This window comes from Streptomyces sp. NBC_01233 (assembly GCF_035989305.1).
In the GTDB taxonomy this organism is placed as follows: domain Bacteria; phylum Actinomycetota; class Actinomycetes; order Streptomycetales; family Streptomycetaceae; genus Streptomyces.
In genome coordinates this window covers 1-56,963 of record NZ_CP108514.1, presented here as the reverse complement: position 1 = coordinate 56,963, position 56,963 = coordinate 1, and the positions used below count along the sequence as shown (strand labels likewise).

Below are 56,963 nucleotides of genomic sequence, written 5' to 3'. Positions count from 1 at the left end.
CGGTCGCCCTGCTGCGGCAGGTCCTGGTCCAGACGTACGTGATCAGCACCGATACGCGCGGGCGGGAGGTGGTCAGGAAGCGGGAGGCCGACACGGACGGCGTTCCGCCCGGTTATCTCCGCCTCGCCTCGCCCTATGACGCCGACGCGCGCTGGGCGGCCAAGGGCGAGGATCTGTTCTGGCTGGGCTACAAGGTCCACCTCACCGAGACCTGCGACACTCCCGCCGAAGCCGAAGCCGAAGCCGAAGCCGAAGCCGAAGCCGAAGCCGAAGCCGAAGCCGGGGCGGTGGGGAGGCAGGAGCCGGTCCGGGCGGTGAACCTGATCACGGATGTGCTGACCACGGTGGCCACCGTCCCGGACGTGAAGGCGACCGCCACCGTCCAGGCCGCGCTCACCGCCCGCGGCCTGAAGCCGGCCGAGCACTACCTCGACTCCGGTTACCCCTCGGCCGACCTGATCACCCAGGCCGCAGGGCAGGGCGGCATCATCATGGTCACCCCCGTGCTCCTGGACCACTCGCCCCAGGCCAAGGCGGCCGCCGGCTATGACAAGAACGCCTTCGGCATCGACTGGAAGACACGCCAGGCCACCTGCCCCGAAGGCCGCACCAGCACCGGGTGGCACCCGGTGAAACAGCACGGACGCGACGCCATCGTCGTCGAGTTCGCCCGCTCCGACTGCCGCGAGTGCCCCGTCTTGAAGCTGTGCACCCGGTCCCGGCGCGGCAACCGGATGCTCACCCTCTACCCCGAACACCTCCACGCTGCCCTGACCACGGCCCGCGCCGAGCAGAAGTCCCGGACCTGGAAGGACAAGTACGCCCTGCGCTCGGGCATCGAGGGAACCATCAACCAGGCCCTCGACCTCACTGGCCTGCGCAGGGCCCGCTACCGCGGCCTCCCGAAGGTCCGCCTCCAACACACGTTCTCCGCCACCGCGATCAACATCGTCCGCCTCGACGCCCACTGGACCACCACGGACACCCCACCCCGAACCGGCCGCCTCGCTCGCCTCGGCTACCAGCTCACAGCCTGACCCCGGAATTGAGCAACAGAGTCGGGGACGCCGTCAAAGGTCTGGGCCCGACTGCGGGTGGAACCCGCGGCCCCTGACTGCCGCGACCCTGCCCCTACGCTGGCCGACGTGGTCAAGCGCACGGCTTCCTGGTCGGCGGCAGGCATCTGTGCTGCCGCGCTTGCAGTGGGGGTACATGCCCTGAAGCGGAGGCGGCGTGCCCATCCTGCCCTGTGATGGTGAAGCGTAGGCGCCGTGCGCTCCGGAAACGAGTGGTAGATATTGATCATCCCGTGAAGATCGCTATTGTTCATCCTGCTCCACCGAACACGAAAACTCCGCCGATCAGGGAACAACACGTGAAGCTCAAGAACTCGCCGCACCCGGCCGCGGTCGTCGGGCGCTGAAGCCTCGCGGGGTTCGCGGGGGTCGTGGTCGCGACCGATCGGTGCGTCAAAATAAAGGTCAACCCAGGACTCGCGCCCCTTTCGCCAGCGGCAGTCCTGGCCGGAAGCGGCTATTGCAGCGGCAGTGGCGGCGACGGATATTGCAGGTGAACGGACCGGCGGTCAAGTGATCCCGAAAAGGGAGTGCGGCCGACCGTGGCGACCGGAGAGAGACATGTCGGCTTCCGATTTTGAAAGGTTGCGGAGTGAATTATCTAACCGCTCTGGCGTCGGCCGCTTTCGGCTCCACCATATATCTCGTGACTTTCTCGACTGTGAGCTGGCTGAACCAGCTATCCTCGCGCGCTAAGGTCACGGGCCTGGTTGTGACCGGCACGGTTCTGTGCGCAGTTATCGGAATTATCGCGTTCGCGAGCCCGAGTGTCACGCTCGGGTTCATCGTGGGCGCCGGCCTGACACCGCCCCAGGGCATCGGCACGAAGGTGACTTGAGGGTGTTCACCCCAACTTGCCTTGCTGGGAGGGTTCGTGACGAAATGTGGCAGGCACGGTCACCGGCGATCATGTGAGTGTCTACGTCCCATGATCCTGCTGGAAGACCGTGCCTGCCGTTGCCGAATCATCCCTCATGCCCGCCTCGCTTGACCAACTCGCCACCGCATCGTCTCTGTCGGTTGAGGAGTGCCCGGGCCTGTTGACCTGCCTTGCGACGGTGACGGACCCCCGTGACCCACGGGGCCGGCTTCACCCCCTGGTCGGCGTGCTCGCCATCTGCGCCGCTGCGGTCCTGACCGGCGCGACCTCTCTGCTGGCGATCAGTGAGTGGGCGGCTGACGCCTCGCAGTCGGTCCTGGCCCGGCTCGGTGCCCGCTGCGACCCCTTCACCGGCCAACACCACGCCCCTGGTGAGGCCACCATCCGCCGGGTACTCGCCCAGGTCGACGGTGACGTACTCGACCGAGCCGTCGGCAGCTGGCTGTCCGCCCGATGCCCGCAACCCAGCGAGCGGTTGCTGCGGGCGATCGCGGTGGACGGCAAATCCCTGCGCGGCGCCGCCCGCGCGCACGACCGGAAGATCCACCTGCTGGCGGCCGTCGACCACGCCACTTCCGCCGTCCTGGGCCAGGTCGACGTTGAGACAAAGACGAATGAAATCACCTGCTTCCAGCCACTACTGGATGCCATCGACCTGACCGGAGCGGTCGTGACCAGCGACGCGATGCATACCCAACGCGAGCACGCCGAGTACCTGGGAGGCCGGGGCGCCCACTACATCGTCATCGTCAAGGGAAACCAGAAGAAGCTCCGCAAGCAGATGAAGTCCCTTCCCTGGAAGCAGATCCCACTCCAGAACCGCACCGTCGGGACCGGCCACGGCCGCAGCGAGATCCGCCGGATCAAGGTCTGCACTGTCGCCGGCCTGCTCTTCCCCGGCGCCGCCCAGGCCATCGAACTCAAGCGGCGCCGAGTCAACCGCAAGACCGGCAAGGTCAGCACCAAGACCGTGTACGCGGTCACCAGCCTGACCGCCGAGCAGGCCAATCCGGCCCAGCTCGCGTCCTTGATCCGCGGCCACTGGTCGGTAGAGGCGCTCCATCACGTGAGGGACACGACCTTTGCCGAGGACGCCTCACAGCTGCGGACCGGCAACGCGCCCCGCGCCATGGCCACCTGGCGCAACCTCGCCATCGGAGCCCTTCGCCTGGCCGGTCTCCGCAGCATCGCCACAGCTCTCAGAGGAAACGCCCGCGACGCCACCCGGCCCCTGCGAATCCTGGCCATTCCGTGATCAAAAAACGGTCATACCTGCTTCATGCCGGAGCCCTGGACACCGCCCGTACACCGGTGGATCCTGCAACGACGCAAGCGAGTCGCTGGTTCTTGACCTTCCGGCTCATGCCCTTGCAGCTCTTGCTGCTGGCTCTGGTGCGCTGGGGTGGTCCCTGTGCCCCGGAGAACCTCCTGTCCGGGGTAGAGCGAAGGAGGGGCCGATGGACAGCTTCGAGGTGGGGCAGACGGTCGTACGGCGCGACGTGCACCGCTCCGGCCGGGCGTGGAGCGAACTGGCGCTACGGGTCGTTGCCGACACCGGCGAAGCGCTGGTGACCGCCTGCGCGCCCGGGGCCGAGGCCCGCTGGCCCTCCCTGTACGCCAGGGCCCGAGACGACGGCGACGACCGGAGGCTGCGAGCCGAGGCATTCGAGGCGATGGCGACGGGGGAGTGGGACCTCGCGTCCGGTCGGTGGCAGGAGACCGAGCTGCTGTTGTGGAAGCCGCCGGGCGCATGGTTCAGCATCAACGCCTTCTTCACCGGCGCCGGGCTGCGCAACTGGTACGTCAACGTCGAGCACCCCAGCCGTCGAACCCAGGCCGGGTTCGACACCTTCGACCTGACCATCGACCTCGTCATCGACCCCGGCCTGGACCGGTTCACATGGAAGGACGAGGACGACTGCGCCCACGTACGACGGCTCGGCATCGTCACCGACGCCGAGCATCAGGCGGTGGAGGCCGCCCGCGGCCAGGTGCTCGCGATGCTCACCGACCGGACCGGGGCGTTCGCACACTCCGAGACGTGGGCGAACTGGCACTGGGAGAACGACTGGCTACCTCCCTGCCTGCCCGCGTAGAGATCCAGCCGGGGCAGGGGCACCCGGGATCCTCCTACTCGCCTCGAGCCGTCTGCTGGGCGGGCAGGTCGAGGTGCACGTTGATGTGGAAGAGTGCCTGTCCGGTGGGGACGGGATGGACCTCGAAGGCTTCGGTGAAGGCGCCGCCCGCCTGAAGCGAGGTGGCCGGTAGGCGCCTCCGTGTGGAAGCCCCCGGGGGTGACCGACGCCGTGGCGCAGCAGCCCGGCGGCCTGGCGCGGGTTCGGCGGTGCCCCCGTCAGGCCGGCCGGCCGCGCGTGCGCCAGGGCAGATCCTCGGCCGGCCGGCTGCGCGTGCGTGAACCGGGCCCGGGTGAGGCTCGGTTGGTACCGGTACCGGGGCGGCTGTTGTCGCGTCCCGGGTCTGCCGTCAGGTGTTGGGCAGGCGGCGGAAGCGGTCGTCGTCCTGGTAGCCGACCGCCGGTATGCCCAGCAGGTCGTCCACGCCGGGGAAGCCCTCGCCCGTCTGGAACTCCGCCCCGTGCACCGACGCGTTCTGCGGCGGGCCCGCGTACATGCCGGTGTGGGCGCTGCCCAGTTCCATGAGGTAGCCGCCCGTCGCCGACGGGCGGCGCCGGTCGTTGGCGACGGCCTGGGCGGCGTAGGTGTTCATGGCGGCGACGCGCTGGTAGAGGGCGGTCGCCGACATAGGGGGGCGGCGGGCCGGGCGGCCGTCGAGGCCCTTGACCCGGATGTGGTGCGTCCGGGCGGCCTCCAGCACCGCTCCCAGTCCGGTCGCGCCCAGGTTCATGTTGCTGTCGTAGCGGGCGACGAACGTCTGCAGTTCGGGGCTCATCGTCCCGTCGGCGAGGTACGCGTCGACGTGTGACTGGTATCCGTCGTCGCGGATGCTCTCCAGGTAGAGGGTGCTCACGTCGGCGGCCTGGATCTCTTCCATGTGCGTGCACAGGAACTGCCAGATGCGCGCCCCGGAGTGGGTGCCGCCGATGGCCACTCCGTCGAACTGCTCCAGCAGTGAGCGCAGGTCGCCCATCGCGTCCTGGGAGCCGGCGCCGGCCAGGGTGTCCTCCACCGTCTGGTGGCGCTGCTGCCGGTCCTCGGGAGTCTCCGTGTACGCGTCGCGCGTGGAGCGGGCGTCGCGGCCGAGTTGTGTGTCGCGTGCGTCCTGACGGTTCCAGTGGCCGAGGGTGCGCGGGTCGGCGCGGCCGATGCCCTCCAAGACATCATTGCGTCCTGCCGTCGGGGGGACGTCGGGCGCGAGCCTGCGGATGTTGCCCAGGTTGTAGTGGAGCAGCTGGTCGGTCTCCTGGAGTGTCTGCGGGTCCGCGTCGATGGCCACGCGCTGCTTGTTGCCGGCGTCCCGGGTGGCCTGCGGCAGACTCTGCCATTCGTCCGCCGTCAGCGCGTTCGGTGTGCGGTCCCTCGCGCGGGAGTTGCGGGGCCCCCGTACCCGCAGCGCTGGGCCCGGCGGGTGCTGGTGCAGTTCGTCCTGCTCCATGCGCTGGACCACGGGAGCGGGACCCGACGGCGACTCCGCGGTGTGCGCGTGCCGCTGTGCCTCGATGATGCGGGACACCACCGCGTTCCCGGCGAGACGCTGGAGTTGCAGCATCGACTCCGCGGTCGTTGCGCCGCCGGACCGCGACTGTCGCGCGGCCTGCGCGGCTCCCGGGCGCTGCGGCCCTTTCCGCTGCTCGTCACCGGTCTGCTGCACCCGCATGCGGCGTCCCCTCTGCGACATGGACTGGGAACGTCGAGTGTCACTGCTCTGCCTTCCTCGGCGGTACGTCCGCAGGGGCAGGTACGGGTGCAGGCGCCTTGCCCTTCACGCGTGGAGTGGGAGCGGGGTCGGCTCACCGTCCCCGGTGTGTCGGGCGGAGCGGGGCACGGGTGGGGGCTCCGGCTGTCAGGGGCGGCAGCCAGGGTCGGCGACGTACGCCCGCCAGCCGCAGGAAAGCCCACTGGGTGGGCAAAGCGGTCCGCAAGTCTCCGAGAACACGAAGGAACGGGCCCCGCCACCCAAGGGGCTGCCGGGCGCCGAGCAGTATGTGTGAGACTCCCTCTGAATGATCACTCGGGGGGAGTTTCGCGTTGAACGCGCTGTTGAAGAGGGTGTGGATCGGGCTGGCCGCGACCTTGATCGTGAGTCTGGCCTCCGTGGCCCTGCCGGACCACGTCCAGATAAACGACGACGGGCGCATCCACCTGGGCGCGCCCGCGCCCACGCCGTCGCCATCCATGGCGGCGCCCGCACCGGAGTCCACGTCACCGCCCCTCACACGGGACGCCGTGGACGAGGTGATCCGGACCGCGGTCAGCGCGGCGGGCCTCGACCCGGAGCAGGGCCGCCCGACCATCGCGGCCGGCGCCAACTCGAACAGGACGGGCTGGATGGCCGTCCGCGAGAAGACCGCCGCACAGTCGGAGGTGAACGCGATCTGCGCCGACCTGGAGCGCCAGGGCTGGACTCTGAACCCGAACGGCGACCGCCCCGACGCCTCCCGCAGCTACAAGCGCGGGGGCTGGTACCTGCTGGTGAGCACGCGCGGGAAGACACAGACGCCGTCCACCACCTCCGCCTTGACCGACTCGCAGACCTACCTGACCCTGACCGGGATCCAGCTGAACCTTTCCGACATACCCCTCCCCGAGATCACCGTCCGCATCGGCTGACCCCTCACAGAGAAGCCCACACCGTCTTCCCGGGGCACCCCGGCGCCCTGGGCCCGGCCGAGTTGGCCGGCCCTGTGCGGGAGCACTCGTCCCGCCTGTAGCCGCGCCCGACACAGCGACCTCGCTGCTTTCGTCGCCTTTCGTCGCCGCGGCTGACCGAGGCCTCTCTGGGTAGGACAGCCGTCCATCAGGGGCCAACCCGGCGGGCGGGCTGGGGGAGCGCGCGCAGGGGGCTCCCCCAGGGGGCGGGATCCGCTGGCCCACTCGGCGAGGAGGTGGCGGTCGACCAGGTGGAGTTGCTGGGATTTCGCGAACTGGGCGGCGTTGTCAGTGATGCGGCCGTTGGTGAGCATGACGAGGACGTCGCCGTGATGGACCTGCCTACCGGTCCCGTTGAGGACGTGCAGGTCGCGGGTGCCTACGGGCTTGCCGGACCAGCCGTCCCTCTTGTGTCTGCACTGGATGACCCACAAGGACGACGTCCTCAAGCGGCTGCGCCGCATCGAGGGTCAGGTGCGGGGCCTGCAGCGCCTGGTCGAGGAGGACACCCACTGCATCGACGTCCTCACCCAGGTCAGCGCCACCACCAAGGCGCTGCAGTCCTTCGCCCTGACGATGACGGACGGCCACCTCCACTCCTGCGTGGACGACGCCATCGTGCAGGGCGGCGACCAGGCCCAGGACAAGATCGCCGAAGCGTCCCGGGCGATCGCCCGCATGGTCCGCTCCTGAACCACCGCAGAGCGGCCGGGGCGGGGGTCAGTTCCGCGCGGCCCCGCCGCGTGCGGCGGTGACCAGCCAGGAACTGCTCCGCAGCCACACCGCGCCGTTCGTCTCATGGCGCTGGAGGGCGGCCGTCAGCGCCTGGCGCGCCTCGTCCTGCTCGGGCGGGGTCGCCTGGTCGAGCAGGTGGCGTCCCGGGCCGGAGTCCAGCAGGAACGCCGCCGCGTCTGCCGCGTCGACGCCCCACTTCCCCGGTGCCTCGATGCGCTGCACGTCGGCATGGGCGAACCCGCCGGCGCCGAGCAGGCTGCGGACGTGGTCGGGATCGGTGAGCGAGAACATGCCGGGACCGCCGGGCTTCCCGAAGCCGCCGAGCGGCAGGATGCCCTTGAGTGAGGCCAGCGCCTCAAGCCACTCGTTGGCCTCGGCCTCGGCCGCGCAGATGAACGCCAGCCGGCCGCCGGGGCGCAGGGCGCGGTGGAGGTTGGCGAATGCGGCGACGGGGTCGGTGAAGAAGGTCATGCCGTACCGGCTGATGACCGCATCGAACCCCTCGGCCTGCAATGGGTGGACTTGGGCGTCGCCCTGAACGAAGGAGACGTTCTCCACCCGTTCACGCAGGGCGCTCTCACGGGCCTTGCCCAACATCGGACCCGACAGGTCCAGTCCGAGCGCCCGGCCGAGTCCGGCGCGCCGGGCCGCGAGGCGGGAGGTGCGGCCGGTACCGCAGCCGACGTCCAGAACGGAGTCGCTTTCGGAGATGGCCGCGGCGTCCAGGAGGGGCTGGTTGAAGCCGTCGTTGACTGCGTCCCACCGTTCCTGGCTGCGGGCCCACTGTGCGCCCTCGTATCCGTTCCACGCCTCGGCCTGCGCGGTGTTGACGTTGTGACCCATGGGTGAACTCCCTCCCGCCGGGGTGCAGCACGGCGCCCCGGCCCTAGTATGGGCAAGTGCCCAAATAGTATGGGCGTGCGCCCATACTTGCAATGGGTCAGTGGAAAGGGGCTGTTGTGTCACCTCGTGGAGTGGCGATTCCGGACTTGCGCGAGCGGCTGTTCGCGGCCGCGGAGCGGGTGGTGGCCCGCGACGGCGCCGCCGCCCTGACCAGTCGCGCGATCACCGCGGAGGCGGACTGCGCCAAAGGCGTCCTGCACACCCATTTCGCAGGCCTGGACGAGTTCGTCGCCGAACTGGTCCTGGACCGCTTCGCGCGCAGCGCCCGCCAGGCCGAGGCCCTGCAGGCCAAGGTGGGGCAGGCCACGGTTGCGGACAATCTCCAGGAGGTCGTCCTGGCCCTGCTGGACTCCCTGCAGCCCGCGGTGGTGGGACTGGCGATGACCCGCCCGGCAGCCGCGCTCCACACCCGTGAAGGTTTCCAGTCCGGCGCGCCCGCGTTCGATGCGATCCAGCACGCCTTCACCGCCTACCTGCAGGCGGAGCAGCGCGACGGCCGGCTGCCCGCCGGCACGGACGCTCCCACCGTCGCGCTTGCGCTCGTCGGCACGACCCACCACCTGCTGATGACCCGCAGTCCCGGGCAGGGCGAGGACACGAAGGGGACGACGGAGCGGCTGCTGGCCGTACTCCTCGGCTGCTGAGCTGCCGCCGCTGCCCGTCATCCCCAGTACCGGGTGCCAGTGTCCGTCCCGAGGTTTCGCGGCGGACTGCAGGGCGGCCCCTGCCGTGTTCACTCCGGCAGGGGAACCCTCTGGCTCACGGGTCGGGCGGCCAGTTCGTGTGGCCCCCAGGTGCCGGTCGCGGCGTGGCGGTGGGCGAGCGGCTCGGTTCTGGTCCCTGCCGCGGACGTCGGGCCGGGCCGGTGGTCGCGTGCGGTGGTGGAGGCCGCCGACCCGGAGGCGGTCCGTGCTGCGCTGCGGGGCCTGGCGCCCGCAGGGCGGTCGGCCCTCGATCGCGTTCCGGCGTCTGGCTGGTGTCCCCTCATCCCCTCGTCCGGCATCCAGGACGATGGAAGGGTTCACGGCGCCGGGGACCTCTTCGGCTCCTGGTCGCGTGGCGGACTCTGACAGGTCACGTCCCTCGCGGGGAGCCGGCCTGTGGCGAGGTACGTGTTGACGGGGTCGTTGGCGCAGGAGGTGGGGTCGGTGAGGTACACGCCGTGGCCCTGCCCGCCCTTCGCCAGCACCATCCGCGAGCCCTTCAGAGCGCGGTGCAGGCCCTGACCGCTGCTGAGCGGGGTCATCGGATCCCACTCGTTCTGCACGGTCAGCACCTTCGCCTGGTGCGTCATGGGCGTCGCGGCCTCCGACGGCCGCTGCCAGAAGGCGCAGGGCTTGATGTTCGACGCGAAGTCCCCGTACAGCGGGTACTTCACCTTGTCCTGGACCGCGTCCCGCGCGTACTGCTCGGGGTCGCGCGGCCAGTTCTCCGTGTCCCCGCACACCACGGACCAGTAGACGGCGGTGGCGTTGTCACCGGGGACGGCCTCTGGGGCGGGCCCGTTGCCCGGCGCGGGGGCGGCCGCCGTGTCGGTATCCGGCCCGGTGGCCCCCCGGCCGCCGGCGAGGAGCCTCTTCACGCCCGGCACCCCGGCGTCCGTCGGCAGAGGTGTCCGCTCGGCCGCGGCTTTGAGGGACCTCGTGATGATCGAGGCCTCAACCGGGGAGTAGAACACTCCCGGGTCCCGGATGTCGTCACCCGTGATCTTCTGCCCGAAGTAGTCGATCGGCTCTCGGTCGGCGCGCGCCACCAGTGCCCAGAACGTGTCGGACACCGCCTCGGGGGTCGCGCCGAGGCCGTATTCGGCCGAGCGCTCCGCAGCCCACTGCGTCCACCGCTCGAAGGCCGGCCCGGCGCTGGTCGCCCACACCTGGAACATGCCGCGCCAGATGCTGTGCGGGTCCACTCCGCTGTCCAGCACGAAGCGGTCCGTCCGCTGCGGGAACATCTGGGAGTACACCGCGCCGAGGTAGGTCCCGTACGAGTAGCCCAGGTACGAGATCTTGCGCTCGCCCAGCGCGGCGCGGATCACGTCCATGTCGCGGGCCGTGTTGCGGGTGGTGATGTACGGGAGCACGTCACCTGCCTTCTCACGGCACTCGTCCGCGACGTTGCGCGCCCACGCCACGTCCGAGGCGAAGCGCTCGGGTCGGTACGCCCCGCCGATGCCCGTCTCGGATTGGTTCAGCCCGCAGGTGACCGGGCTGCTGGCCCCGACGCCGCGCGGGTCGAAGCCGATGAGGTCGTAGCGGTCCCGTACGTCCTTGGGCATCTCCGTGCTCATCCGCATCGGCCGGTTGAGTCCGGTGGTGCCGGGTCCGCCCGGGTTGAGGAGCATGACGCCGTGCCGCTTGGCCGGGTTCTCGCTCTTCACCCGGGATATCGCAAGGTCGATCGTGGGGCCTTGGGGGCGCTTGTAGTCGAGCGGGACCTTGAGGGTCGCGCACTCGTAGGCCGCCGGTTTGTCTGCACTGCAGCGGTGCCAGGCGGGCTTCTGGCTCATGTACTCGGGGGTGGGCTGGGCAGCGGATGCCTGGGGAACGGCCAGCTGGGACAGGGCGGTTGCGATGAGTCCGGCGGTGGCTAACAGCGGTGTGAGGCGCTTCATGCGTGCGGTGCCCCTCTTTCGGAGATTGCGTGCCTGCCCACCGTGTTGCATCGGTGGGCGGGGCGAATCCCTCGTAAGGGCCACTCCATGTACAACTCACGTACCATGCGACATTCGGACAGTTGGCCGAGATGCGGCAGTGGGCCTGACGGCGCGTCGGCCGGACCGCGCCAGTCCGACAGAGCCTTCGGGATCTGCGCGATAGCACGGATCTACCCCGGCTCCCATACCAGGAGCTACGGACTCAGGGCGGCTGGTGAACTCCCAGATACCCATGGGACTCGCCGATTCCATGTCGCCGATCGCGACGAGAGGGAGCTTCCAGGAGGCGGCGAGCAGAGATGCCGCGAGGCATCCGCGTCGACATTCACGACGGCCTGCACGTCCGCGATGCTCACCAGCTTCGCGGTGCTCCCGCTGTCCTCATCGGATCCCACTTCGATGAGGGGCTCGGTCATCCCACCCCATCGGTGGCTGGCCGTCCGCACGGCGGCGCGGAAGCCGTCCGTGCTTCCTTCGGCAATGAGGCAGACGACCCGCGCGGGCAGTACCGAGACCTCGATGAGGCGGTGTCAGACGTACTCCTGATGTGCCATGTGGCCACCCAACCAGAAGGTACTTCGGGAGGGGGCTGCAATGCGCTGTTGGCCGCGTTCGACCAGGGGGTGGTCGTCGCTTCCTTGGGGTGTGGGGTGTGGGGTGTGTGTGGGGGTGTGGGGTTCGGGGTGTGGTGCGTGGCCGGCGGCGGCGGGGGCGCGGCCCGGGGATGCGGGGGGAACGGGAGCACTGGCAGGAAACGAAAGCGGTGCTCTCCGCGTGACATGCCCGTGAACGTCCGGGCGTGTCCGGATCGATCAGGAATCGAGAAGCGCGGTTCACGAAGCCACCTCTAGCCTGCTCACCATGGACATCACCATTCACACGACTTCTCTTCCGCACGACGACCCGGACGCGTCGCTCGCCTTCTACCGCGACGTCCTCGGCTTCGAGGTCCGCAGCGATGTCGGGCAGGGCAGGATGCGCTGGATCACGGTCGGCCCGGCCGGTCAGCCGGGCACGTCGATCCTTCTGGCGCCGCCTGCCGCCGATCCCGGCATCACCGAGGACGAGCGCCGCACGATCACCGAGATGATGGCCAAGGGCACCTACGGCTGGATCCTGCTGGCCACCCCGGACCTCAACGCCACGTTCGAGAAGGTGCAGGCCGGTGACACTGAGGTCGTCCAGGAGCCGACCGAGCAGCCGTACGGCGTCCGCGACTGCGCGTTCCGCGACCCCGCGGGCAACCTGGTCCGCATTCAGGAGCTGCGCTGAGCTGTGCTCGACATCGCGACCACCCACAAGGAACGCGGCGGCGCACCAGAGCACAAGTGACCGCCCTGCCGGTCGCCCGCCCGGGCCGCGTCCGGGTCCTCGTCGAACCGGTCATGAGCCCGGACCCCGTCTCGCTGCCGTCCGGCAGTTGCTCGACCGGCGGCTGGTCGAGTGCGGCGGGCCGGTCCACACCACCGAGCGTCTGCTGTGCCCGCCGAGGCGGGCACAGCAGACGCTCGAAGACGCCGATGGAAATGGAAGACGAAAAACGAAGGGGAGGGTCCTCATGTGCAAACCTGAATGGCGGCGTGCACGCGTCCAGGCGCAGCGCCTGGCTGATCTCGCGCGCCTGCGCCGCGTCCGCGACCGGATCGACAGGGAATACGCACAGCCGTTGAACGTGGAGGCGCTCGCCCACGATGTGAACATGTCCGCCGGGCACCTGAGTCGGCAGTTCCGGGCCGCCTACGGTGAGTCGCCGTACGCGTACCTGATGACGCGTCGCATCGAGAGGGCGACGGCGCTGCTGCGGCGGGGCGACCTCAGCGTCACCGAGGTCTGCTTCGCGGTCGGCTGCGCGTCGCTGGGAACGTTCACCACCCGCTTCACCGAGCTGGTCGGCATGCCGCCCGGAGCCTTCCGGCGCCAGGCCGCGGATACCGCGGCCGACCATGCCGATGCTGCGGGTACGGCCCGCGATGAGGGGTCGGCGATCAAGGTAGAGGGGATGCCGGCGTGCGTGGCGAAGCAAGTCTCAAGACCGGTCAGGAATCGAGAAGCCCCGGCCACCGCACAGCCCCTAGCGTGATGGTCATGGCAACCACCGCTTCCACCGCAGCCAACCCCTCTCTCGCGTCCGTCACCCTTGAGGTGGCCGACCCCGAGGCCGCCCGCCGCTTCTACAGCGACTTCGGCGTGGACACGTACATACGCCTGCGGGCGTCCGAGGCGCACTCCACCGGATTCCGTGGCTTCACCCTGGCGCTCACCGTGTCCGGGCCGGCCACCGTCGACGGCTTCGTCGACGCCGCCGTGGACGCCGGCGCCACGGTCCTGAAGCCCGCCACGAAGTCGCTGTGGGGCTACAGCGGCGTCGTCCAGGCCCCGGACGGGACGATCTGGAAGATCGCGACCTCGGCGAAGAAGGACACCGGCCCCGCCACCCGCGAGATCGACGAGATCGTCCTGCTGATCGGCGTCGAGGACGTGAAGGCCACCAAGCAGTTCTACGCCAGCCGGGGCCTGACCGTGGCCAAGAGCGTCGGCGGCAAGTACGCCGAGTTCGCCCCCGGTCAGTCCAGCCCCGTCAAGCTGGCGCTGTACAAACGCCGCGCCCTGGCCAAGGACCTCGGCGTCCCCGCCGACGGCACCGGCTCGCACCGCATCGTCCTCGGCAGCACCGCCGACACCTTCACCGACCCGGACGGGTTCGCCTGGGAGGCTGCCGCGTCGCTCGCCCCCAAGCCGTCCTGACTCCCGGCCCTGCCATACCGATCGACCGGCCAACACGCGCCGACGTGACAGCCGGACTCTCGCCCGGATGCCCGGCACGGGCCCGGGTCACGCCACGGAAACTCGGGGCTTGACATACCGGCGCTCCCGGCCCGTCACCGGCCGCAGGTGGTGGTCCACCACTCCCGGCTCACCATGGACCCTCGCGTCACCTATCCGAGGGGCGCGACGGGGCCGTCCGTGGCGCTCTCGGGCACAGGTGCGGCACACGGTGATCGTCATGCGCCGCCGGTCGGGTGCGGGGCGGGGTGGCCGGGATCCGGATGCCGCACCTGCCGAGCAGCCGGTGCGGGAAGCCGGTGGTCCGCGGGCTGCGTCCGCGGGCACGGCCCCCAAGCGCTCCTGGGGCCCCTGCCCGAGGGCCTGAAAGTCCCCGTGATCTCGATCTCGGCGACCGTGCCCGCGCCCTGGAACAGCCGAAGGCGTACCCGGCCGCGCACTCCCAGAGAGTGCCGATGATCTCGGACGTCCTGCCGGAGCACGAAGCGGGCCTCCTGGTCGGCTCCCGCCCGTGGCCACTGCCCGCCACCCGCATGCAGGTGTGGTGCACAGCCGCGGACCGCCGGAACCCGTTCTCGTGGACCAGGCCGACGATGTCCGTGGACCGCCCTCAGCCTGTCCTGTCCCCGGGGCGGGGCACGGTGAGATAGGGCCTGTGACTGCCGGAGCCCGTCGACACCCTGAGGACCGTTCCGTACCGGGCGCGGAGGTCCGCGATGGACGGCGGCCGGGCCGGGTCGGTGGCGCAGCGGGAGTACGGGATCGGGATGATGTCGGCCGGGCATGAGTGATCGTCCGCGACCTGGCCCGACTGCGGCGGGTTGCCGGGCAGAGGCGGATAGTCCCAGCCGACGGACAGGTCCCCGGCCTCGGACTTCAGGTACGGCGCCGGCATCAGGAGCCCGCCCGACTCCTGGGGGAACACGCCTTGCTGCTGGTGGTACATCAGCGCGTAGTCCAGGGATCCTCCCGAGGCGCTCCCGGGGCCGTTGACGTTCTTCGACCAGGTGGTGATGCCCGAGGCGCCGATGCGGCGCAGGACCTCGGTGATGTCACCCTCGACCCCGTACACGGCATCCGCGCTCATCGAACAGGACATCAGGTGGACGGTGGCCTCCTCCTTGAAGCCCCCGTCACTCGGCCCGGTACACACGTCCGAGACCACCGTGAAGCCCGGGCGCAGCCCCTCGATCCCGTCGAAGCGGCCCAGCAGCGCGCGGAGCCTCACCTCCTCGGCATCCCGCTTGTGCTGCGCCCCGGCGGTAGTGGCCATGGCGCGCAGCTCCCCGTCATCGGGCAGCGTGGAGCAGCCGCTCGTCAGGGCCGCCGCACCGAGTGCTGCCACGATGCCCGCCAGGCGCCTCCTGGGTCCCCTCGTCCGTCCCATCCCCGCCCCCGTCCCATCGGTTCCGAGGCCTACCCTCGCTCCCGGCCGGACACGGGCGCATGAGTACGCGTACTCACCCGCAGCGACCGCCAGCACTTTCAGCCGTTCCGTGGTGAGTCTGGCGCGCCTGCTCCTGGTGTTGGTGAGCCAGATGCCGAGCTTGACCTCGCTCCCGTCCTCCAGGACTTCTACGTGAGCTCCTGGGAACGGTCACCGAGCTGGTACGGGCGGTGCATTGGGCGAGGGCGGCTGCGCCCCGCTCGAAGGCCCCTGAGCCGCCCTTGCGCGCCGTGGCGGGGGTCTTCTGCTCCGGCGCCATGGGTTGGAAGCCGAGGTGTTTTCGAGGCATTCGCGCTGTCCGTCCATGAGCCCGGCCTACACAGCGGGCCGGCGTTGCCCAGGTCATCACCCGCGGCGAGCTCTGGTCCCCCGAGCAGCTCACCGAGGCGTCCGACTGGCGCCCGCGCACCGCCGTCCGGCACCTGGACGGGTACGAGGCGCTGTCCCTGCTCGCGACCGCCGCCCGGACCCGGCGCGTCCGGGCGCCGCCATCGAGCGGCTGCGCCGCTGGACCGAGGTATGAGCGCACGGGGTGCGCCGGGCAGGAATCACAGGTCGATTCCGCTCACGTCTCGTCACACGTCCGCCCAGGGCTTAGGGTTCCGTTACCCGGCCGGGTATCAGCGTGAAAACCGATGCCACTCCGCTGGAGGATGACTCTTCGTGTCGCACGTTTCACAAGCTTCCGTCACGACCCCCGACGGTGAGCCGGCCCCGCTCGTCCCCACCACGTACGGCGAGGTCAAAGGGTGGTTCTCGGCGTACGACCAGGTGCTCTTCGACTGGTTCCTGACACGTCAGAACAGCGGTGAGGGGCAGCCGGGCGACTTGCTGGAGCTCGGTGCCTTCATGGGGAAGAGCGCGATCTTCCTCGGACGGTACCTCCGGCCCGGTGAGGAGTTCACCGTCTGCGACCTCTTCGACTCGCCCGCGACGGACGACTCCAACGTCGCGGAGAACCGCAGCTCCTATCCCACGCTCACGCGGCGCGGCTTCGAGACGAACTACCTGGCCTTCCACGAGGCGCTGCCGACGCTGATCCAAGCCCCCACCTCGGTCGTCGCCGACCGGGTCAAGCCGACGAGCTGCCGATTCGTGCACGTCGACGCCTCGCACCTCTACGAGCACGTCGTCACGGACATCGCGTCCTCGCGTCTCGTCGCGACCCCGGATGCCGTGGTGGTCTTCGACGACTACCGCTCCGAGCACTGCCCCGGCGTCGCGGCCGCCGTCTGGACCGCCGTGGTCACGGGCGAACTGCACCCGATCTGCGTCTCGGCCTCGAAGCTCTACGCAACCTGGGGCGACCCGGCGCCCCACCAGGCGGCACTGCTCGCGTGGTTGGAGGAGCGCACCGACCTCTGGCACGGCGTGGACGTGATCGACGGCCGCCCCCTGGTACGCATCGGGGACCAGGGCGTGGTCGCGCCGGTGCCCCCGCAGCCGCTACACCCCACGCCGCGGGCGGAGCCGGCGCCGGTCCCCGCTCCCGCCGCCGCGCGCAGGCCCGGTGTCCGCTGGCGCAAGCTGGCCAAGGATCTGCTCCCGCCCGTGGTCACCCGCGCGATCGTCGCCCGGAACCGCCGTCGCAGGGGCTGACACCGAAAGGGCTGACACCACACCCCCGGACCTGATCCGGTCCGGGGGTCGGGGCGGCGTACGCGTGTCAGACGCCCCGGTGTACCCGGGCCGCGTGGCCGGCCTCGGCCTGCTGCCGGGCCTCCAGCGTCTTGCGGGTCTCCTTGCCCCGACCACGGGCCTGCGCTGGCGGGACCTCCAGACCTGGTAGCAGGACAGATCCTCACTGAAGCCGATGCCAAGACCACCCTCTACCGCAGACTCCGCAGCAGCCTGCCCGACAACTCTCCCGGGCAGCACAACCCCTTCGACCCCTACCGTCAGATCCTCGGCACCAAGGTCTACGACCTCCCCGCCCTTTACCGGCCCGGGGATGGCGTCCCGCCACGTGGTGTAGCCGATCAAGGGTGAGGTGTGCGCGGGCTTGCTCGCCGGGCGCACACCCGCGGAGGGCTCGCGCTCTCTGCGCATGAGGTGGGCCACCATGCAACTCTCCGTATTGAACGGCCAGTTCAACAACGGAGGTGCGAGGTGGCCCTGTCCCAGTCTGACCTATTACGCCTGCTGGAGTCACTACGCTCGGCAGACGGACTCGAACTCGTCCGCGGCATCGCCGAGCGGATGCTGCAGGAGCTGATCGAGGCCGAGGCCGCTGCCCACATCGGTGCCGGCTGGAACGAGCACACCGAGGCCCGTACCGCCTTGCGCAACGGGCACCGCGAGAAGACGCTCACCACCCAGGCCGGCGACCTGGAGCTGGCCATCCCCAAACTGCGCGCCGGAAGCTTCTTCCCCAGCCTGCTGGAGCGCCGGCGCCGGATCGACCAGGCCCTGTACGCGGTCATCGTGGAGGCCTACGTCCATGGCGTGTCCACCCGGTCGGTGGACGACTTGGTCAAGGCCCTGGGCGCGGACACCGGGATCTCCAAGAGCGAGGTCTCCCGGATCTGCGCGGACCTGGACGAGCCGCTGACCGCCTTCCGCACCCGGCCGCTGGACCACACCCGCTTCCCCTACATGTACCTGGACGCCACCTACTGCAAGGCACGCGTGAACCACCAGATCGTCTCTCGCGCCGTGGTCGTCGCCACCGGGATCACCGAGGACGGCGGCCGCGAGGTCCTGGGCGTCATGGTCGGCGACAGCGAGACCGAGGCGTTCTGGGCCGAGTTCCTGCGCTCCCTGCGCGAACGCGGCCTGACCGGGGTCCGCCTGGTCCTGTCCGACAGCCATTCCGGCCTGGTCAAGGCGATCCGCAAGGTCATGCTCGGCGCCGCGTGGCAGAGATGCCGTGTTCATTTCCTGCGAAATGTCTTCGCGGTGATTCCGAAGGAGGCGACCGAGATGGTCGCCGCAACCATCCGCACAGTCTTCGCCCAGCCCACCCAGGACGCGGTCCGCACCCAGCTCGACACCGTCGCCGAGATGCTCGGCAAGCAGTTCCCCAAGGTCAAACAGATGCTCCTGGACGCCAAGGACGACCTGACCGCCTTCGCGGCCTTCCCGGAACGGCACTGGAAGAAGATCCAGTCCACCAACCCGCTCGAACGGATCAACCGCGAGATCAAGCGCCGCACCGACGTCGTCCAGGTCTTCCCCAACGACGACGCCCTCCTGCGACTGGTCACAGCCGTGCTCTTCGAACTGCACGACGAATGGATCGCCTTCCCCCGCCGCTACCTGCCCGAGGGAAGCATGGACGAGATCTACCCCACCGAGCTCCCTAAAAGCGCCCCCGCACCACCCAACGCCACCAACGCGCCCACCGAGTGATCGGCTACACCACGAAGGGGGACATGACCGGCCCGGGCGCGGTCCGTGCGCGTGGTATCGGCCAGGATGCGTGTCCGCCGGGCCTGGTGGGTGTTCGCCTGCGAGGATGGTTCGGCTGGAGTCGGGGGATCCGCTGTGAAGTGAGGGCCCTTGCGGCTCCGCCCCGCATGCCCCCGGCCGGCACCCCCCCGCTGGCCGGGGCAGGCCCCGGCCAGCCCACCCCCCCGGCTGGTCGGGGCTCTTTGGCTCGGAGCGGCCGTTCTCCCGGTTCTTCACCGTCTGCGGTGCCGACTTCAACGCGGCCGCGAGCCGGGCCTGCGTGACACCCGCCGGCTCCCGCAGCCGCACCCGCTCCGCCGCAGACGGCAACCGGGGCTCGCCCTCCAGCAGCGCTGTGTTGCGCGGCCCGGTACCCAACCGCACTGGTTGTTGGGGCCGCCCGGTGTGGGCACGTGCGCGAACGGGCTCCGGCCGGTCTGTCGGCAGGGACGTGGGGAGGGGACGGTGTGCTGGCCCTGAGCCCGATCCGTCCCGTACACGGCAGACCGGACCGCGGAACGGCCGCGGAACTTTTGTCCAAGACAAGGGCCTGCGATGTCAGCGAGCCTGGAGGCATGCCCAGAGACGACGCGGGGGACACGCCCCCGGAGCGCACTGCTTACGACCGCTGGGAGGTCGCCCGCCCTCTGGGCGGAACCTCTCTCGACGGCGTACGGATGGCCGGGTTCCGGGACCTTGTGGGCAGCGGGCTGGACATGCGGGTGCTGCCGCAGCCCGCCGTGATCGTCGTCATCGGGCTCGGAGCCGGCCCGGTCACGGTGGAGAGCGCCTCCGGGCACCGGCCACTGAGGGGTCTCGTCGCCTCCCTGTCGCCAGGTCCGGCCCGTATCCGCGGCGAGGGCGTCGAATGCGTCGAGGTGGCGTTGTCCCCCCGGGCCGCCTACACCCTGCTGGGCGTTTCCCCGCTCGAACTGGACGGCTCCATCACCGGACTCGAGGACCTCTGGGGGCGGCACGCCCGGCTGCTGCGCGAGCAGTTGGCCGACACCGCATCCTGGCAGGAACGCCTCGCGCTCACGGACGGATTCCTCAGACGGAGGGCCGCGGGGGCCCCGCCCATGGCGGCCGAGGTCGCCGCCGCCTGGGACGCCATCGTGGCCGGCCGGGGCCGAGTGCGGGTCGGCGACCTTGCCGCGTCCTGCGGATGGAGCCGCAAGCGGCTCTGGGCCAGGTTCAGCTCCCAGGTCGGCCTGACCCCCAAGCGCGCCGCCATGCTCGTCCGCTTCGACCACGCCGCCCGGGCGCTCCTCGCCGGCGAGCGCGCCGGCGACGCTGCCGTGGCATGTGGATATGCCGACCAGCCCCATCTTCACCGCGACGCCCAGGCCCTCGCCGGGTGCACGCCCGGTGCACTGGCCGGCCTGACCGCGTCCACCGAGCCCTGACTGTCCGTATCCAGACCGATCGGTGATCGGTCGACTCGAAGGAAGGAAGCAAGACCGGTGATGAACACCGAGGTCCGAGCAGCACAGACGGCGGCAGGCCGGGAGCTCGTCGTCCGGCTCGCGTTCGGGAGCATGGCCGCGCACACCCTGCGCGCGGCGGTCCGCCTGGAGGTCGTGGAACTGATCGGCGACGGGCCGCGCACAGCTGCCGAGGTGGCCGTCGGAGCCGGGACCGCACACCAGCCCATGGCACGCCTGCTCCGTGCCCTGACCGCCCTCGGCCTGCTCGCGGAACACGCCCCCGACACGTTCTCGGTGACCCCGGCGGGCGCGCTCCTCGGCCCCGGCCACCCCGACTCCCTCGCGTCATTCGTCCGCATGTTCACCGATCCGGCGATCGTGCGCGCCTGGGAGCACCTGGAGAGCAGTGTCCGTACGGGGGAGATCGCGTTCGATTCCGTCTTCGGCACGGACTTCTTCAGCCATCTCGCCCGGCACCCCGAGCTCTCCACGGACTTCAACGCGGCAATGAGCCAGGTCGCCTCCGAGACCGCCGCCGTGCTGCCGCGGGCCTTCGACTTCAGCCGGTTCGCCTCGGTCACGGACGTCGGTGGAGGCAGCGGCACCCTCCTGGCCGCCGTCCTCGAAGCGCACCCGGGTCTCGCCGGCGTGGTCTTCGATACTGCCGACGGCCTCGCAGAGGCTGCGGAGACACTGGCGCGGCACGGGCTGGAGGAGCGCTGCTCCCTCATGGCCGGGGACTTCTTCCAGTCGGTCCCGCAGGGCTCGGACGTGTACCTCGTGAAGAGCATCCTGCACGACTGGACGGACGCCCAGGCGGTCACGATCCTGCGCCACTGCCGCCAGGTGCTGCCGCCTGGTGGCGTCGTTCTGATCGTGGAGCCCGTGCTTCCCGAGGCCGTCGGCGCGGAGGACGAGGGCACCTACCTGAGCGACCTCAACATGATGGTGAACGTCGGCGGCAGGGAACGCACCCGCGCGGACTTCGAGGAGGTGTGCCGCCGGGCGGCCCTGCGCGTCACGTCGGTCACCCCGCTCGCGGAGGCCGCCCCGTATTCCCTGATCGAGGCCGTGGCCGGCTGACCACAGACCACGCGCCGAGCACCTGGTGAAAGCGGCGCGCGTGGTGAGGACTTCGGCCCGCAGAGCAACCGCGAGGCCGACGACCCGATGCTCGTGAGAGGCGTGGCCGGCCGGCAGCATCGCGATGGGCGAGGTGTGCGCATCGGATCGGCGACCCGACCGTCCCCGAGGGACGGAAGCCGTGCCACGGCTTCTTCCCCCCGATCGCGCCGAGCCCTGGCCGACACCTTCTGATCACGACAGCGTCCGGCAAACATCCCGAGCTGCGGCCGGGCAGCTGGAAGTTCAGCAGCCGGGAATCCTCGGAGCGCAAGGGCTGCACCCCGCCAGCCGCATAGCGCTGCTCTTCCCTCGCCCCTGCGCGCGGCGTCCGCCCGGTGCGGGGGCACGAGGGCGTCGGGATTCCTCGACCCCACGGCCCTCTGGCGGCCGGCCGCTGCGCGCCTCTCTGGGCGCTGCGCAGAGGTTCCCTCTTGCCTGAAGCTGCCTGACAGGGGCTCGACTTGGCGTGCAACCTCAGTGACCGAGTTGGCTCGGGGCATGGGGCCTTCCCCGGTTCAGGGATCGCTGGGGCAGTCAGCCTCGGTTCAGGTCGCGACGAGGTCACGGCAGACGACGGCGAGTGAGCCGTTCCAGAACGGGGGAGGGGGCGCCCCCCGGCCCGGGCGGCCTCAGCCGCCGCCTTGGAAGGCCCAGAGCACGAGCGCCACCGCGCACAGCACGAAGGTGGCCAGGTGCGCGTAGACCAGGGCGATCAAGGCGCCGATCCCGCCCAGGACCAGGCCGCGGGTCCGCGTGTTCCGGTGGGCCGAAGACCGCCAGGAGGCCGCCACCAGGGCCAGCGGAACGACGTACGGCAGGGCCAGCCACGCAGCGCCTTGGACGATCGGGGAGGAACGGTAGCCCCACGCACCGCCCAGTACCGCCGCCACGGTGAACAGGGCCGGGGCCAGCCACCACGTCGAGTCCGGGGGCCGCTCGGCCGGAGGTACCAGGATAGGAGTTGCTTTCACACCCCCCATTGCACTCCCCGTCCTGCGGCCTCCGTATGGGCGCACGTACTTGGTTCGCCTGGTCCGCGTACCCACGGCACGTACCACAGCGTCCGCGCTCGGCGGGACGTCGGCGTCTGGAGACGTGACCGCGGTCGTCCTGGTCAGGTTTCGATGTAGGCGACCACGACGACGGTGCGCAGTGCGGCGACGAAGTACAGGACGCGGACGTCCTCGATCTCGTCGGCGTACTGGCGCAGCTCGGGACCGGTGCCGTCGGCAGGGATGGGCTCGCCGATCTCCGGGTTCACGGAGATGGCGACAAGGGCGCGGTCCAGAGCGTGGATTGCGCCCTCGGCGGTGAGGTCTTCGAGCTGTTTGGCGGCGGATTCGCTGAACACGATCCTGGCGCGCCGCGGGTGCGAGGCCATCAGGCGACGGCCGGGCGCTGGGCGGCGAGGCGGGCGAGATGGGTCTCCCGCAGCTCCTCCCAGGGCGTGCACTCCTCCACCGGGGGCAGGCCGTTGGTGGCGATGTCCTCAAGGACGGCGGCGAGCCGGTCGGCGTTTTCACGGGTCCTGGCAGCGTATGCGCGGACCGCGTCGGCGGCCGCGGGCTCCAGCTGCTGCCGCACGGTGCTGGCGGGGGCCGGCTGTTCGCTCATCAAGTGCTCCTGGGCAGTCATTCGGCGTCGGTCACCACGGTAGCGCCGGGGCGGGCCTGTGAGCCCCGGTAGAGAGGAACCGGGCCCTGTGAGGGCTGGCCTACGTCGTAACGGGTGGCGGGCCGCCGGTTTTTCGAGCCAAGTGGCCTGCCAGGTCCGGGAGTTGAGGGTTCTGGCGCGCGGGTCGGGCAGTGCAGGTGCGGGCGGAGGTTCCGAAACCCCCGGCGGACTCTGGCCGGGGTGAGTCGGCCGGGCTCGGCGGGCTTCTCCCACGGCCGCCGCAAGTCGGCGGCGGCCTCGCGCAGAAGGCGGATCTGGGTGTGGGCGGCGATGATCAGCCAGGTCCAGCGCTCGCCGGCCTTGGGGGTTCGCAGCTTCGGGCGGGTCCACCCGAGGGTCTGTTTCATCAGCCGGAAGGTGTGCTCCAGGTCGAAGCGCCTCAGGAATGCCTGCCAGCGCACGTCGACGTCCTCGCAGTTCTGGCCGGTGGCGGACGACCACAGCCAGAGCGGCAGCGGGTCTCCTCCGCCGGGCAGCCGGTCGACCTGGAGGCGGATCAGTGTGCCCTCGATGATGGGGAGTTCGCCGGTGTGCTCGATCCAGGCGGAGCGGGTGGTCGGGCGCGGGTGGATACGGTCCCAGGCCATCGCGCGGGTGGTTCCGTATCGGTCGGTGACCTGCGTCGTGGACGCGTCCGGCTCACCCCAGGTGTCCGGCTTGGCGAAGCGGAACTCCTTGCCGTGCTTCGGCGGTCGCCCGCCCTGGGGGTAGGCCAGGGCGTACTCCCTGAGCGAGGGCGTCGGCCGTCGCATGACGCGGTCGGAGCGCATCCGTCCCAGCACCTCGACCGGGAGGCCGTCGAGGAGGTGGGCCATGCGTGGGGCGTCGTAGCCGGCGTCGAAGACGATGAGGATGTCGCGGTCGCCGACGTGCCAGCGGCCCATCTCGATCAGGTCGGTGACCACCCGGCGGAGCTGGGAGGCGGTGGCCTCGGCGACGTCGTCCTCGGGTCCGAGGCGGACGGCGTCCAGGAGCTGGCACCAGGACGTCCGGCCCGATTCGAGGGCGGCGACGAACGAGTACGGCCAGCCGGGGATGAACTGGTCCGAGGACCGTCCGCTGCGGCCGTAGACGTGGCAGAACAGGCGATCCGCGCTGGTCGGCGCGTCGGGGCGGAGCCAGTTGCTGACGTCGACGGCCAGGACCAGGCGCCCGTCGGCGGCCCGCGGCATCGGCAGACCGGCCAGCACCTGCCGCAACCGGGGTACGTCCACGTTCCCGTGGTTCAGCGCCTCGTACATCGCACCGTGCCCACGCCGGTGCTCGGCCACCAGCGTCAGATCCACCGGCGACGTCACCGGGCCGTCCGCGCACAGCAACGCCTCCACGAGCTCGAACAGCTCGTCCCCGCGCACGGTCAGGCAGTCGAATAGGTCCTCCCGGAAGCGTGACGCTTGCGCGAACGCTTCCCCGGGACCGGCGTCAGGCAGCAGACTCACCTTCACGGCCTTCGTCTTGAGCGGTGCACCTTGGTCGGAGCACATGATCAGACGAAGGCCGCCCCAACGTCCCGCGAATGCCCAGCTGGGCTACCCAGTTCGATACGCCGTTCGAAGTCAGTCAGGCAGCGCCACGGTGAGATCCACCTCGACGAGCTGTCCCGGAAAGCCCAGCTGAGCGACGCCCAAGAGCGTGCTGGCGGTGGTGAACGCCGGACCCAGGGCAGACTCGGTGAGCCGACGCCATGCGGCTCCGAGAATGTCCCTCTCATCGCTCCGCACGTAGATCACTGACCGCACCACATGTTCAGGCTGGGCACTCACCGCCGCCAGGGCAGCGAGCGCGTTCGCGACAACCTGGTCGACCTGCGTCTCGAGGGAACCGGAACCGACGAGGTCACCATTCCGATCAAGCGGGCACTGCCCCGCCAGATAGGCGGTACGGCCTGCCTCCACCACGGTGATGTGGTGGTAGCCGGGTGTCTCATGCAGCTGCTCGGGGTTGATGCGGGTGATCTTCTCAGTCATGTCAGCGAGTCTGACCAGCGTGGTGCCAGCACGCACCGCATTTTCTCCACCGGCAAGCATTCCGCAGTGACGTGAGGTTAAAGAACAAGCTAAGAAGCCGTATCTCAACCGAACGTGATCCGTTGATTTCTGCTGGTCAGGCATGGTGTAGCTCGGAATGAGGGCAGGGTCTCGTAGTCCCGGGCCAGACGGCGGGAGTTCATCAACCACGCGAACGTGCGCTCTGCCACCCACCGCCTCGGCAGCACCACGAACCCTGCCATGTCGTCGGTGCGCTTGACGATCTCCAAGGTCAGGGCGAGTTTGTCCCGGCACCAGCCGACGAGGGAGCCGGTGTAGCCGCCGTCGGCCCACACGAGGGTGATGTCGCGGTGCAGACGGCGCAGCCGCATCAGCAGGCCCGCCGCGGCGTCCCGGTCGCCGATGTTCGCAGCCGTGACCGCGACGGCCAGGAGCAGGCCGAGGGTGTCGGTCACGATGTGCCGCTTGCGGCCCGGCACCTTCTTCCCGCCGTCGTAGCCGTGTGAGGCGGCCGGCACCGTCGCGGCGGCCTGCACCGACTGCGCGTCGATGATCCCCGCTGTGGGCTCGGCCTCACGGCCCTCGCGCTCACGGACCGTCCCGCGCAGCCGGTCGTGGAACTCGGCGATCAGCCCGTGCTCGCGCCAGCGGCGGAAGAATGCGTAGACCCGGGCCCATGCGGGGAAGTCCGAGGGCATCGCCCGCCACGAGATCCCGCCCGCGACCAGGTAGCGGATCGCGTCCAACAGCTGCCGGTGGCAGTAGCCCTCGGGCCGTCCACCCCGCCCCTGGAACCAGGCCGGCACCGCCAGCAACGGCCGGACGGCCGCCCACTCCGCGTCCGTCATGTCCGACGGATACCGGCGCACCCGGTCCGGATGGTCGGCCGCGTTGCCGTACACGTGCGCGAGGCAATCGCACGACACGGCGGGCGAGTTGAAGTCAACATGCTCGGGAACGTACAACAAAGACAACAGGGCCTCCGGGAACCACTCGGAATGGGATCGCACCCCCGAGCTACCTGGAGGCCCTGCTTTCACGCGCGGAAACCGCCGCAGTCACCCGATCGAGACTCCCGTTCGATCGACAGCCTTCGAGATCGGTACGGGCAACAACCAGTTACGTGTCGGGATGCTCCGGCAGGGCGAGCCAGTCCGACCAGGAGATCTCGCGGCCGAGGAAGCGCGGCTGCTCGAACGGCCAGTCGGCGGCGATCCACTGCGGCACCAGCGCGTCGAGGGCCTGCTCGACCTTGCTGCCCACCAGCTCGTCCACCACCCACCAGGAGATCTCGCCGTCCGCGCCGGCCCTCTCCGGTGGGTCGATGTAGACACAGCCGAGCAGAGCTGTCTCCGCCGCGTCGAACAGCGCGTAGTTGAAGGACTGGTGTGCGGCGATCTCCTTCTCGTGCCGCAACAGGTCGGCCTGGTCGGCCTCGTAGGTCATGGTGGCCGCGGGCCAGCCCCAGGCCGGGCCGAAGATGGTCCACAGCCGCTCGCGCGAACCCATCACAGCCGGATAGTCGAGAGGGGTGTCCGCCTCCCGGATCGGCCGCAGGTGATGGCCACCGCCCGGCAGCGGTACCAGGACGGGGTGGACGAAGTCATCGGGAAGCCAGCTCATGGCGCCCGACCGTAGCAGCGCGCGGCCGTCCGCTCCCCTGGATTTTGCCCGTATACCGCCAGGCCCTGCTCTCATGCCGGGCAGGGCCCGCGATCACCCGATCGAGACTCCCGTCCGATCGACAGACTCCATGATCGGTATGGCAACGGCTTCTCATCGCAACCGCCTGACCTGCACGGGGATGGTGGCCCGGCTATGCCGGGTCACCACCACACCCCCGTCCGACTGCCCAAGGACATTCGGATGCGCCAACGCCGCTACCCGTCGGACACCACCGCCGCCGAGTGGGCCCTGATCGAACCTCTCCTGCCCACACCGGCCTGCGAAACCGAGACCGGCGGCCGCCCAGAGAAACACCTCAGACGGGAGATCGTCTTTACCGAGCGTCGAACTGACCGGATGGGCTGCGAGCTGTGCAGATGCGTCGCGTGGATGTCCGTGACGTGGCGGGCCGCTCGGCTCATCGAGCGAGGCCGGGTGTCATTGGGGCCTGCCTGGTCGGGCAGGGCCGTGAAGGTGCAGATGACTTCGCAGCCGACTCGCATGCCCGTGGTCGGGCAACCGCTCTATCCAAGCGCGGAGTTCTTGACTGGTGAGCGGCTTCCCATCGGTCTTCCAGCCCAGCCTTTCAAGCCGCGCTTGCTCCACGGCATCGTCCAGCACTGCCGTCATGGCCGTGCTGGTCTCGACTCCTTCTTCTGTGAGCAGGTTCGTCCACGGTATGGCTTGAGCCGGCTCGGGGCAGGCGTCGAGAATCCGGCACACCTCGCGCATCCATTTCACGGTGCTGATCGGCACGCCGAGGGAGCGCGCGAAAGCCTTGGCGTTATTCCCTTCGCTGCGGTCGAGGAGGTCGCCAGTGGAGCGCACTCCGTCCTTCTCGAATTGTTCAAGGTAGGGTTGGAAGGCTGCAACATCGGACAGGGTCTGCCTGTCGATCAAAGTCATGAATTTTGCGCGCTGGCCTTTGATCAGCGGCTGTAGGGATGGGTCACTCCGAGCTTCCCTCCGCCATCTCCTGTATCCAACCGCCATGTCGAGGTGGTTCAGGGCTTTTTCGTACTGCTGGGGTCCAATGCTGACGTCGGCACATGCTTGGTTGTACCATTCCGTCGGAGTGGCCAGTGGAAGATCTGGGACGTCCGACTCGCCCCTGGCATGGCGGCTGAATATCTGAACCAGAGGGCGCATTTCTGCGGCAAAGTAACTGATGTGCTCTTCGGGCTTCGTGAGCGGAACTTCCCGGCGCGCCCCATACTCGTCCGCCGAAGCGCCATTCTTTCTCAACTCCTCGTCTCCCGTTAGCTCACCGATGCTTTGTAGCAGCGCACGGCATTCATTGTGTGCTTTCGCCTTCTGCTCGCGTGCCGTGTTGACAAGTCGCACCGCTCCCGGATGGCCGGACCGTCGGATCCTCGCCAGACGTTGATCCGTGGCCTCGTTCTCCAGCGTGCATGCATAGTTAAGTCGCCCACAGATGAGAGTCAGCATGGTGCGCAGGCGCAGAGGGATGTAACCTTCACTGTTTGCCTTCCCCTGCTTCGATAGGTCCCTGCAGAATTCCTCAAGCCGACGGACGTATGTCTCTTCGTTCTTGCTCGATCCGACTAGTTCCCCAGAGCGGTAATAGAGGTAGCCAAGACGAGCTGCGTCGTTGTAGCGGTCCTTTTCGATCGCTGTCGCGAAAAGCTGCTGCTTCATTTCGGGGCGGTACTGTTCGGTGCCAGCTAGCACCTGGCAAGCAAGGCTGCGCCACGTGCTTGTGCCGCAGAGTCCCTCTGTAAGGACTGTGTGGCGCTCGCTGAGCCTGATCAGGATGAAAGCCGCGGTCGCGGTGAGTAGTTCGTGGTCATTCGGTGAACCCGCATTCTGGTCCGAGCTGGTGTTTTGAAGACTCAGAGAGTCTTTGGAGATGAGGGTGGATGCTACTTCCCTGCCGTTTCGGCCGAGTTCGACGGTGACCGTGTCGTCGTCGACGATTACGACCTGAGCACGCCACGGATTGAACGACGTAAGTGCCTGCAGTAGGCCCAGCAGTGCCGCGACCACCTTGCCCTCCGTGGCTGGAAGCGCGGAGATCGACTCTGCCGGTAGTTTCAGTACATCGGCGCCTTCCGGTGCCCAGAAACCGCGGGGCCTGTGGCTTCCCATGGTTTCGACTCGGGTCGCCACATAGGCAACGCCTGGCGGGTATTCCTTGCCGTCTGCACTGACCACTTTCAGCCGTACCCGTAGTCGTTTACCCAGACCTACATAGCCGAAGTAGTAAAACCCCAATGCTGTCCCCACAGCGAGGGACGGGTATCCGGAACGACCATCGTGTGGTGCAACGGTGACCACCCATACGAAGGCCCCTAGCGACAGCAGACTACCGATCACAACGAGCCATAGAAGTTGACGGGAGGTTAGCCCCTGCCTGCTGTTGCGTGACGTGACTTCATCTGCTGGCGCCAGATTGAGGGTGTGTTCTCCAACTTGTCGCTTCCAAGGGGGCCTCAGGCAGGCTACTTCACACGCAAGCGCAAGAATGACTACGGCGCCGGAGACGGCCAGAATGGAAGTAGCCGCCCAAGTCGGAACAGTGCCGTCTCCGCGAGAAAACCCCGCCCACCCCGCCGTTGCCAGCCCGAGCAGAATGAAGCCACCCCATGCCCTCCAGAACCATCCTGGATCGCTCATTTTGGTTTTTGCATTGGGACGGACCATCAGAGCGGTGAGGCGCGCGCAGATGAGGAGACCCAGGGCGATCAGCAGAATGGTGAGAGCGACGGACCAAAAGGCCGTTGAACCGAGAACGGTATCGTCGGCAATCACATCAATCACTTCCCTGACGTCTGCGGCGCCGGCCTCACTTTCCACAGTGCTACCGGTTCTTGTAGTACGCCACTCGGCTTCATCGGCCTCAGCCAGGTTGGGCTCTGACCTGCGCGAATGCACCCTGCGGGTGCCCATTGCGCGGGTCTTCAGCGGCGAGGGTGGCCTCGATCCTGTCTGCGTGAAAGCACAGGGCAGCGCTGTATGCCTCGCTGGTGGGATCGAGGCCGAAGTGGGCGGCCAGGGCCTCTTCCACGCTCTCGTCGCACTCGCCGAGGAACTGCTCGATCTCCCGCAGCAGCCGTGCGAGGGAAGCGGCCTGGTCGCGGTCGAGGCGGATCGGCGCGGCGGATGGTTGATCGGTCATGGCTAGTCCCGTTCGAGGAGTTGGGCTTCGAGGTTGGCGATGCGTTTCTCGGCGAAGCGGAGGTTGGAGCGGGCGCCTTCGAGCCGTTCCTGGAACTTGCGGTGCTCCTGTGTGAGTTGGTGGACGCGATGCTTGAGGGTGGTGTTCTCGGTGGTCAGCTGCTGGACGGAATCGCCGGGAACCATCTGGTCGAAGTCGCGGAGTTGTCCCATGAGTTCGCCGATCCGCTGCCGCTGTGCGAAGACCTCCTTCTGGGTGCGGGTCAGCGCGGCCTCGGCATTGAGGGCTCGCTCCCGCCAGGACGCCTCGATCCGGTCGTGCTGTTCCTGCCCGAGACGGTCATGCCGACTTCGGCTGTCGGCGACTGCGGCCTTCACGAGGGTGCGAGCGTCGGTGTTCTCGTAGAGGAACGTGGCGGACACCCCTGCTCGTCCGGCGATGGCCCGGACGGTCATGCGTCCGCGCTCGCGGCGGAGCTGGCCGATGGCCTTCTCGACCTGGACAAGCTTGTCCTGGGTCTGCTGCCGACGGGCTGCGACAGCGGCCGCTGTGGAGGCGGTCATGCGGCATCATCTCCGTCCCGCGCGTCGGCCAGATCTCGGACTCGGAAAGCGGTGCTCCAGACCTTCCCGAAGTAGTCCTGGGGTCGTCGCAAGTCGAGAGCGAGGGCATCGTCGAGTAGGCCGACGGCCGCGAGCGCCTTCTCCAGGCCGTCGATCGCGCGGGCGGTCGGCTCGAAGGCTTCATGCAGGTAGTCAGCTGTGGTGCTGTCGGGTGCGCGCTCGGCGAGCATCCGCCATTGCTCCCGTTTGCGGTGCCAGTAGACGAGGTCGGCGCCGGACGGCCGGCTGTGGCGGTACCGACGTGGCGTTCACGCCCGTCCCGTAGACGGAGGGCGGCAGGGGCCGAGGGCCGTCACCCCGCGTGGGGTGGCGGCCCCATCGCATGTCCGGGCGCGGCTTCGTCCGGGCGGTGGCAGCGCCCTGCCGCTGACCACGGGGCCCGGCGCGGGGCATGCTGCCGAGCTCAAATGTGTGCCACTGCAAGCGGGGTCGAGCCGTACGGCCCGAAGAGCCCTCACCCGGTTACCGGGTTGGGGGCCTTCCGGTTGGGGCGGGGCCGGTCGTGGCTGTGGGCGGATCTGGGGGTTGCCGGTCCGGTATGTGATCGGGGTCTCAGTGAAGGGGCTTGCGGGGCTTGGGGGTTGATGGTGTAGCACGTGCGCGAGTTTCACCCATCTCTGCTCTGAACTGCGGTTTTCTCGGATTTGCGTGGCTAACCCCTTCGCGTTCGAAAGTGCGGATCGCACCTCCGACCGGAAGTGTGATCCGCGTTCTCACGCAAGGAGAGATCTGTCATGAGCGCGTCAGAAATGGGTTGCGAGTCGATGGGCGAGGAGTCTGCGAGGGAGCCGGCGGGGCCCGCCCGAGGGCCGGCCCCGCGCCGCCGCGGGCCCGTCGGGCGCCGGTTGGCGGGTCGGGTGGTCGAGGAGCTCGCCGTCGCGGTGGCGCAGGCCGTGGTGTCCATGTGGGCGCCGGACTGGTCGGAGACGGTGCGGGTCTTGACCGTTGCCGTGCGGGCCGACTTGCGGCCGCGTCGGGGGCGGGGCGGGCGCCCGCGCGGTTAGCCGTTCCTGCGGGTTCCCGGGCCGTGTGGGCGGCCCGGGGCCCGGGGCGTCACCGGTGGTGGCGCCCCCGGGGGCTGGTAGCCGCCGAGGGCCGCGGTCCGCCTGTGCGGGTCCGGCGGACCGCCGCCTGCTACGGCGTCGGGCGCACCCTCGCCACCGGCGAGGCGTACCGCCGCCCCGCGCACCATAAGAAGGGGACGAAGCCGCGACGAACGGACTCAGCTGCCGTCGGCGCAGCCGTCTCTGGCAGGATCACCCCATGACGTTCTACAGAAAGGCCCATGCCGCGTAGGCGGCCTGGGCGCGTCCGCGCCGAGCAGCGGCCGCGGCACCTGCTTGCCAATCAACCCTCGATCGCTGGCCTGTCCGCGCCTGCTCTTGCCGAAGTTGCCAGGGTCGAGAGGAGCCGGAACTACCTGTGGCCTGGTGTCACGGCTGAGTCCGTGAGGATTTGGCGAGGGTTCGTTCGGGACCCGTACCGCAACCTCTGGAGTGAGTACGAGGATGGCGGCTGCGGTGTGTGGGAATGCTGCGGCAGCCCCTTCGAAGCACGGGAGTTCTTGGATGCCGTGATACACGGCATGTCCCGGCGCCGAGCTCGTGAGCTTCGATTCCTCGTAGACCAACTCGACAACTCGTACTGAGCGAGTTCAGGCAGGACGTTAAACGGCGAGTTACCCGCGTTCCCAGTAAGTACAGGAGCGTGGGACGTCCCTGGCCTCTGCGGTTGGGTCGGGACAGCGCGAAGGCATGCCACTCGGAACGGGAGCCCGCTCCCAGTGCGGTGACCTCGAACCAGAATTCTCCGATTCATCCAGGTAAAGAGTGAATGCGCCACATAACAACACGAGAGCCAACCATCCCGCACCTGCCCACAACCAGACCTTCCGTGACACCACTCCCCCTCGACCCCGATCAACCCGGGAACAGCCTGCCTGGCAGACGCACGCGGCGTTCACCCCCAGCCTCAGATACTTGATAGCCGAAGTCGGGGGCGGACGCGGCGTTGGCGGTGCAGGTCGGCCGGATCCGGATGGAGACGGTCCTGACCGCGCTCGGCACGAGGCGAGGCGGCCGCCCGCGGGTACGTGAATGGCCACCGCCAGTAGGGCGACATACGACCTCGCCGCCGACCGCGCCCCGCAGTAGCACGGCGACCGCCGGGCCGCTCTGTGTAGCGCGCTCGGCCACCCTCCGCGTACGTTTCCGGATCCGCTGTCCCGGCCGCCGGGCCATACCTCCACAGGTTCGGACGACAGGCCCCGTGGGCCCGGCAGGCAGCCCTACGCTGATGCAGCTGCCTGTCGGATGCGACAGCACAGGGGGAGGACCACGTGCCCGAGAACGATGCGAAGGCCGCGCTGACCGCGAAGCGGATCGCCGAGCTGGAGGCCGAGCCGCACAGGAGCTCGGCGACGCTCGCCAACCTCCAGGCTGTGCCGGATCGAGGCACTCAAGGCGCCGGCCGAGGAGCAGAAGCCCGCGAAGGACGGCCCGTAGTACCCGCGACGTGCTGGTCCGGTGGCACCCGAGAGGCCGTCGCTGCGCGTGATGCGTGATGCGTGATGCGGGATGCGGGATGCGGGTCTGAGGTCACTGAGGTCACTGAGGTCACACCTCATGTCTCCCCGAGGAGAGGGTGAGCGCTCCGTCGCCGCCGACGGCGAGCGCCGCGGAGAAGGGGGCGCCGCGCTGGGTGAGGGCGGCGTGCAGCCAGTGGGCGTCGCGGAGGCGGGCTCGATGCAGCGTCAGGCGGCGGGCCTGGAATGGGGTCAGGCGCAGCCCTCGCAGCGCCCCCGTGTCCTTGTCGAGGCAGGCCGTGTAGAGGAGTCGGAGGTCGTCGCGGTACTGCTCGTGACCGGTGATCCCTTCGTAGTCGTCGACCAGGTCTCCGCAGCCGTAGAGGATCAACCGGCCGCGATAGACCTCCAAAGGGCGGGGGTGGTGCGAGGAGTGGCCGTGGACCAGGTCGGCGCCGCCGTCGACGAGGTCGTGGGCGAAGCGGATGTGCTCGGGCGGGACCCGGTAGCCCCAGTTGGAACCCCAGTGGATCGACACGGCTACCAGGTCGCCGGTCCGGCGGGCGCCCCGTATACGGGCGACCAGGTCGGCCGCGGCGGCCGGCGAGGGTGCGGAGGCGAGGGCGATGCCACTGCGGTCCGGGGTGGCCGCCCAGTCGAGCGGGATGCCGCTCGAGGGGAGTCCGACCGAGAACACGAGGAGGCGCGGCCCGTGACGGGACGCGGACCCCCCGCGGGACGAAGGAGGCTGCAGTGCCACCCGTGCAGGCCGCCACGCCTCGGCGGCATCGCCGCCCGCACCGGCCGTGCGCAGCCCGGCGGCGCGGAGGCTGCCGAGGGTCTCGGCCAGCCCGTCGCGGCCGAAGTCGAGGACGTGGTTGTTGGCCAGGACGCACACGTCGGGCCGGGCGGCGGTCAGGCACGGCAGGTTCGCCGGGTTCATGCGGTAGTGGACGCTCTTCCCGGGGGCGAAGCTGTCCGCCTGGGTCACGCTGGTCTCCAGGTTCAGCACCCAGGCGTCCGGCCCGGTAGCCCGAAGTTCCTCCAGCAGGTCGCCCCACGGCCGGTCGTAGCCGGTGGGCCGTGGTACCGGTCCGTTCGCGGCCTCGGCCATCTCGACGTACGCACGTGCGTCCGTCACCCACGGCTCGGCGAGCTGCGGGTCGCCTGGGTGTGGCAGCACCTGGTCGATGCCCCGGCCGAGCATCACGTCGCCGGCGAGGCAGACGGTGACCTCGCGGTCCTTCGCAGGGCTGCCGCTCGCTCCCACTCCTCCACAGTAGGCCCGGCCCCCCTTCCAGCGGCTGTGCGCCGTTCGGACCCCCGTGACGCACTGGGCAGCCCCCGGCGCGTGGGACGCGAAGATCAAGCTTGATCGACCGGTTCCGGTCGGGAGGCCTGCGCCTGACGCTGGCATGGCCGGCCGGCCTGCGCGGCACCGACGCGTCACATCCGGCGGGCGGGGTGGTCGGCCACGGCGTCGCGTACGCGGGGCCGGGCGCGGCCTCCGCCCTGACGGTCGGCGGCATCGCGTACAGGCTGCTGACCCGCGAGCGCCGGGAGCTGATGCGCGAGTGGGCCGTCCCCCTGCACGAGGCGCTCGCCCAGCCGCTGGGGATCGCGGGGCAGACCGACCCGCGCCGCTACCTCCACATCCCGAAGAACTTCTCCGACGACGGCGCGGAGATACGCATCGACCTCCCCACCCGCCTGGGCTTCGCCCGCGACGTCGCCGCAGACCTCATCGCCCAAAAGCTCGCCCTGGAAGGCGTCACCTTCTCCTGGCACCCGGCCGGAGCCAAGCCGTACGTGCTTGTCAAGAAGACCCGCAAGCCCCCGGCCAAGGCCCTCTTCAAGGACCCCAAGGTGCGCGAGCTGGTGGCCAAGGCCAAGGAGGCCGCGCCCATCATCGGCAGCAGCCCCGCACCTTCCCAGTGGAGGGGTCAATAGCTCGACGCGCCGGAGGCATCGACCTGGCCTGGCCGATCGCGACCAGCGCGCGGTCCAGGACCTCCTGGACCTGGCCGAGGGCCGAGATCGTGGTCACCAGGCCCTGAGCCTGGTAGTGGTCGACGACCGGCGCCGTCTCGCTGCGATAAACCTCCAGTCGCTTACGAACGGTTGTCTCGCGGTCGTCATCGCGCTGGTACAGCTCACCGCCGCAGACGTCGCAGGCTCCCGCCACCTCAGGCGGGCTGTAGTCGACGTGGAAGACGTGTTCGCGGTCCTGACGGCACAACCGTCGTCCAGCAATCCGCCTGACCACCTGGGCCTCGGGAATCTCCAGGTCCAGCACGGCATCCAGCCTCGACTTCGAGCCGGCCAGGATGCCGTCCAGCGCCTCCGCCTGGGCAAGATTGCGGGGGAAGCCGTCCAGCAGGAATCCGCGCTCGGTGTCCGGACGGGCAAGGCGCTCTTTGAACACCCCGATTGTGACCTCGTCCGGCGCCAGAAGGCCAGCGCGCATGTGCGTCCGGGCGCTCTGCCCGAGCTCGGTGCCCTGGTCGATGTGCTCGCGGAAGAGGTCACCGGTGGAGATGTGCTGGATCGACAGATGCGCGGCAAGGCGCACCGCCTGCGTGCCCTTGCCAGCTCCGGGCGGCCCGATCAGGAGGACGCGCATCGATGAGGTGTCCCTTCGCCATGCGTGGCCATCATGTCGTCTCTGGGACACACGATCGCCGCGCACTGATGTCATTGCCCATCCGGTAAGCCACCCCCTGGCGGTGGGGATAACCACACCATGGGACATCGCCGCGTTGAGGTTGATGCTCCTCCGGTCTCGGTCCCTGATCGTTCGGACAGAGCCAGGTCCAGGCCGAAACGATGAGCACCGTTCCGGTGGCCGATCAGGGTTCAGAACAGGTACTTAGCTTGTTCTGCAACCTTGGGCTGGGCACCTGCCGTTTGGCCCGCTCGCGGGCCAGTGGCAAAGTGCGCCGGATGATCGGACACCTGTACACCGTTGTCATCGACTGCCCCGACCCGGATGAACTCGCCGGTTTCTACGAAAAGCTGCTGTCGCTCTCACGGCAGGCGGACACCGGCGACTTCGTCGTGCTCCAGAACGCGGCGGGCGCACCGGTGGTCCTCTTCCAGCGGGTAGACGACTTTCGCGCGCCTCGATGGACGGATTCCGCGCGTCCTCAGCAGATGCACATCGACGTGATGGTCACGGACCTCGATACGGCTGAGGCCCAGGTACTCGCCCTCGGTGCGACGCTGCTGGATGGTTCGGACAAGCCGATCGGTTACCGCGTCTACGAGGACCCCGTCGGCCACCCCTTCTGCCTGATCACTCCCGAGGGAGCCTGACCTCGCCATGAGGGGTCCGGCGTCGAAAATGACTCGCACTTAGCCGCTGACCTGGGCATTCTCCAGTCCGCCGCCGAAGCTGGCCAAGCGCACGGACGCTTCCACCCCTTCGCCTCCTTCATGCAGATGGCACGCCCCGACGCCGAGCCCGACCCGCCGACGACAGCGTCCGAGGACGACGGGAGCGCAGTCGCGCACTCGTCGACGGGGTTGTCGCCATGGGCGGTCGCGGGCGGCGGCCTCGACGCCGAGTTCCACATCGGCCTGGCCGTCCCCGGTGCCTCGTTCGCCTGGGACGCAAGCGGCAACCACGCCCACACCCGCCTTCAGGTCCGGGATCCCGCCACCGGATCCTGGGCGACCGTTGACTACGACGGCCGCACCGCGGCCGACTTCGCCGTCGCCCAGGCAGGGCCCCGGCGGCTGTGGGACGAGATCACCACCGCATTCAGCCGGTGGGAGGAGTTCGGCCGGCCGAGCGTCGACAGGTACGGCGTGACCGTGGCGGCGGGTCGAACCGTGGTGTGGGCGGGATCTCCTGCGAGCCCGGTTCGATGATCAGCCGGATTTCCTGCAGCAGCGGTGACGCCCTTCGAGGTCGGGAAGCTTCGCGACCCAGTCCCTCGCCTGCTCGGGGGTGAGCCGGTCCTTCCCATCCGGAAGACTCCTCGGCGGGAATGAAGGTGTTCCTGTGGGACCGCGCGGGCTCGTCGACTGCGAGCGGACCTGGGGTGAGCAGCTGCACCCGTCGGATTCACCCCGGGAACCGGCCTGTGGAGCGCAGGTGCCAGCGGCGCTCGGCATAGGCCAGGTCGTCCCGCCACAGCCGGGCCGCCGCAGTGCGCATCATCGGGCGGAGGAGCGGGGCGGCCCAGCGGGCGAACGCGAAGCCCGGCCTGTCAGAAGCGGCCACCACGGCCTCGGTCACCACCGTGCGCGGACGACCTCGTCCGTCTGGGCCGAGCGGGGTCGCGTGTGTCTCCACCACCGAGCCCACACCTTCCCCCTCGGTGATGTGCATGACGACGGTGCGTGGCTCAGGAGCACTGAAGACCGCCTGCACCGGTACGACCAGTCGCCCGGCGACTTTGAAGGAGACATCGACGGTAAAGCGGTCCCCGGTGTCGTGTCCGCCGGGCTGGCCGACGACCGTGAGGTCTACGAAGGAGTACGGGTGGAACCAGGCCCCGTGCCATGGATCCAGGCGATTGGCCACGACGTCCTCGGGTTCGCAAAGCCCTGTGCCCTCGTACACCGCGGTCACTCCGCGAGTGAGAGCCGGCCGGACCGGTACGACGGGGGCATCCAGGGGCTCCTCCCCTCCAGCCTCGTCGAGCCGCACCCACAACAGGATCCCGTCGTCGAAGGCCGGCAACGGCTCCCAGCCCGCGAACGAGGTGCCGTCGAGGGCGAGTCCGTGCCAATGGCACACCAGCGTTCCGCACCGGACCGGGCTCTCTGCCAAGGGCGCTCCGAGGTGGGGGCAGACACCGGGTCCGGCGTGGAGCCGGCCGTCGGTGTCGCGCCAGAGCACGACCTCATGGCCAGCTACGGTGCGGGCCACGGGGCGGTCGTCGCCCAGCGCGGAGGACGACCCCACGACGTACCAGTTCCCTGACGGCCGGGCCTGCGCCCGTTTCAGCGCTTCGGTGATCAGGCTGGGCCTGGCGTCGCGCCAGGTGGGCTGCTGCCGACCCCACGGGACGGGCCGGCGGCGCAGTGAAAGGGGCAGACGGCCACGCCGTGGCGACCATTCGGGATTCATACGACCTCCTCGGGGACCGGCCGGGTCGGGTCGGCGGGCGGCGCTGGGGGTGACGTGGTGGGCGCCGGGCGCAAGCAGTGGCGCAGCCTGATCGCCGCCACCTGAACCAGTGCACCGGCCGCGACCGTGGCACGTCTGCGGCGCGACACCACGGCCCGCTGGTGCAGCACGGCATAGCCGTCGCGCGCGATGGCGTCCAAGATGCTCCCGTACAAGGCGTACGCGGTGCGGATGCAGGGCCGGGACACCGGATCGAGCATCGCGAGACCAAGTTGCGCCTGTCGGTAGACGCCGCGGGTGAGCGCCTCGAACTCCCGCAGGGCGGCCAGCACGCGGCGGTCCTGGCGGCCCGTGCACCGGCACCAGTGCAGCAGCTCCCGCTCGACGCCGTGCCCGGCCAGCAGGTCTTCCGGCAGATACACGCGCCCACGGTCGAGGTCCTCGCCGACGTCCCGCAGGAAGTTGGTGAGCTGGAAAGCGACCCCGAGGGCTGCCGCGTGCGGCTCGGCCTCCTCCTGCGGCACCACCGTGCCCAGCACCGGCAGCATCTGCAGGCCGATCACGGCCGCCGAGCCGTGCATGTAGCCGCACAGGTCGGCATAGGTGGGGTACGCCGTCACCACCAGGTCGGACCGCATCGCGGTCATGAAGTCCTGGAAAAGGCGGTGATCAATGGCGTACCGGCGAGCGGTATCGGCCAGGGCCGCCACCACCGGTTCGCCGCCCTCCCCCTGGTGCAGCCCCTTGTCCAGCCGCCGCTGCAGTGCCGCCAGCCGGGCACGACGCAGACCGTCGTCCGTGCCGGGAACGTTCGAGTCGACGATGTCGTCGGCCCACCTGGCGAACCCGTACAGCGCGTGCACGGCGGGCCTGCGTTCAACGGGGAGGAGCCGGGTGGCCAGGAAGTACGTCTTCCCGTGCGCCGCATTCAGGTCGCGGCAGCGGCGGTACGCCGCCCGCAGCGCCGGGTCGGTGATGCCGGCCGCGTCGAGTTCGCGTCGCGTCATCGGGTTGCCCCTGTGGAGCGCGAGGAGGCGCGCCGGGTGCCGCCCGTGATCCGGGCCGCCGCCAGCTTCCCCGACACCAGCGCGGTGGGAACGCCCACGCCGGGGGTGGTGCCGCAGCCGGCCAGGACGGCGTTCGCCGTACCGCGGATCAGGTTGCGCGGCCGGAACGGCCCTGTCTGCAGGAAGGTGTGGGCGGCGGAGAAGGGGGTGCCCGCCGCATGCCCCTGGCCGGCCCAGTCGGCTGGGGTGACGAGGCATTCGTTCTCGATGGCGGCCTCGATGCCGCCGAGGCCGCGCCGTTCCAGCTCGCGCAGCAGGTTGTCCCGGTAGCGGGGGCCGAGCTCGCCCCAGGCAGCCCCTGCGGGGCCGATCTCGGTGTTGGGGCAGGGGGCGAGGATGTAGTGCAGATGCCGACCCGGTGGGGCGAGAGTGGGGTCGGTGGCCGTCGGCCGTGTGATGAGGAGGGACGGATCACTCATCAGCCTTCCCTGCCGGGTGAGCTCGTCGAACGTGCTCCGCCAGGCGGCACCGAACGAGATCGTGTGGTGGGCCAGTTGCGGCCAGGTGCGGTCCGTGCCCGCGTGCAGCACGACGGCGGAGGGGGAGTGCCGCAGCTTCACCGGCCTGCGCGGCCGGTGGCCGAGGAGCCGGTAGCTGCCGGGCAGGTCCGGGGTGAGGACGACCGCGTCGCAGGGGATGCGGTCCTTCGCGGTGACAACGGCGGTGATCCGTCCGCCGGAGCGCTCCAGGCCGGTCACCGGCTCACCGAACCGCAGCTCGGCGCCCGCGTCGGCGGCTGCGTCCGCCATGGCCTGCGGCAGAGCGTGCATGCCGCCGCGCGGGAAGTACACCCCGGCCACCGTGTCCATGTAGGCGATGACCGCGTAGGCGGCGAGTGCCCGGGCCGGCGGCACACCCGCGTACAGGGCTTGGAAGGAGAAGACCCGTTGCAGCCGCTCGTCCTTCAGGAATCCGGCGATGCGCCGGTCCAGGCGCCCGAAGCCGCCGAGCGCCGCCAGCCGGGCGAGGTCACCGGTCAGCAGGTCCAGCGGCGAGTCGAAGTTCGCGTCGATGAAGCGGCGCATCTGTACCCGGTAGAGCTGCTCCAGCCAGGCGCGCAGCCGCCGGTAGCCCGCCGCCTCACCGGCCCCGGCGAACCGCTCGACCGCTGCAGCCATCGCCTCGCCTTCGGTGTGCACGTCCAGGGTGCTGCCGTCGGCGAACGACGCCCGGTAGGCCGGGTGCAGCGGGATCAGCTCCACCCGCCGGTCCAGGCTGTCGCCGACCGCCGCGAAGGCTTCATCGGCGAGGTCGGGCATGGTCAACACGGTCGGGCCGGTGTCGATCCGGTATCCGCCCCGCAGGAGGCGCCCTGCCCGCCCGCCGGCCAGCGCGTCCCGTTCGACCACGGTGACCCGGCGCCCTGCGCCCAGCAGGTGCAGAGCCGCCGACAGGCCGGCCAGACCCGCCCCCACGATCACCACGTGGTCCGTGCGGCCGCTCACGGTACGGGTCATCGCCCGGCCCCTGGTGCGCCAGAACCGGCCGTGGTGGCAGCGGACGCGGAACGTGAGCGGGCGGGCGGGTCGTCCGCGGCTCGAGAAGTCACCTGCGCGATCAGTAGCCCACGCAGTCGGCCCGCGGCGTCCGCGTCAAGCAGGGCGCCGTCGAAGTGACGCATTCCCCGGGCCGCCAGGCGCTCGATCTTCGCCCCGACCGCCGCCCGGGCGCCCGTCCGAACCAGCACCTCCCGCACCTCGTCGAGGCCTTCGCGTGAAAGGTCCTCGTTCCCGAGGGCTCTTTCCAGCACCTCCAGGGCCGGCCGGTCGGCGGCGGCCTCGGCGCGCGCGACCGCCAGCGCGGCCAGATAGGTCGGCTTTCCTTCGCGGATGTCCCCTCCGCAGCCCTTGCCGGTGTGCCGCGGATCGCCGAAGACGTCCTCGAGGTCGTCGCGCAACTGGAAGGCCATGCCCACGCAGCGCCCCGCCGAGCACAGCGCCCGCATGGTCCGGCAGTCCGCGCCCGCCACCGCAGCACCCAGCGCCAAAGGCCGCTCGACCGAGTACAAGGCGCTCTTGAGGCGGGCGGCGCGCAGCGCCTGCGCCGTGGAGCGCGACCCGGTCAGCTGGCCCTGGAGGTCGAGGAACTGACCTGCCACCATCTCGGTACGCATATCGCTCCAGACCTCACGCACGGCGGTCGCCGTCCATGGGTCGAGGGCTGTCTCCGCCACAATGTCGTCCGCCCATACGAGGGCCAGGTCCCCGGCCAGGACCGCGACCGCCTCGCCGAAACGGGCGGCGCGGGCCGGCGATGCCGCACTGCTGTAGCTGTCCCGCACCTCGGTGTGGAGCGCCGGACGGCCGCGCCGAAGAGCCGAACCGTCCATCACGTCGTCGTGGACCAAGGCACAGGTCTGGAGCAGTTCGAGCGCCGCGCCGATGCGCAAGGCGGCCGAGGCCGTCGGCTCATCACCCCCGCCGCAGGCGCGCATCGACCACCAGACGAACTGCGAGCGGGTGCGCTTGCCACCCTCCCGGGTGAAGCGCGCGACGCGCTCGGCCAGTTCCCCGGCGAACTCAGCGTCCAGCACACCGGCCCGGGTGAGCCGGTCGGCGAGCACCTGCTCCAGCGCGTCCCCGATCGCGGATCGCACGTCCGCATCCACGGCCGCGGAGTCTACCGCCAACGTGGCGCCGTCCCGGGCATGCGCGCCGTCCACGGCGTCGACGGCCGCCCGGCCGGCCCGACGGCGCCGCTGAGCGGACCCCGAGAGGGCCACCAGGCGGGGGACGGGCGGCGGTGCGGCCGCGGACTTGTCCTTCGCCTGGGTGCGGCGCATCCCGGTTCCTCTCATCGTGGTCTTCGACCGGTCGTGGTGTCGATCGCTCGACGCATGCTTCTTTGGTCCCTTCCCGTGATACGGATGCGGTTCGGAGCGGATACCCGAATGCGCGGGAATGCCATCGTGCGGATGCACCTGACCAGGTGACCTCGGCACGAGACCACATCCGATTCCACGCCGCGGCGGGAAACCCCAGCGCGTGAACGCCGACCCGGGAATGGAGGTAGCAGCTGTGCCGAAGGCGGACGTGGCGCTCATCGGAGCAGGCGCCGCAGGCTTGTCCCTGGCCCACCGGCTGAACGAACACGGTGCCCCGGCCCCGTCCGTCATCCTCGTCGACGCCCCGCCCGGTCCGCTGCGTCCAGCCCCGCGCACCTGGTGCTTCTGGGAGTCCGGCCGCGGCCGCTTCGACGCCGCGGTGCGATCACAATGGCGCCACCTGCGGGTACGGCCACCCGCCGGCGCCCCGATCGACGTGAACATCGCACCGCTGCGGTACAAGATGATCCGCTCCCACGACTTCGAGTCGCTGGTCGCGCAGGACCTGGCGCACAGCCCCAACGTCCGGCGCCTGGAAGCGACCGTGGACGCCGTGGAGGAGACCCCGTCCGGCACCCGGGTGCTGATGACCCGGCCCGACGGCAGCCGCGACGCCCTCAGGGCCCGCTGGGTGTTCGACTCACGTCCTCTGGGAAGCCTCCCGGCCGCCCGCACCACCTTGCTGCAGCACTTCCGCGGCTGGTTCGTCCGGACCACCCGGCCCACCTTCGACCCCGGGACCGCGGAACTGATGGACTTCCGCACACCACAGCCCGCTGACGGTCTCTCCTTCGGCTACGTCCTGCCCACCGGCCCGCACGAAGCACTCGTCGAGTACACCGAGTTCTCCCCCCACGTACTGACGGACAGCGGCTACGAGGCGGCGCTACGGCACTATGCCGCAGACGTCCTGGCCCTCGGCGAACTGGAGATCCTCGCCACCGAGACCGGCCTGATCCCCATGACAGACGCCCCCATCCCGCAACGCATCGGTGCATCGGTGTTCCGGATCGGTGCCGCCGGCGGCGCGACCCGCCCGTCCACCGGATACACCTTCGCCGGACTTCAGCGCCAGACCCGGGCGGTCGCCGCCGCGCTGCGACAAGGCCGCGATCCGGTGCCCCCGGCCGCCCACTCCGTGCGGGCCCGCACCATGGACGCGGTCCTGCTGCGGGCCCTGGACAGCGGCCGGGTCGACGGCCCGGACCTGTTCTGCCGACTCTTCGCCCGTGTCCCGCCAGCCCGGCTCCTGCGCTTCCTCGATGGGCGCACGAACCTGCTCGAGGACCTGTCCGTCGGCCGTCACGCCCCGGTCGGCCCCATGCTGCGCACCGTCGTCGAGCTGCCCCGCCTGCCGCGCCGTCCCTTCCTCTGACCCTTGACCGGGCCACCACCAGCCTCTGGAGACCGCATGACCCTGCTGCGCGACGAGGACCTCGCCGCCGCGTTCGACCACGCCTCCCGCACCTACGACGCCCTGGTCGCCGCGAACCCCGGCTACCACGCGCATCTGCGGCGCTCGGTGCGCCGCCTCGGCCTTCCCGCACAGGGAGAGGGGATGCGGGTCCTGGACCTCGGCTGCGGCACCGGCGCCTCGACGGCAGCGATCCGGTCCGTCCTCCCGGCCGCACACATCACGGCCGTCGACGCATCCGCCGGCATGCTGGCGAAAGCCGCCGCCAAACCGTGGGCGGACGGCGTGCGCTTCATCCATGCACCGGCCGAGCACCTGAAGGACGCGGGCGTCCACGGACCGTTCGACGCCGTATTCGCCGCCTACCTCTTCCGCAACCTCACCGATCCCGACGCCGTCCTCAACACCGTGCGCAGCGTGCTGCGACCGGGCGGCCGGCTCGCCGCGCACGAATACAGCCTCAGCGGCCGGCGCACCGACCGTGCCGTGTGGACGCTGGTGTGCCGCGGCATCGTCCAGCCCGCCGCCACCCTGCTGGGGGACGGACCCCTCTACCGCCACCTGTGGCGCAGCGTCGTCCACTTCGACCCAACCGACCGGTTCGCCACCCGCATCCGCGAAGCCGGCTTCCACAAGGTCCGCGCCCTGCCCTTGCCGGGCTGGCAGACAGGCATCACCCACACCTTCGTCGCCGCCCGCCCGGAAGGCCCCCGATGACAGCACCCACGCACCAGCGGACCGCGGCGCGCCGAGGCAGAGACCGACGGGCACGCATCCTGCCCGCCCGTCCAGGAGCCCGCCACGCACAGGGCCGCCACACGGCAGCCGTGATCGGCGGCGGGATCGCAGGCCTCGCCGCCGCCACCGCGCTCGCCGAACGGGGCGTGAAGGTGACGCTGTACGAGCGCGAACCCTACCTCGGCGGCCGGGCGGGCGGATGGCCGACCCGCCTGCGCGACGGCAGCACCGTGACGATGAGCCGCGGCTTCCACGCCTTCTTCCGGCAGTACTACAACCTGCGGGGCCTGCTGCGCCGAACCGACCCCGCCCTGGCCAACCTCACCGGACTCCCCGATTACCCGCTGCTGCACGCGGACGGCCTCTGCGACAGCTTCCGGCACGTGCCGCGCACTCCGCCGTGGAGCGCACTGAGCTTCGTCGCCCTCAGCCCCACCTTCCGCCTGCGGGACCTGTGCGCCATGAATCCGGCCCCGGCCCTGCCGCTGCTCGACGTCCGCGTGCCTGAGGTGTACCACCAGCTCGACGACACCAGTGCCTACGACTTCCTGGAGGCCATCGGCTTTCCGCAACAGGCCCGACACCTGGCCTTCGAAGTCTTCTCCCGGAGCTTCTTCGCCGACCCGCGGCAGCTGTCCGCAGCCGAGATGGCGCTCATGTTCCACATCTACTTCCTGGGCTCCGCCGAAGGCCTGCTGTTCGACGTGCCCCGCTCGCCCTACCCGGCCGCGCTGTGGGCCCCCCTGGCCGAATATCTTGGGCGGCACGGCGCCGAGGTACACACCGGAAGCCCCGTCGAGCACATCGAAGCCGTCCCCGACGGCACGTTCGAGGCGACCGCGGACGGCGCAACGCGACCGTACGACGCCGTGGTCCTCGCCCTGGACGCCACGGGCCTGCGGTCCCTGGTCGCCCGTTCGGACCGGCTGGGCGACCGAGCCTGGCGGGAGCGCGTGGCGCACCTGCGCTCGGCTCCGCCCTTCCTCGTCACCCGACTCTGGCTCGATCGACCCGTCGCCCCCGACCGACCCGGCTTCCTGGGAACCAGCGGCTTCGGCGGCCTCGACAACATCAGCGTGCTGAACCGCTGGGAAGACGAGGCCGCCCACTGGGCGGCACGCACTGGAGGATCCGTCGTGGAACTCCACGCCTACGCCGTCGACCGGCGCGTTCCGCAGACCCTCCAAGAGCAGCAACTCCTCCAGCAGCTCCGCCGCGTGTACCCGGAAACCCGCGCCGCCAAGGTTGTCGACGCCCGCCACGAATGGCGTGAGGACTGCCCGCTGTTCCCCGTGGGCGGCTACACCGACCGCCCCACCGTCCGAACCACCGACCCCGGGCTCGTCGTCGCCGGCGACGTCGTGCGTACCGACCTCCCCGTCGCGCTGATGGAACGGGCAGCCACGACCGGCTTCCAGGCCGCGAACGCCCTGCTCGAACGCTGGGGCCTGCACGGGCAGACCCTGTGGACGGTGCCGGACCGCGGTCGCGTCCCGGTACTGCGGAAGGCGGCCGCCTGGGCGGGACACCGAGCTGTGTAATTCTTCCCGTCACGCCCGCAGATGCAGCCCTGGCGGCAGACGGGCTGCGCCGCCGCCGGACTGCACACGGGGCCACTGAGCCATCAGCACGGACCTCAGCAGTGGCATGGGGCGTGACCCAGCTGCCTCCGCTCTTGGCCCTCAGCGGAAGCGGTACCGCGGGCAGCGAAGCGTGGGCCTGGTGGGGGAGCGGCAGCACTGGCAGGAGGCGATCGCCCATCCGCTCGCACGCGGCGAGCGGGTGGGAGGCGGGCAGGGCGACCCAGCGGGCTCGGTGAACAGCACCTCCACGCGCAGGGCGTCCTGGCAGGGGAAGGGCAGCCGCAGGAGGGCGACGTCGACATCCGCGTCGGCGAGTCCGGCGGTCGGATCCGACCACGACGCCTGCCGCATCTCGGCCCGCCACCCCGGCCGACAGCGGCCGAACGCCGTGATGATGCCCGGGGTGGTCTCGTTGGCTGCGCTGGCGAGGTAGCCGATCCGCAGCACGCGGGCCGCCCGGCTGGCCGCGGTCTTCGTGTCGCGCAGGACCTGATCCCAGTCGGACAGGAGCACAGGGATCCGCGCCGCCAGGGTGCGGCCCGGGCCGGTGAGTGCCATGCCTGCGCGGGACCGGGTGAACAGCGTCAGCCCGAGCAGGGTTTCCAGTGATCTGTTTGGTCAACGCCGGCTTGAGCTTCCCCCGAGATGCGGGGATGGGTGACAGAGGGTCAGATGGGTCTCATGAGAGGAGCCCAGACGATGCCTGCGCCGAGGAAGTATCCCAAGACCACGGAGTTATGGCTTGTCGGCCGCTGTCAACAGGGGCGAGGTATTTGGGAGAAGTGCCGGTCAGGGCAACGGGACTCCTGGTAGAGCGAGGAAGCCGACCAAGGTCTTCCCGCCTGAAGGAGCCCCGTTGCCCGTTCAGTGTTCCACCGTCACGCTCACGTCGTCCATCACCGTCGCCGACGGGGTCTTCGCTCCGGGGCATCTGGGCGAGCTGACCCGGCACCTGCCCTTTGAACTGGTCGATGACGTGCTGGAACGTACTGGCGGAACCCAGCGGAGGCTGAGGCTGCTGCCGTCGAGGGTGGGTGTCTACTTCGTGCTGGCACTGGTTCTCTTCCCGCAGCTGGGCTACATGCGGGTGTGGGACAAACTCACCTGCGGCCTGCGCGGGCTCCTTCCACCGCGTCCGTCGGAGAAGGCGCTGCGAGAGGTGCGCCGGCGGCTGGGCGCCGCGCCGCTGCGGCTGCTCTTCGAGACACTGGCCGGTCCCGTGGCACAGCCGATCACACCAGGGGTGCGATACAGGTGCTGGCGCACAGTCGCCTTCGACGGCTGCAGCTCCACCAAGGCCCCTGACCGGCCGCGAGTCTGCGCCTGGCTGGGCAAACACAAGCATCGTTACGGCACGGACGGATATCCGATGCTGAAGATCATGGTGCTGTGCGAGACCGGAACCCGGGCCCTGCTCGGTGCGGTCTTCGGACCGACGCCCGAGAAGGAGACCGGCTACGCCGAGCAGCTGCTACCACTGCTGGACAACAGGATGCTGCTGCTCAACGACCGGGGCTTCGACTCCGACGACTTCCTCGCGAAGGCCGCGGCCACCGGCGCCCAGCTGCTGGTACGCCTCAAGGGAACCCGGACACCCGCACGCTGGGCACTACTGCCGGACGGGTCATTCCTGACCAGGATCAACGGGACCCGGCTGAGGATCATCGATGCGCACATCGCGGTGACGACCGCCAAAGGGCTGAGGCTGGAAGGCCACTACCGACTGGCCACCACGCTGACCGATCACCGTCGCTACCCCGCCGCAGAGCTGGTGGAGCTCTACCACGAGCGATGGGAGATCGAGTCCGCGTTCTACTCGCTTCGGCACACCCTGCAGCACGGCCTGGTGCTGCGATCCCAGGACGCGACCGGGATCCAACAAGAACTCTGGGCTCACCTGACCGTCTACCAGGCACTGCGCCGCGCGATGGCCGAGGCCGTCGAGACCCTCCCCGGCACCGACCCGGACCGCGCCTCCTTCACCGTCGCCCTGGAGACCGCAAAAGACCAGCTCATCGCCGCAGCCGACGTACTGCCCGACACCGGACCGGGACGAATCACACCGGCCCTGCTGCACGATCTGCTCCCACCCCGCCGGGCCCGCGTCAACCCACGCCGCGTCAAATGCCCGATCTCCCGCTACGCCGCCCCGCCCCACCAGGCACAAGTCCTGGGCGCATCCAGGATCACCAGCATCAGTGTCACCGTGAACCCCTCCGCTGGCCCAGGCCCCGACGGACGCCGCGACCGCACACTGCAACTCCTGCGAACCGATCCCCACCGCACCTGGCGCGCATGTGAAATCGCCCGCGGTATCGGACTGGAGGATCCCCAAGGACTACGCGCAGAACTGGGACGCTGGGTCCGCGAAGGAATCCTCCGCCGCACCGGCCGGGGCCTCTACACCCTCGACCCCGAGTGGACCACCCCAACCTCCACAAGCCCCTGTCCCCGCCCCTGTTGACAGCGCCGGACAAGCCATAACTCCGTGGTCTTGGAAATACCCTGACGAACTTCGCGAGCGCACGATCCGCGAGGTCCGCACCACCGGCCGCCCTATTGCGCACGTCGCGAAGGACTTGGGCATCCACCACAAGGCCGCGGCGGGCGTGACGATCGGCTCACTCTCGGCCGAACACGGCGAACGCAAGCAGAACGCCGAGTTGAAGCGGTCGAACGGGATCCTCAAAGCCGCCTCGGTGTTTTCGCCCCGGAGATCGACCGTCCCCGGACGAGGCCGAGCAGGTGATCGACCACCTGTTGTGGAGAAGTTCTCCGGGTCGACCCCGTATGCCGGGTTCTCGAACTGTCGCCGTCGACGTACTTCGCCCGCAAGAGCAGGCCGGAGTCGGCCCGCCGACTCCGCGACGAGCAGCTCCTGATCGAGAAGGTCCACACCGGTCGGGCGGCACGTATGGGGCCCCCAGGATCACCCGCGCGCTCACGCGCAAGGGCCTCGGCGTGGCCCGGTGCCGTCGAGCGTCTGACGGCCGAGCTCAACCTCTGATCGAGAAGGCAGCCGCGGCACGCGCCGCCGCGGCGGCGGCTTTACGGCCTGCTCGTACGGATCAGGAAGCGGGGCTGCGGCGTGTGCGGAGCCGGCGAACACCCGTCACGGTGTAGACGGCGGCCATGAGCGCGAAGCCGACGGCAGCGATCCAGAACCATGATTCGGCCACCGTGAGACTCAGCAGCAGCCCGCCCGTGAATGCGGGCTGCCGACGGTCTCCGGCAGTTCAAGACGCGCCCTGGATCGCAGCGCGAGGTCGGGGCGCGCAGCCGCCGACGACAGGACGAGGCCAGGGGCCTGCAGGGCGACCAGAGCGAGAGGACCCCGGCCGCCTCTCCGACTTGGCCGGGTTCAGCCACGTGGCGGGAGGGCGGGGCCGCCCTTCGCATGCCAGCTGTCGGCGTACGGGCTCTGATGCAGAGGTGCGTACGGGTTGATCTACAGAGGTGACTCGGCGTGTCGGGGTGGGGCCCGGCTCGATGAGAGGAGCCTGACGCTGATCTTGTGAAGCGTCGAGGAGGGCCTGTCGGATGTTGCTGGAACCGGGGCGGTGGCTGGAGCTGCGGCGTTTCCGGGCTCTGCATGAGGCGGGCGCGAGCATCTCGGAGATCGCTCGGGAGACCGGTCTGAACTGGCGTACGGTCAAGAAGTATCTGGAGAGCGACGGTCCTCCGGTTCCGCCGGCTCCGGCGCCGCGCTCGGATCTCGGCAACCAGGTGATCAAGCCGTGGGCGCATGTGATTGATGCGTGGCTACGGGCTGAGGTGCTGCTGAAGGCCGCGGTCATCCATGAGCGTCTGGTCGAGCAGTATGCCTTCCCGCACCACTACCAGCGCGTCAAGATGTACGTGCAGCAGGCCCGACCCCGCATCGCCGAGGAGTTGGGATATACCCCGCGCGAGCTGGCGAAGTTGCACCGCCGCTTCGAGGTGGTGCCCGGCGCCCAGGCCCAGGTCGACTGGGGCGACGAGGGCAACATCCTGGCCCATGTCGGCATCCCGAAGGTCTACTCCTTCCACATGACCTTGTCCTACTCCCGAGATCCGTTCTGCTGCTTCACCACCAGCCAGAATCTGGCATCGTTCTTCGAGTGCCACCGGCGGGCGTTCGCGCACTTCGGCGGGGCGCCCGGGGTGATCGTCTACGACCGGACCAAGACTGTCGTGCGCCGTCACGTCGCCCCGGGCGAGGCGGTCCCGTTGCATCCGGAGGCCGTGGCGTTCGCCGGGCACTACGACTTCGACATCGACGTCTTGGCCGCCTACCGGCCGACGGGGAAGGGCCGCGTTGAAGTCAACACCGTTGCGTTAGGGATCTTGAGTCGTTGGCAACCCCCGCATGAGTAGCAGGAACGGGACTCCTGGTAGATCAACTTGTGCTGAAGCAAGGTGATCGTCGAGTCCAGGAGTCCCGTTGCGGGAGAAGTCTGTCATCACGCGCACGATCGAGGTCGCTGGGGGTGTGTTCGCGCCGGGGCAGCTGGGTGAGCTGACGCAGACGGTGGACTTCGAACTGGTGGACGCGGTGCTTGAGGAGACCGGCACGGTCGAGCGGCGACTGCGGCTGCTGCCCTCGCGGGTGGTGGTGTACTTCGTCCTCGCGCTCGCACTGTTCGAGAACTGCTCCTACCGGGCGGTGTGGGGCAAACTGACCGCCTCGCTGACGAGTCTGGCCCTGGCCGTCCCGGCGGCTTCCTCGCTGTCGCGGGCGAGGCGGCGGATAGGGGCCGCCCCGCTACGGCGGCTGTTCGAGATCCTGGCCGGGCCCCTCGCTGTCCGCGGGCAGTCGGGCACGTTCTGGCGGGGCCTGCGGTGCGTGGCCGTCGACGGCACTCTCCTCCATGTCCCGGACGAGAAGACGCTCACCTGGAAGTACCCGAAACGGGCCGGTGACACGCTGGAGTTCGGCTACCCGCTGCTGCGGCTCGTCGTCCTGGTCGAGTGTGGCACCCGCGCCCTGCTCGCCGCCACCTTCGGACCCGAGAGTGACGGTGAACTCACCTACGCGAACCGCCTGTTGGGCGCTCTTGACGACACGATGCTCCTGCTGGCCGACGCCGGCTTCGATGCGGTGGAATTCCTCCGTGACATCCAGGGCAGCGGGGCACGATTCCTGATCCGCTCTTCCGCCCGACGCATCCCCACCCCCGCCGAGCACCTGGCCGACGGCTCCTACCTGGCCCGGATCGGCTACGGCGTCATTCCCGTCCTGATCACCGTCCGCGTCATCGAGGCCCACCTCACAGTCCGCCTGGACGACGGCACTGTCCGCCACGAGCAGTGGCGCCTGCTCACCAGCCTCCTCGACCCCGTCCGCTACCCCGCCGATGAAGTGGCCGAGCTCTATCACCGCAGGTGGCAGGTGGAAACCACCTACTTCTCGATCAAGGCGACCATCCTGGAGGGCCGCGTCCTGCGCTCGCGCACCCAGCCCGGCCTCGACCAGGAGGTCTACGCCCTGCTCACGACCTACCAGGCCCTCCTCCGCGCCGCCGCCGACGGCATCGAGACCCGCCCCGACCTCACCATGAGCCGGATCAGCTTCACCGTCCTGATCCGCACCGCCGGTGACACCGTCATCAGCGCGACCGGAATCCTGCCCCCACTCGGCCCTGTCGACCGAGTCGGCGTGATCGGTCAGGCCGTCCTCGAAGCCCCGCTGCCGTCCCAACACAGGCAACGCATCAAAGCCCGCACCCGCAAGAACCCCACCAGCAAGTACGGCCCGAACGCCGGACAACAGCCCGTGACCAGCCAGAACTACAGCATCCAGACCACTATCACGTTCTTCGAGCACGGCCTCAACAGCCGCTCACGGCGCTAAAGCAACGGTGTTGGCGTTGAAGTTTCCCCGTGATCTTGGACACGGTGTTGTTACGCTGCGAGGGCCTGGTCTTGCCGGTATCGCAGGCGGGTTTCGTGGGGTGTGAGGTAGCCCCAGTGGATGTGCTTGCGTAGGCGGCGTCTGTTGTAGAAGGTCTCGATGAAGTCGAAGATGTCGGCGCGGGCGGTGGCCCGGTCGGGCCAGAAGCGGGTGCCGATCTCTTCTTTCAGGACGGCCCAGAAGCTCTCCGCGGCGGCGTTATCGAAGCAGCTCCCGGTCCGGCCCATACTTTGCCGGTGCCCCAACTTGCTGATTTTTGTGCGGAGTTGACCGGAGGTGTATTCCGATCCGCGGTCACTGTGGATCACACAGCCGGGTTCCAGGCGGCCCAGCGCGGCTGCCATGTCCAGCGCGTCGACGACGAGGTCGGCGCGGTGGTGGTCGGCCATCGAGTACCCGATCACCTCGCGCGTGGCCAGGTCCAGCCACGAGGCGAGGTAGAGCCAGCCCTCGGCGGTGGGGATGTAGGTGATGTCCCCGACGATTTTCGTTCCGGGACGGATGGCGGTGAAGTCCCGGCCGATCAGGTCCGGCGACGGGGCGGCCTTGGTGTCGGCCTTGGTCAGGCCGCGGCGTCCGGTGCGCCGGCTGTTCCCGGCGATGCCGTTCTCCCGCATGACCCGTGCCACCCGCTTACGGTTGACCACCCGGCCCTGCCGGCGCAGTTCGGCGGTGACGCGCGGGACGCCGTAGTTCCGCCGGGAGGCGATGTAGATCACCGTGATCTCGTGTGCCAGGGTCTCATCCGCCCGTCGCCTGGCTTCGCGGGCCTCGGCTCCGGCCACCCACGCGTAGTACGTGGACCGGGCGGTCTTCATCACCGTGCACAGCAGCACGATCGTGTAGTTCGCCTTCTCCGCGTGGATGAACCGGCATATCGTGCTCACCGGTCGCTCTCCTTCGCGAAGAAGGAGGTCGCTTTTTCAGGATCTCGATCGTCTTCGCCTGCTCTACGGTCAGCTTCCGCAGCCGCTTCAGTTCCTCGTCCCGGTCGTCGGCGGCCCGCACGGCGCCGGGTCCCGATCCGTTGTCCTGGGCGGCCCGGGCCTTCTTCACCCAGCCCCGCAGGGACTCCGAGCTGATCCCGAGTTCCCGGGCGACCTCGGTCACCGTCCGGCCCGACGACCGCACGAGCTCGATCGCGTCCCGCTTGTACTCGTCCGAGTACCGCTTCGTGTACTTGCTTCCCACCTGGCACTACTTCCTCTGGAACCTCAGATCCCAGTCTCCAGGTGTCCACGATCAAGGGGAAGCTTCAGTGGCTCCACCGTCCCTGTCAACGTGAGGAAGTTCGTGAACGACCAGCAAGCTGGTGCCCGAAACCAGTTCAACGTCTTCGGCAACGGCAATCAGTTCGGTGACAACAACACCCAGAACAACACCTTCGGCTACGACCCAAACCAGCTGGCGAAGTTCGCCCGTGATCTGCTTGCCGCCGCGAGCACCGCCGATATCACTGAGACCGCTCGTGCTCGGGTTACGGAGAGCGTCGCTGTACTCGAGGGAGAGCTGGCCGAGAGCAGCCCGGAACCGGGGAAGGTGCGTCAGGCCCTGGAGAAGGTGAAGGAAGTGGCGTGGCAGACGTTGCCGGGGGCGATCGTCCAGGCCGTGTTCGTCTCTGCGGGCCTTGGGTGAAGGCCCGGGCATGATGCCCGGGGCCTTGGATACCGGTCCGGCTCAGGGAGCGGTCACGCCCACTCCACGCCCAGCTCCCGCAGGGCGTCCAGCTGTTCCTGGGTGAGCTTGTCGCGCCGGGTCTTGGTGTTGGAGACCCACACGCCGAGCTTCACGATCACTGGTTCCGCCTCGCCCTTGACCGCGATCTCCTCGCCGTGCGCGCGGGGCACCGGCCGGTCCGTGCCTTCCCGCTCCACCCACTGCGCGAGGGCCGCCAGGCCCCGCTGGAACGCCTGCTGTGCTTTGCTCGGACCCTTCGCCGTACGCGCCGCCGCGGGCGCGGGAGACGGGACCTCAGGAGCCGTGATGCCCAGCGCGGTCAACCGGGCCTGCTGTTCGGGCAGGAGCTGCGCCCAGGTGACAGGTTGCTTCTGCTGCCGGAGCCACTTGCCGACGTCGTCGCCGTCGAAGACGACGCCCGGCGCGATGTGGGGCAGGACGCCGTCGGCGTCGACCAGGTCCGCCAGGACGCGGTGGTGCCGTTGCCAGTCCAGCGGCCACGGGCAGTCCCAGTCCTCGTCGATCTCGGAGAGCTGCGCCGCCCGGGTCGTCGCGGTGTCCTCGTCCTTCCCGAGGCCGTTCTTGGCGCCCTTGCGGCGGAGGTTGGCCATGTGCTGTCCAACGGGCACCATCTCGTCGTCCTCGCCCCACGTCGCGTCCTGCCGGGGCGCAAGGTGCCCTGTGGCCCGGCGGTAGGACCGCAAGGCGGCGAGCTTGGCCTCCCACGCCTCTTCGCCGGGCTCCCACACCATCCCGGCCTCCGGCGCGTCCAGCAGGACCTTGCGCCGCTCCTCCAGCTCGTCGGCGCGCAGGGCCTTCCGCTGCTGGTGGACCCACCGGCCGAGCGGGAACGTCTTGGTGACGCCGACCTCGGTCTCGGTGTCGTACGGGACGGCGTACAAGCCGGTGATCCCGTTCTCCGAGCGCCACCGGAGGAGGGCCTGGTAGCCCTCCAGCCACACCAGGCTGTCCGGCCGGTAGACCCGGGTGCGCAGGAACGCGGCGATCGTGGCGGCGTCGCGCGGGCTGGAGAAGTGGAGCAGGGCCGACTCCGCGGCGGCGTCGGTGCCGTCCTGCTCCTGGTCCTCGCTTTCGCTGCCGGCTCCGACGATCCGCCCGTCCTCGTCGCGGCGTAGGTGGACCTTGCGCTGGCCGCTGGTGAGGGCGCGGGAGGCGAGCTGCTCGACCAGACGGTCATCATGACTGCGGAGGCCCTGGAGGACCGCTACAAGAGGCTTGAAGCTCGCGGAGGCGACCATGTCGGTCGGGTCCTCGCCCGGCTCCAGGAACACGGGAACCATGATGCGGGCGACCTTGGTGCTGCCGTCGCGGTTGAGCCGGAGCGCGCGGCCGATGTTCTGCACGATCTCGACCTGGGAGCCGCGGGTGTCGGCGAAGCAGATCGCCTCCACCCCGCGCTCGCCGGTGATGTCGACGCCCTCGCCGAGGACGCGCACGGAGGCGAGGAACGCCCGGTGCACGCGCCGGTTGTTCGCGTCGATGCCGTTGGCGAACTGCCGCAGGACCTCGCGCCGCTCGGTCACGAGGTGGTCCCCGCACAGCCACGCCGACCACACCCGGTCCGGCGGGACGTGGCGGCCGCTCTCCAGCTCGTAGAACTCCGCCTCGATCGACGACTTCGGCAGCTTCTCCGCAGCCGCCAGATCGGCGTCGCAGGCGTCGGTGGCGTACAGCTCGGCCGCCGTCTGGGGCAACTTCTCGGCGAACGCGGCCGCCTCCTCCACCTTCTGGTGGAACGTCATGACCGTACGCAGGTTGTACGCCGCGGCGTGCTCCAGGAGCGCGGTCTGCAACAGCGCCAGGCGCCGGCCCCGCCGCGCTTCCTCCGACTCCTCGAGGACGGGGGAGGGGTCGCGGATCTCCAGGACGTCGATCTCGAACCCCGCGAGGATGCCCCGCTCGATCGCCTCGGACAGCCCGAGCTCGGCCAGCCACGCGCCGTAGGTGCCGTCCGGGTCGTCGGCCATGCTCGCGATCTCCGCCTCCTGGCCGCCGGCGCCCTTCTGCGGCCGGGCCGCGGCCAAGATGCGTGGTGTCGCGGTCAGGTAGAGCCGGAAGTCCGCCGGGATCCGCGCGTTGTCGTGGATCGCGGCCCACGGCCGCCCGAGATCACCGGCCGTGCCATGCGCCTCATCGACGATGGCGAGGTCGAAGCCCGCCATCCGCTGCCCGTACAGCCGCTCCCCGCCTGCCAGGGCGGCCTCCAGCGGCCCGCGAACCTTCCGCTGGCCCTCCGGTACGTCGATGTCCTCGCGGTCCACCAGGGAGGCGTACGTGGCGAACACGACGACGGGCCCGGACGCGGCCCACAGGGCGAGCTGGATCGGGTTCGTGGTGGTGCGCACCCCCAGTTCGTTGAGGACCGGGTCGTTCTCCAGGGAGCAGACGGCGATCATCGGGGCCCGGTGGCCCACCAGCCGCCACGCCTGGGCGGTCTGAGCGAGCAGGTCCAAGGTGGGGACGGTGACCAGGATCCGGCCGCCCCGGAAGCACTCCAGCGCGCTCGCGGCTGCCGTGATCGTCTTGCCGGACCCGGTCGCGGACACGATCGTTCCCCGGGCCCCCCGCGGGGGCACAGATGACCTTGCAGGGAATCCCACCCACTTCCGGAACGCCGACTTCTGGTCGACCTGGTGTTCCTTGAGCTGAATCGCTGACATTTCCTTGCCTCCCCGATGCCTAATTCCAGTGGTCTTTTAGACGGCCGCGTGCGAGGTATTGGCCGCACCGGCGTCACTCCAGATCGACGAGCCCGCGAGATGCCAGCCGCCGGGCGTCCCGTCCGACTTCCCGCACTTGAACCTCGGCAGGTCCTGCGGGTCGTAGTGCCCGGCCTCGAGGGTGCAGAAGATGACGTCACCGCTGGACATCTCCACCGTCTGGGCCGTGCACAGACCGCCGACGTCACCCAGCGCTCCCAGCGCCCGGCGCCGCGCCGTGGTGTTCGGCTGTGTGCGCGGCAGCACCCTCTCTCGCACGAACGCTTCCAGCCGCACCACGTTGGCCCGTTCCCGCCGACGTGCGTCCGCGAGATGTACGGCCAGCTCAGCAGCTCCGGCTGACCGGCCAGACCGCCGCGCCCAGTCCCGGTCCGCGATGCCCACCAGGGCCTCGCTCACCGTTGCCACGCCCTCGTCCCAGCCGTCCGCGAACAGTCCGCCCTGAGAGGCCGGCGCCATCCCGTCCAGCTCCACGACCTCGCTCTGCGCCCCGGCGACGGCTCCGGCCTCCAGGTCGTCCGCCTCAGCTGCGGGTACGCCCTGAGCGGCCAAGAGCGCGAACAGCTTCAACCGGGCGTTGGTGCCCGCCGTCTGATACTGACTCACCCGGCGCACAGAATCGCTGATCAGCGCTGGATCTAGTCCGGTAGATTCGTGGTGCGTGGTCATCTGCGGCCGTTCCTCTCGAAAATGAGGGAGGGTTCCAGGCGGTTGGGGGGTGTCTCGTGTTTCCGCCAACGGTACATGGTGCATCAACCCGATGCACCCGCTACACTAGTACCCAACACGAACGAGCGACCCCCACCCCTCGTAGCCAGCCAGGCCCACGCAGTGGGCCCCAACGGTTCTGGAGGCGCAGCCGGAAGAACCGTTGGGCGGGGGAGCGCAGCGGACCCGCCCAGGAGGACGCAGTCCTCCCTCACTCCCTCTTCAACTCCACAACAAGAGCCGCCACTAGTTGCACTGTCAGACCCTGATCGACCCGGCCGCGCATCGCGCGGCCTACCGGGCGCGCAGCGGCCGGCCCCACTCGTTCCCGAAGCGCAGCGCAGGGAACGGCCCTTCGCATCGCGAAGGGCCAGCGGGAGCGCAGCGACCGCCCCCGCTTGCACATCGCGCAGCGATG

The 56,963-nt window shown here is 69.8% G+C and carries 51 protein-coding genes and 4 pseudogenes (1 of these 55 running past the window's edge); 28 read left to right on the top strand and 27 right to left on the bottom strand.

The window, feature by feature from the left end:
• From OG332_RS00275 to OG332_RS00260, 4 genes are all read left to right on the top strand, one after another.
• Positions 1 to 1,037: the 3' portion of a transposase gene (locus OG332_RS00275; RefSeq protein WP_442816086.1), read on the top strand. Its footprint begins 727 nt before the window's first position; only the last 1,037 of its 1,764 coding nucleotides appear in the window; its start codon lies beyond the left edge, outside the window; its stop codon occupies positions 1,035 to 1,037.
• A 685-nt stretch (positions 1,038 to 1,722) separates the two neighbouring features.
• A complete protein-coding gene (locus OG332_RS00270) occupies positions 1,723 to 1,914 on the top strand; it encodes a hypothetical protein (protein ID WP_327411497.1) in 192 nt (63 codons plus the stop codon).
• A 136-nt stretch (positions 1,915 to 2,050) separates the two neighbouring features.
• Positions 2,051 to 3,211, top strand: a complete 1,161-nt coding sequence (locus OG332_RS00265; protein ID WP_442816085.1) for an ISAs1 family transposase — start codon at positions 2,051 to 2,053, stop codon at positions 3,209 to 3,211.
• A 202-nt stretch (positions 3,212 to 3,413) separates the two neighbouring features.
• On the top strand, positions 3,414 to 4,052 hold the full coding sequence (locus OG332_RS00260) for a DUF402 domain-containing protein (protein ID WP_327411495.1): 639 nt from the start codon (positions 3,414 to 3,416) through the stop codon (positions 4,050 to 4,052).
• A 388-nt stretch (positions 4,053 to 4,440) separates the two neighbouring features.
• Here OG332_RS00260 and OG332_RS00255 read toward each other — a convergent pair whose 3' ends face one another.
• On the bottom strand, positions 4,441 to 5,751 hold the full coding sequence (locus OG332_RS00255) for a hypothetical protein (RefSeq protein WP_327411494.1): 1,311 nt from the start codon (positions 5,749 to 5,751) through the stop codon (positions 4,441 to 4,443).
• Between the two features lie 371 nt (positions 5,752 to 6,122).
• On the opposite strand from OG332_RS00255, the gene OG332_RS00250 reads away from it, so the two are divergent.
• On the top strand, positions 6,123 to 6,704 hold the full coding sequence (locus OG332_RS00250; protein WP_327411493.1) for a hypothetical protein: 582 nt from the start codon (positions 6,123 to 6,125) through the stop codon (positions 6,702 to 6,704).
• On the opposite strand, the gene OG332_RS47735 is transcribed toward OG332_RS00250, so the two are convergent.
• Positions 6,629 to 7,207, bottom strand: a complete 579-nt coding sequence (locus tag OG332_RS47735) for a restriction endonuclease (RefSeq protein ID WP_442816084.1) — start codon at positions 7,205 to 7,207, stop codon at positions 6,629 to 6,631. The genes OG332_RS00250 and OG332_RS47735 overlap by 76 nt on opposite strands.
• Here OG332_RS47735 and OG332_RS00240 point away from each other — a divergent pair.
• Positions 7,167 to 7,436, top strand: a complete 270-nt coding sequence (locus OG332_RS00240) for a metal-sensitive transcriptional regulator (protein WP_327411492.1) — start codon at positions 7,167 to 7,169, stop codon at positions 7,434 to 7,436. The genes OG332_RS47735 and OG332_RS00240 overlap by 41 nt on opposite strands.
• Positions 7,437 to 7,463: 27 nt before the next feature.
• Here the strand turns inward: OG332_RS00240 and OG332_RS00235 are convergent, their stop codons facing one another.
• Positions 7,464 to 8,321 carry a class I SAM-dependent methyltransferase gene (locus OG332_RS00235; RefSeq protein ID WP_327411491.1) on the bottom strand — a complete coding sequence of 286 codons (858 nt, stop codon included), beginning with the start codon at positions 8,319 to 8,321 and terminating at the stop codon, positions 7,464 to 7,466.
• Positions 8,322 to 8,437: 116 nt separating this feature from the next.
• On the opposite strand from OG332_RS00235, the gene OG332_RS00230 reads away from it, so the two are divergent.
• Positions 8,438 to 9,025, top strand: coding sequence for a TetR/AcrR family transcriptional regulator (locus OG332_RS00230; RefSeq protein ID WP_327411490.1), 588 nt, complete (start codon positions 8,438 to 8,440; stop codon positions 9,023 to 9,025).
• A gap of 377 nt (positions 9,026 to 9,402) precedes the next feature.
• Here the strand turns inward: OG332_RS00230 and OG332_RS00225 are convergent, their stop codons facing one another.
• On the bottom strand, positions 9,403 to 10,992 hold the full coding sequence (locus OG332_RS00225; protein WP_327411489.1) for an alpha/beta hydrolase: 1,590 nt from the start codon (positions 10,990 to 10,992) through the stop codon (positions 9,403 to 9,405).
• Between the two features lie 903 nt (positions 10,993 to 11,895).
• Between OG332_RS00225 and OG332_RS00220 the strand changes: the two genes are divergently transcribed.
• The 3 genes from OG332_RS00220 (at position 11,896) to OG332_RS00210 (ending at position 13,779) form a co-directional block, all read left to right on the top strand.
• Entirely contained in the window at positions 11,896 to 12,306 is a 411-nt protein-coding gene (locus tag OG332_RS00220; protein WP_190108403.1) for a VOC family protein, read from the top strand.
• Between the two features lie 286 nt (positions 12,307 to 12,592).
• Positions 12,593 to 13,114, top strand: coding sequence for a helix-turn-helix transcriptional regulator (locus tag OG332_RS00215; RefSeq protein WP_327419056.1), 522 nt, complete (start codon positions 12,593 to 12,595; stop codon positions 13,112 to 13,114).
• Positions 13,114 to 13,779 (top strand): glyoxalase, encoded by a 666-nt coding sequence (locus OG332_RS00210; RefSeq protein WP_327411488.1) that lies wholly within the window; start codon positions 13,114 to 13,116, stop codon positions 13,777 to 13,779. Before OG332_RS00215 ends, OG332_RS00210 begins: the two co-directional genes overlap by 1 nt.
• Before the next feature lie 649 nt (positions 13,780 to 14,428).
• Here the strand turns inward: OG332_RS00210 and OG332_RS00205 are convergent.
• A complete protein-coding gene (locus OG332_RS00205; protein WP_327411487.1) occupies positions 14,429 to 15,163 on the bottom strand; it encodes a hypothetical protein in 735 nt (244 codons plus the stop codon).
• A gap of 765 nt (positions 15,164 to 15,928) precedes the next feature.
• On the opposite strand from OG332_RS00205, the gene OG332_RS00200 reads away from it, so the two are divergent.
• From OG332_RS00200 to OG332_RS00175, 5 genes are all read left to right on the top strand, one after another.
• Positions 15,929 to 16,864, top strand: coding sequence for a class I SAM-dependent methyltransferase (locus OG332_RS00200; RefSeq protein ID WP_327411486.1), 936 nt, complete (start codon positions 15,929 to 15,931; stop codon positions 16,862 to 16,864).
• Positions 16,865 to 16,928: 64 nt separating this feature from the next.
• Complete coding sequence (locus OG332_RS00195) at positions 16,929 to 17,054, top strand: hypothetical protein (RefSeq protein ID WP_327411485.1); 126 nt, start codon at positions 16,929 to 16,931, stop codon at positions 17,052 to 17,054.
• A 320-nt stretch (positions 17,055 to 17,374) separates the two neighbouring features.
• Complete coding sequence (locus OG332_RS00190; RefSeq protein ID WP_327411484.1) at positions 17,375 to 18,616, top strand: IS256 family transposase; 1,242 nt, start codon at positions 17,375 to 17,377, stop codon at positions 18,614 to 18,616.
• A gap of 614 nt (positions 18,617 to 19,230) precedes the next feature.
• Positions 19,231 to 20,061 (top strand): helix-turn-helix transcriptional regulator, encoded by an 831-nt coding sequence (locus tag OG332_RS00180; RefSeq protein ID WP_327411483.1) that lies wholly within the window; start codon positions 19,231 to 19,233, stop codon positions 20,059 to 20,061.
• A gap of 60 nt (positions 20,062 to 20,121) precedes the next feature.
• Entirely contained in the window at positions 20,122 to 21,165 is a 1,044-nt protein-coding gene (locus OG332_RS00175) for a methyltransferase (protein WP_442816083.1), read from the top strand.
• Between the two features lie 671 nt (positions 21,166 to 21,836).
• Here OG332_RS00175 and OG332_RS00170 read toward each other — a convergent pair.
• The 7 genes from OG332_RS00170 to OG332_RS00140 all read right to left on the bottom strand — a co-directional run bounded on the left by OG332_RS00170 (position 21,837) and on the right by OG332_RS00140 (position 26,492).
• Positions 21,837 to 22,178 (bottom strand): hypothetical protein, encoded by a 342-nt coding sequence (locus OG332_RS00170; RefSeq protein WP_327411481.1) that lies wholly within the window; start codon positions 22,176 to 22,178, stop codon positions 21,837 to 21,839.
• Positions 22,179 to 22,321: 143 nt separating this feature from the next.
• Entirely contained in the window at positions 22,322 to 22,588 is a 267-nt protein-coding gene (locus OG332_RS00165; protein WP_442816082.1) for a type II toxin-antitoxin system RelE/ParE family toxin, read from the bottom strand.
• The gene (locus OG332_RS00160) at positions 22,588 to 22,821 is read right to left on the bottom strand and encodes a hypothetical protein (RefSeq protein WP_327411480.1); all 234 of its coding nucleotides are present in this window, start codon (positions 22,819 to 22,821) and stop codon (positions 22,588 to 22,590) included. Before OG332_RS00160 ends, OG332_RS00165 begins: the two co-directional genes overlap by 1 nt.
• A gap of 17 nt (positions 22,822 to 22,838) precedes the next feature.
• Positions 22,839 to 24,320: an NF041680 family putative transposase gene (locus tag OG332_RS00155; protein ID WP_327411479.1), complete on the bottom strand. Its 1,482-nt coding sequence runs from the start codon at positions 24,318 to 24,320 to the stop codon at positions 22,839 to 22,841.
• Between the two features lie 117 nt (positions 24,321 to 24,437).
• Entirely contained in the window at positions 24,438 to 24,848 is a 411-nt protein-coding gene (locus OG332_RS00150; RefSeq protein WP_266673776.1) for a RidA family protein, read from the bottom strand.
• Positions 24,849 to 24,952: 104 nt separating this feature from the next.
• Positions 24,953 to 25,771, bottom strand: coding sequence for an IS5 family transposase (locus OG332_RS00145; protein WP_327411478.1), 819 nt, complete (start codon positions 25,769 to 25,771; stop codon positions 24,953 to 24,955).
• Positions 25,772 to 25,988: 217 nt separating this feature from the next.
• Positions 25,989 to 26,492, bottom strand: a complete 504-nt coding sequence (locus OG332_RS00140; protein ID WP_073492597.1) for a GNAT family N-acetyltransferase — start codon at positions 26,490 to 26,492, stop codon at positions 25,989 to 25,991.
• A gap of 243 nt (positions 26,493 to 26,735) precedes the next feature.
• Here OG332_RS00140 and OG332_RS00135 point away from each other — a divergent pair.
• Positions 26,736 to 26,903: pseudogene (locus OG332_RS00135) on the top strand (transposase); the annotation flags it as partial.
• Between the two features lie 69 nt (positions 26,904 to 26,972).
• Here OG332_RS00135 and OG332_RS00130 read toward each other — a convergent pair.
• From OG332_RS00130 to OG332_RS00115, 4 genes are read right to left on the bottom strand one after another with little or no spacing between them, the layout of a single operon-like run.
• The gene (locus tag OG332_RS00130; RefSeq protein WP_327419572.1) at positions 26,973 to 29,351 is read right to left on the bottom strand and encodes a hypothetical protein; all 2,379 of its coding nucleotides are present in this window, start codon (positions 29,349 to 29,351) and stop codon (positions 26,973 to 26,975) included.
• A 43-nt stretch (positions 29,352 to 29,394) separates the two neighbouring features.
• A complete protein-coding gene (locus OG332_RS00125) occupies positions 29,395 to 29,673 on the bottom strand; it encodes a hypothetical protein (protein WP_327411477.1) in 279 nt (92 codons plus the stop codon).
• A gap of 2 nt (positions 29,674 to 29,675) precedes the next feature.
• On the bottom strand, positions 29,676 to 30,236 hold the full coding sequence (locus tag OG332_RS00120; protein WP_327411476.1) for a DUF6262 family protein: 561 nt from the start codon (positions 30,234 to 30,236) through the stop codon (positions 29,676 to 29,678).
• Positions 30,233 to 30,466 (bottom strand): hypothetical protein, encoded by a 234-nt coding sequence (locus tag OG332_RS00115; protein WP_327411475.1) that lies wholly within the window; start codon positions 30,464 to 30,466, stop codon positions 30,233 to 30,235. The genes OG332_RS00120 and OG332_RS00115 overlap by 4 nt, the downstream gene beginning before the upstream one ends.
• Before the next feature lie 564 nt (positions 30,467 to 31,030).
• Here OG332_RS00115 and OG332_RS00110 point away from each other — a divergent pair.
• The gene (locus tag OG332_RS00110; RefSeq protein WP_327411474.1) at positions 31,031 to 31,300 is read left to right on the top strand and encodes a hypothetical protein; all 270 of its coding nucleotides are present in this window, start codon (positions 31,031 to 31,033) and stop codon (positions 31,298 to 31,300) included.
• A gap of 1,334 nt (positions 31,301 to 32,634) precedes the next feature.
• Positions 32,635 to 32,859: a hypothetical protein gene (locus OG332_RS00105; protein ID WP_327411473.1), complete on the top strand. Its 225-nt coding sequence runs from the start codon at positions 32,635 to 32,637 to the stop codon at positions 32,857 to 32,859.
• A gap of 52 nt (positions 32,860 to 32,911) precedes the next feature.
• Here the strand turns inward: OG332_RS00105 and OG332_RS00100 are convergent, their stop codons facing one another.
• Positions 32,912 to 34,090 carry a CapA family protein gene (locus tag OG332_RS00100; RefSeq protein WP_327411472.1) on the bottom strand — a complete coding sequence of 393 codons (1,179 nt, stop codon included), beginning with the start codon at positions 34,088 to 34,090 and terminating at the stop codon, positions 32,912 to 32,914.
• A 101-nt stretch (positions 34,091 to 34,191) separates the two neighbouring features.
• Between OG332_RS00100 and OG332_RS00095 the strand changes: the two genes are divergently transcribed.
• Positions 34,192 to 34,770, top strand: coding sequence for a hypothetical protein (locus OG332_RS00095; RefSeq protein WP_327411471.1), 579 nt, complete (start codon positions 34,192 to 34,194; stop codon positions 34,768 to 34,770).
• Here the strand turns inward: OG332_RS00095 and OG332_RS00090 are convergent.
• Positions 34,727 to 35,443: an adenylate kinase gene (locus tag OG332_RS00090; RefSeq protein WP_327411470.1), complete on the bottom strand. Its 717-nt coding sequence runs from the start codon at positions 35,441 to 35,443 to the stop codon at positions 34,727 to 34,729. The genes OG332_RS00095 and OG332_RS00090 overlap by 44 nt on opposite strands.
• A gap of 203 nt (positions 35,444 to 35,646) precedes the next feature.
• Here OG332_RS00090 and OG332_RS00085 point away from each other — a divergent pair, with 203 nt between their 5' ends.
• Together OG332_RS00085 and OG332_RS00080 are read left to right on the top strand one after the other, a co-directional pair.
• Complete coding sequence (locus OG332_RS00085; protein ID WP_327411469.1) at positions 35,647 to 36,135, top strand: VOC family protein; 489 nt, start codon at positions 35,647 to 35,649, stop codon at positions 36,133 to 36,135.
• A 126-nt stretch (positions 36,136 to 36,261) separates the two neighbouring features.
• Positions 36,262 to 36,693 (top strand): hypothetical protein, encoded by a 432-nt coding sequence (locus OG332_RS00080; RefSeq protein WP_327411468.1) that lies wholly within the window; start codon positions 36,262 to 36,264, stop codon positions 36,691 to 36,693.
• A 196-nt stretch (positions 36,694 to 36,889) separates the two neighbouring features.
• Here OG332_RS00080 and OG332_RS00075 read toward each other — a convergent pair whose 3' ends face one another.
• From OG332_RS00075 to OG332_RS00060, 4 genes are read right to left on the bottom strand one after another with little or no spacing between them, the layout of a single operon-like run.
• Positions 36,890 to 37,900 carry a DUF5914 domain-containing protein gene (locus OG332_RS00075; protein ID WP_327411467.1) on the bottom strand — a complete coding sequence of 337 codons (1,011 nt, stop codon included), beginning with the start codon at positions 37,898 to 37,900 and terminating at the stop codon, positions 36,890 to 36,892.
• Entirely contained in the window at positions 37,897 to 38,907 is a 1,011-nt protein-coding gene (locus OG332_RS00070; RefSeq protein ID WP_327411466.1) for a phytoene/squalene synthase family protein, read from the bottom strand. The genes OG332_RS00075 and OG332_RS00070 overlap by 4 nt, the downstream gene beginning before the upstream one ends.
• Positions 38,904 to 40,424, bottom strand: coding sequence for a phytoene desaturase (locus OG332_RS00065; RefSeq protein ID WP_327411465.1), 1,521 nt, complete (start codon positions 40,422 to 40,424; stop codon positions 38,904 to 38,906). Before OG332_RS00065 ends, OG332_RS00070 begins: the two co-directional genes overlap by 4 nt.
• A complete protein-coding gene (locus OG332_RS00060; RefSeq protein WP_327411464.1) occupies positions 40,421 to 41,749 on the bottom strand; it encodes a polyprenyl synthetase family protein in 1,329 nt (442 codons plus the stop codon). Before OG332_RS00060 ends, OG332_RS00065 begins: the two co-directional genes overlap by 4 nt.
• Before the next feature lie 235 nt (positions 41,750 to 41,984).
• On the opposite strand from OG332_RS00060, the gene OG332_RS00055 reads away from it, so the two are divergent.
• The 3 genes from OG332_RS00055 to OG332_RS00045 are packed head-to-tail and all read left to right on the top strand — an operon-like array spanning position 41,985 to position 45,484.
• The gene (locus OG332_RS00055) at positions 41,985 to 43,166 is read left to right on the top strand and encodes a lycopene cyclase family protein (RefSeq protein ID WP_327411463.1); all 1,182 of its coding nucleotides are present in this window, start codon (positions 41,985 to 41,987) and stop codon (positions 43,164 to 43,166) included.
• 36 nt (positions 43,167 to 43,202) lie between these two features.
• Complete coding sequence (locus OG332_RS00050) at positions 43,203 to 43,922, top strand: class I SAM-dependent methyltransferase (protein WP_327411462.1); 720 nt, start codon at positions 43,203 to 43,205, stop codon at positions 43,920 to 43,922.
• A complete protein-coding gene (locus OG332_RS00045) occupies positions 43,919 to 45,484 on the top strand; it encodes an FAD-dependent oxidoreductase (RefSeq protein ID WP_327411461.1) in 1,566 nt (521 codons plus the stop codon). Before OG332_RS00050 ends, OG332_RS00045 begins: the two co-directional genes overlap by 4 nt.
• Positions 45,485 to 45,713: 229 nt before the next feature.
• Here OG332_RS00045 and OG332_RS00040 read toward each other — a convergent pair.
• A pseudogene (locus tag OG332_RS00040) lies at positions 45,714 to 46,138 on the bottom strand (LysR family transcriptional regulator); the annotation flags it as partial.
• A gap of 244 nt (positions 46,139 to 46,382) precedes the next feature.
• Here OG332_RS00040 and OG332_RS00035 point away from each other — a divergent pair.
• From OG332_RS00035 to OG332_RS00025, 3 genes and pseudogenes are all read left to right on the top strand, one after another.
• Positions 46,383 to 48,010 (top strand): annotated as a pseudogene (locus OG332_RS00035) (IS4 family transposase).
• Positions 48,011 to 49,066: 1,056 nt separating this feature from the next.
• A complete protein-coding gene (gene istA, locus OG332_RS00030; RefSeq protein ID WP_442816081.1) occupies positions 49,067 to 49,882 on the top strand; it encodes an IS21 family transposase in 816 nt (271 codons plus the stop codon).
• A 67-nt stretch (positions 49,883 to 49,949) separates the two neighbouring features.
• Positions 49,950 to 51,359, top strand: a complete 1,410-nt coding sequence (locus tag OG332_RS00025; protein ID WP_327411459.1) for an IS4 family transposase — start codon at positions 49,950 to 49,952, stop codon at positions 51,357 to 51,359.
• A gap of 50 nt (positions 51,360 to 51,409) precedes the next feature.
• On the opposite strand, the gene OG332_RS00020 is transcribed toward OG332_RS00025, so the two are convergent.
• A complete protein-coding gene (locus tag OG332_RS00020) occupies positions 51,410 to 52,306 on the bottom strand; it encodes an IS3 family transposase (protein ID WP_327411458.1) in 897 nt (298 codons plus the stop codon).
• Positions 52,307 to 52,388: 82 nt separating this feature from the next.
• Positions 52,389 to 52,610: pseudogene (locus OG332_RS47730) on the bottom strand (transposase); the annotation flags it as partial.
• A gap of 102 nt (positions 52,611 to 52,712) precedes the next feature.
• Between OG332_RS47730 and OG332_RS00015 the strand changes: the two are divergent.
• A complete protein-coding gene (locus tag OG332_RS00015) occupies positions 52,713 to 53,054 on the top strand; it encodes a hypothetical protein (protein ID WP_327411457.1) in 342 nt (113 codons plus the stop codon).
• Positions 53,055 to 53,107: 53 nt separating this feature from the next.
• Here the strand turns inward: OG332_RS00015 and OG332_RS00010 are convergent, their stop codons facing one another.
• Both OG332_RS00010 and OG332_RS00005 read right to left on the bottom strand, forming a co-directional pair.
• Positions 53,108 to 55,777 carry a DEAD/DEAH box helicase gene (locus tag OG332_RS00010; protein ID WP_327411456.1) on the bottom strand — a complete coding sequence of 890 codons (2,670 nt, stop codon included), beginning with the start codon at positions 55,775 to 55,777 and terminating at the stop codon, positions 53,108 to 53,110.
• 36 nt (positions 55,778 to 55,813) lie between these two features.
• Complete coding sequence (locus tag OG332_RS00005) at positions 55,814 to 56,443, bottom strand: hypothetical protein (RefSeq protein ID WP_327411455.1); 630 nt, start codon at positions 56,441 to 56,443, stop codon at positions 55,814 to 55,816.
• Positions 56,444 to 56,963 lie beyond the last annotated feature (520 nt).

Bases quoted from the DNA above. Each gene is read 5' to 3' on its own strand.
- OG332_RS00265 (WP_442816085.1), top strand. From the start codon at position 2,051: ATGCCCGCCTCGCTTGACCAACTCGCCACCGCATCGTCTCTGTCGGTT.
- OG332_RS00260 (WP_327411495.1), top strand. From the start codon at position 3,414: ATGGACAGCTTCGAGGTGGGGCAGACGGTCGTACGGCGCGACGTGCAC.
- OG332_RS00255 (WP_327411494.1), bottom strand. From the start codon at position 5,751: ATGCGGGTGCAGCAGACCGGTGACGAGCAGCGGAAAGGGCCGCAGCGC.
- OG332_RS00240 (WP_327411492.1), top strand. From the start codon at position 7,167: ATGACCCACAAGGACGACGTCCTCAAGCGGCTGCGCCGCATCGAGGGT.
- OG332_RS47735 (WP_442816084.1), bottom strand. From the start codon at position 7,207: ATGCGGCGCAGCCGCTTGAGGACGTCGTCCTTGTGGGTCATCCAGTGC.
- OG332_RS00235 (WP_327411491.1), bottom strand. From the start codon at position 8,321: ATGGGTCACAACGTCAACACCGCGCAGGCCGAGGCGTGGAACGGATAC.
- OG332_RS00225 (WP_327411489.1), bottom strand. From the start codon at position 10,992: ATGAAGCGCCTCACACCGCTGTTAGCCACCGCCGGACTCATCGCAACC.
- OG332_RS00220 (WP_190108403.1), top strand. From the start codon at position 11,896: ATGGACATCACCATTCACACGACTTCTCTTCCGCACGACGACCCGGAC.
- OG332_RS00215 (WP_327419056.1), top strand. From the start codon at position 12,593: ATGTGCAAACCTGAATGGCGGCGTGCACGCGTCCAGGCGCAGCGCCTG.
- OG332_RS00210 (WP_327411488.1), top strand. From the start codon at position 13,114: ATGGTCATGGCAACCACCGCTTCCACCGCAGCCAACCCCTCTCTCGCG.
- OG332_RS00180 (WP_327411483.1), top strand. From the start codon at position 19,231: ATGCCCAGAGACGACGCGGGGGACACGCCCCCGGAGCGCACTGCTTAC.
- OG332_RS00175 (WP_442816083.1), top strand. From the start codon at position 20,122: ATGAACACCGAGGTCCGAGCAGCACAGACGGCGGCAGGCCGGGAGCTC.
- OG332_RS00165 (WP_442816082.1), bottom strand. From the start codon at position 22,588: ATGGCCTCGCACCCGCGGCGCGCCAGGATCGTGTTCAGCGAATCCGCC.
- OG332_RS00160 (WP_327411480.1), bottom strand. From the start codon at position 22,821: ATGAGCGAACAGCCGGCCCCCGCCAGCACCGTGCGGCAGCAGCTGGAG.
- OG332_RS00150 (WP_266673776.1), bottom strand. From the start codon at position 24,848: ATGACTGAGAAGATCACCCGCATCAACCCCGAGCAGCTGCATGAGACA.
- OG332_RS00140 (WP_073492597.1), bottom strand. From the start codon at position 26,492: ATGAGCTGGCTTCCCGATGACTTCGTCCACCCCGTCCTGGTACCGCTG.
- OG332_RS00125 (WP_327411477.1), bottom strand. From the start codon at position 29,673: ATGACCGATCAACCATCCGCCGCGCCGATCCGCCTCGACCGCGACCAG.
- OG332_RS00120 (WP_327411476.1), bottom strand. From the start codon at position 30,236: ATGACCGCCTCCACAGCGGCCGCTGTCGCAGCCCGTCGGCAGCAGACC.
- OG332_RS00115 (WP_327411475.1), bottom strand. From the start codon at position 30,466: ATGCTCGCCGAGCGCGCACCCGACAGCACCACAGCTGACTACCTGCAT.
- OG332_RS00110 (WP_327411474.1), top strand. From the start codon at position 31,031: ATGAGCGCGTCAGAAATGGGTTGCGAGTCGATGGGCGAGGAGTCTGCG.
- OG332_RS00090 (WP_327411470.1), bottom strand. From the start codon at position 35,443: ATGCGCGTCCTCCTGATCGGGCCGCCCGGAGCTGGCAAGGGCACGCAG.
- OG332_RS00085 (WP_327411469.1), top strand. From the start codon at position 35,647: ATGAGCACCGTTCCGGTGGCCGATCAGGGTTCAGAACAGGTACTTAGC.
- OG332_RS00080 (WP_327411468.1), top strand. From the start codon at position 36,262: ATGGCACGCCCCGACGCCGAGCCCGACCCGCCGACGACAGCGTCCGAG.
- OG332_RS00075 (WP_327411467.1), bottom strand. From the start codon at position 37,900: ATGAATCCCGAATGGTCGCCACGGCGTGGCCGTCTGCCCCTTTCACTG.
- OG332_RS00070 (WP_327411466.1), bottom strand. From the start codon at position 38,907: ATGACGCGACGCGAACTCGACGCGGCCGGCATCACCGACCCGGCGCTG.
- OG332_RS00065 (WP_327411465.1), bottom strand. From the start codon at position 40,424: ATGACCCGTACCGTGAGCGGCCGCACGGACCACGTGGTGATCGTGGGG.
- OG332_RS00060 (WP_327411464.1), bottom strand. From the start codon at position 41,749: ATGCGCCGCACCCAGGCGAAGGACAAGTCCGCGGCCGCACCGCCGCCC.
- OG332_RS00050 (WP_327411462.1), top strand. From the start codon at position 43,203: ATGACCCTGCTGCGCGACGAGGACCTCGCCGCCGCGTTCGACCACGCC.
- OG332_RS00045 (WP_327411461.1), top strand. From the start codon at position 43,919: ATGACAGCACCCACGCACCAGCGGACCGCGGCGCGCCGAGGCAGAGAC.
- istA (WP_442816081.1), top strand. From the start codon at position 49,067: ATGTTGCTGGAACCGGGGCGGTGGCTGGAGCTGCGGCGTTTCCGGGCT.
- OG332_RS00010 (WP_327411456.1), bottom strand. From the start codon at position 55,777: ATGTCAGCGATTCAGCTCAAGGAACACCAGGTCGACCAGAAGTCGGCG.